Genomic DNA, 54,873 nt, shown 5'->3' with positions numbered 1-54,873 from the left:
TTCCTGGCCATGGTCGGCTTGAAATTCTTCTTCGATGCGGAAAAGGACGTGCACTGGATCGGCGTGATCGAGCGCCGCCTCTCCAGTATCTCCGCCCTCCCCGCCATCGAGATCGCAATCCTGTTGCTGGCATTGTGGGGAATTGCCTCCATGCTCCCCGATGCAGAGGCGCTGGTCTTCCTGGTCGCAGGCATACTCGGCCTGGTCACCTTCATCGCGGTGGAGGCAATCAACACCATGCTGGAACTGCATGAGGAGAAAAAGCGGCTGGCGGGAGCCGTGGTGCGCAGCGGCCTTGGCGGTTTCCTCTATCTCAACGTGCTGGATGCCAGCTTCAGCTTCGACGGCGTGATCGGGGCATTTGCGCTATCGAACAACATGGTGGTGATTGCGCTGGGTCTCTCCATCGGCGCGATGTTCGTGCGCTCCATGACGATCCATCTCGTGCAGAAGGGCACGCTGGCGGCTTATCGCTTCCTGGAAAATGGAGCCTTCTGGGCCATCATCGTGCTGGGCGCGATCATGCTGCTAAGCGCGGTCTGGCACATCCCGGAAACGATCACCGGGCTGATCGGCGCGATCCTGATCGGCCTGTCGCTATGGTGGTCCGTGCGCCACAACAAGCGCGAGGCGGCCGCCGTCGCGGAGGCGATCACGCCTGGCTGAAACGGCTCGCCAGCGGCGCTGAGACGAGCATCTGCGCGAGGTGATAGACCAGCAGCGGCAGCATGATCATGCCCGCCTGCGCCGGATCGAACAGTATCGCGGCGAGCGGCGCGCCCATCGCCATGCTCTTGTGTGCCCCGGCAAACAGGAAGGAGATACGCTCCGCCCGTTCAAGCCGCAGCGCGCCGCCCAGCGCCCATGATCCGCCGAAGCCGAGCGCCAGCAGCACCGCGACGACCCCCCCCATCGCGGCCCAATCGGCCAAGTCCAGCCTCTCCCACAGCCCTTCCCTGACCGCGCCCGAAAAGGCGACATATACGGCAATCGCAATCGCGCTTCGGTCCATACGCGCGACCAGCACGCGTTGCTCCTGCGCCCATGCCCCGAAGCGGCCCTGCAACAGCTGGCCCAGGATGAAGGGCAGCAGCAGGACAAGCGCGACCTTCTGCAGGACGGCGAAGTCCAGCCCTGCCCCTTGGCCGCCTGCCAGCAGAGTGAAGAGCGGGATGGTGACGAACACTGCAAGCAGGTTCAACAGCGCCGCCGCGATGACGGACATCGCCACGCTGCCGCCCGATAGCGAGGTATAGGCCGTGGCCGATTGCACCGTCGATGGCAGCACGCCCAGAAACAGGAAGCCGAGCGCGACGAGCGGGGGCAGGAAGGCTTGCGCGGCCTGCCACGCGCCGAGGCCCGCCATGCCCATTACCGCAAATACGAACAGGCAGACGGGCACGATGTAGCGCCTGTGCTTCAACCCCCGCAGCACTTCGCCGCGCGGCAGGCGCAGCCCATTCAGCAGGAACAGCAGGAAGATCGCCGCGTCGGACACCGCCTGCGCGGCGGGGCGCAAGGCTTCCGAGACGGGCAGGAGGGACGCGAGCAGGATTGCTGCGACCAGCATGCGCATCAGGGGATCGATCCGGCGGGTGACCTGCTGCATCATGCCCATCACTCGCGCCGCCTGCCTGTGCGGGAGCGCGGTGTCCAGCGCCTAGGGCTGCGGCGAAACGCTGCGCTGCGCTTTTCGGGCGAAGACTGCGGCGTCCTCACCCCGCCCAGCACGCCGGGCAATATCGGCGAGCGTATCTGCCACTGGCCCGCTGGAGCGCTGCACACGGTACGCATCGATGGCGGAATCCATGGCGCCGTCCACCTTGCCCGATTGCAGCCGCGCCTCTGCTAGAGCGCGCAGCAGGTACGGGTCGCGCCGGCCATGGCCCAGCGCCAGTGCGTAATCGAAGTAGCGGGCAGCCATCGCCGCATTGCCCGATGCCAGGTGCAGATAACCAAGCATGGCCGCTGCATCCCCAGACATCGGGTTTTGCCGCAGGTAATTCATGACAAGCAATCTCGCCGCCGCTTCGTTGCCAAGTGCGCGCTGGGCCGCCGCCATCCGCAGGATCAGCGAGAACGGCCGCCGCACACTTGCCGAGCGCGCATAATTGCCGAGGGCATTGGCGGGGTCACCCGTCAGCAGCAGCGTATCCCCCAGCACGATCTCCATGTCGGAGGAATGCGAGTAGCGCCCGCTGATCTGCCGCGCCACCGCCCGCGCACCTGCCGAGTTGTCCTGCCCCAGCATTTGCCGAAGCCGCGCCACGGCAACGTCGCCGCGGTCCGGCTCGTCTCCGAAGCGGAACACAAGAAGCTCATCACCCTCCCCATTCGGCAGGACAGAAACACCCTGCGGAATGCGCGCATTGGAGGCGCGGTCGAGATAGTTAGCAGCTTGCTCCCGGTCGCCTTCCTGCTCGAAGGCCCGGCCAACCAGTGTCAGAAGGTAAGGCGAGGCATCCGGACGGTCCGCCGGCGGCTGCAATTGGGCAATCGCCTCGTTACCCTCGCCATTGGCCAGCAGCGCCCGGCCGAACAGAAGCCGCGCTGCGGCGTTCTGCGGCTGCCTGCGAACGAGCTGGTCGAACTGCTCCACCGCCAGGCGGGCATTGCCTCCGCGCAGTTCGATAATGCCGGTCAGCATCAGATAGGCAGGGCTTTCGGCATAGACCTCGCCCGTGCGGTAGAGCAGGCGCCGCGCAAGATTGTCCTGCCCCGTCCGCGCGGCGAGCACGGCCTGAAGGTAATAGATGCGGGGGTGCGCTGGCTCGATCTCGTGCATCTGGCGCACCACGCGCAGCATGTCGGTATAGCGGCCCGCCTCGCCCAGCGTTGCGGCGTATTCCCCCATCAGGTCGACATCGTCCGGTGCGGTTTTGAGCGCCCGCTCGAACCATGCGGTGGCGGCCACCAGCCCTTCGGAATCGCGCGCCAGCTGCGCACGGAAAACCAGTGCGCGCGGATCGTCCGGCCCTAGCTCCAGCGCCCGCATCACCGCCTCGCGCGCAAGGTGCTGCTCGCCGCCGCGATAGCGCAGGCGGCCGAAATCGACCCATAGCTCCGCCGTCCCCGGCCCGCGCTCCAGCGCACGGTCGAAGGCACGCGCTGCGGCCGGGCCATCACCTTCCGCCATGCGCAGCAGCGCCAGCGCGTGATACCCCTCCCGCCATGCCTCGGGTGCGAAGTTCTCACCTTCAAGCCAGCGCCGTGCCTCGCCAAGCTCGCCCTGCAGCAATTCTGCGCGGCCCAAATACGGGGCGACGCGGCTGCGCGGAACGCCGGCCTCTAGCGCGCGGCGCGCCAGAACTTCGGCTGCGATCCCGTCACCGGAAGCGATGGCCACGGCCGCTTCCGCCAACCAGTCGCGCTGCTCCTGCGCAGACAGAGGCAGGGCAAGCAGCGCGGCGGCCAGCGCCGCAAGAAGTGGCTTACGCCTGGAGGTCATACTGCTTCAGGAGGTCGTACAGGGTCGGCCGGCTGATCCCTAGCAGGCGCGCCGTGTTCGAGATATTGCCTTCCGACCGGGCCAGCGCATGGCGGATCACCCGCCGGTCGGCCTGTTCGCGCGCGCTCTTGATATTGAGCGTGTCCGCCTCGGCGTCATCTTCCGGCGTAAGGTCGAGGTCTTCGGCGCTCACGAGCTTGCCATCAGCCATGATGACCGCACGCTTCACGCGGTTTTCCAGCTCGCGCACATTGCCCGGCCAGGCCCAGCCATCGATCGCGCTTAGCGCATCGGCGGCGAAGCCCTGGACGCCGGGGTTCATCTCGTCGGCAAAGCGCTTCAGAAAGGCCTTCGCCAGCAGCGTTGCATCGCCCGGGCGCTCCGCCAGCGTCGGGATCGTCACCACGATTTCTGCAAGGCGGTAGAACAGGTCTTCGCGGAAAGTCCCCTCGCCGATCATGGCTTCCAGGTCCTGGTGCGTGGCGCACACGATCCGCGTGTCGACGGCAATCTGCTTGCGCCCGCCGATCCGCTCGATGGTGCGTTCCTGCAGGAAGCGCAGCAGTTTTACCTGCAGCGGCAGCGGGATATCGCCGACCTCGTCAAGGAACAGCGTGCCGCCGTCGGCCTGTTCGATCTTGCCCTCTGTCGTCTTTACCGCGCCGGTGAACGCGCCCTTTTCGTGCCCGAACAGCTCGCTTTCCAGCAGGTTCTCCGGAATGGCCGCGCAGTTGATGGCCACGAAATTGCGCGAGCGGCGATCGCTGGAATCATGCACGCCGCGGGCGAGAAGTTCCTTGCCCGTGCCGCTCGCGCCCAGCAGCATCACCGATGCGGTGGTATTGGCCACGCGCTCGATGGTGCGGGCCACCTTCACCATCTCGGGGGCCCCGGTGATCATGCTGCCAAGCACGGTGTTCCCCTCGCCCGCCTTTCCGGCAAGACGGCGGTTCTCACTTTCAATCTGGTGCAGGTTGAAGGCCCGGCGCACGATCAGGCCGAGCTGCTCGATATCCACGGGCTTCTGGTAGAAGTCGTATGCGCCGCGCTCGATGGCTTTCAGCGCACTGTCGCGAGCGCCGTGGCCGGAAGCGACGATGACCTTTGTGTCCGGCTTCAAGGCCATGATCTCGTCCAACACGGCAAAGCCTTCGCTCGTCCCGTCGGGATCGGGCGGAAGGCCCAGGTCCAGCGTGACGACGGCGGGCTCCTCGCTGCGCAGCGCCGCGATGGCGGAAGCCCGGTCTCCAGCGATGGTGACGTCGAAGTCCTCATAAGCCCATTTGAGCTGCGCCTGCAGGCCTTCGTCATCCTCGACGACGAGCAGTTTGGGTTTGCTATCGGCCATCAGGCTACTCGCTTCTGATTGTCGGAATGGGATTTGTCGGATGGGTGCGTGGCAGCCGCCAGCGGGAAGCGAATGACGAATTTCGTACCCAGCCCCTCGCGGCTCTCGACATGCAGATTGCCGCCCATGGCCCGCACGATCTCGCGCGCTTCCATCGCCCCGATGCCGAAGCCTCCATCCTTTGTGGAATGAAAGGGCCTGAAAAGATGATGGCGCAGGAAATCGGGGCTCATCCCGCAGCCGGAATCGACCACGTCCACACTGGCGTGCAAGCCATCGGTACGCACTTCCAGGAAGACCGGCGTGCCGGCTTCTTCGCTCGCCTCCAGCGCATTATGGACCAGATGCAGCAGGGCCTGCTCCAGTCCCTCGGCACGCGCCATCGCAAGCACCGGTGTGGGCGCAATGGCTTCGATCCGGGCGGACTGCGGATGGCGCGCGGCCAGCTGCCGGGCGAGCGCGGCGATGTCCGTCGGAACCGGCGGTTCATCTTTTGCCGGCTTGCCATATCGCCCAAGGCGGGAAAGCAGCGTCTCCAGCTTGGAGGAGGAATTGCGCAGCGTAACCAGCATGTCAGCCCGGAAGGCCGGGTTGTCGGCATGCTTTTCGGCATTGCTCGCCAGCAGCGAAAGCTGGCTCGCCAAGTTCTTGATGTCGTGCATGACGAAGGCGATGCGGCGATTGAACTCGTCGAAGCGCTGCGCCTCTCCCAGCGCGTCCTGGCTGGCATCCTCCGCCAGGTAACTGGCAAGCTGCGGCCCGATCACGCGGAGCAGGTCGAAATCTTCCCAGTCCAGGCTGCGCGAATGGTGCGGCCGCGCGAGCACCACGAGTCCGTGAAGACGTCCGTGGTGCAGCAGGGGCACGACGATCCATGCCTTCGGCTCATCCTCCAGCCACTTCGGGACAGCCGCTGCGGGCATCCCATCGGTATTGCCATCGCGCCATGCGAACAGGTCCAGGATGAACTGCGTCTCGGTGTAGAATGCCGCGCCTTCCGCGCCCATGGCCTGCGCGGGAACCTGAAGCCCGCCCCACTGCCACTGTGCGGCAAGCTCCAGCCCGCCATCCTCGGAAGGGGCGAGCAGCAACCCTGCGGGACTGTCCGCAATATCAGCCACGGCCTGCACGACGCGCTCCTGCAAAGGTGCTGCGCCCGGCCCCGCGCGCCCGATCGTGCGGGTAAAGCGCAGCCACTCCTCGCGGTAATCGTAGCGGTGCTTGAAAAGGTTCTTCGCCAGTGTGACGCGCATCCATGCCCGGATCCTGCGCGAGGGAAGCAACACCAGCGCAAGGGCACTGGCAGCCGCCAGGAAGGCAAACTGGGCAAGGCGGCCCACATCCCCATCGAGATAGGACAGGCTGCGATAGGCCAGCAGCATGAAGAGGAAATACAGGCCGATCACCAGCAGTGAAAGCGACTGGAAGGCAAAGGCGCGCGATGGGCGGAAGCCCTGCTCGCTGCGCGGGCGGCCCAGGCCGATCACCAGCATTGCGACCATCGCCAGCGGCACGGCACCGCGGAAAGCCAGCAGCGTCTCTGGTTCGCTGGAGGAGAGATAGGCTACCGTGAACAGGTTCAGGTCGAACAGCCACATGGCTGCCAGCGCGGAGGCCGGCCATACCAGCTCGCGCCGCGCCTGCTGCGAGGCGCCGACATACAGATTGTGCACCAGCACCAACGCGCCCACGCTGAAGAGGATGCGGAAAACGGCAAGGATGCTGGCCACCAGCCACGCAGCCTCGGGGTCGACCTGGCCATACTGCACCACGACCAGCGCGAACTGCAGCAGGCCTACCAGCGCGACTGCGGCAACGACCGGGCGTATCGGACCCAGGCTCTGGTGGCGGCCATCGCGCGCAAACAGCCGGTAGGTGGCCCACAACCACGCGAGATGGGCCGCGCTGAACAACAGCTCGGAGATGACGCCGCGCCCGACAGAAGCCGTCGCCAGCGCCCAGACCGCCGTGCTCGAAAGCGCCACGGCGATTGCCACGCGCGCGGTCCCTGCATCTTCACGGCGTGCGAACAGGGCCGCCGCCAGCATCAGCGTGGCGATGGCGGACAGCAGCAGGCCGGATGCCGCAGGCCCGGAGATGATCGTACTGGTCACCGCGCACCTTCCGGCCACAGGATGACGCGGGCCGTCTGCAGCAGGATCAGCAGGTCAAGGAAGGGCGTGTAATTCTTGGCGTAATACAGATCGTATTCCAGCTTGTGCCGTGCATCCTCGATGCTGGCGCCATAGGGATAATTGATCTGCGCCCACCCGGTGATGCCGGGCTTCACCATGTGCCGCTCTGCATAATAGGGCAGCTTGTCTTCCAGGTCGGTCACGAATTGCGGAACCTCGGGACGCGGGCCGACGAAGCTCATGCTGCCCTTGAGCACGCTCCAGGTCTGCGGCAGCTCGTCGATCCGCACCTTGCGGATGAACTGGCCGAGCCGTGTGATGCGCGGATCGTCCTTCTCGGCCCATTTGGCTCCGTCCTTCTCCGCATCGGTGCGCATGGAGCGAAGCTTGATGACCTCGAACGGCTCTCCGTAGAGCCCTACGCGCTTCTGGCGGAAGAAGGCCGGCCCCTTGCTGTCCAGCTTCACCAATATGGCAAACAGCGCGATCAGCGGGAAGGTGATGGCGAGCAGCAGGCCGCTGGCGACAATGTCGAACAGGCGCTTTGCCGCGCTGGAGATCATGCGCGCGGAGGAAAACCCATCCGAAAAGATCAGCCAGCTGGGGTTAAGCGTGTCGAGGTCCACGCGCCCGGTCTCACGCTCAAGGAAGCTGGAGAAGTCGTTCACATGGACGCCTGCGGTCTTCACCCGCAGCAGGTCCTTCAGCGGCAAGGCATTGCGGCGCTCTTCCAGCGCCAGCACGACTTCGGTTGCGCCCAGGTTCTGCACGTGCGCAGAGAGGTCTTCGATGGCGTCGCGGGCGATGGCGTCCGGCACGGCATCGCCGGCCTCGCTCATCTTCACGAAACCGACCAGCGCGAAGCCGCTTTCCGGCTTCTTCGCCAGCTTGCGGAGCCGCTCTGCGCGCGGCCCTGCCCCCAGGACCAGCACGCGGCGACGGAAGGCGGACGTGCCCAGCAGGCTGCCCACCAGCAGGCGGTTCGCCAGCAGCAGCGCAATCGCGAGGCCCATCGCGTAGAACAGCGTGGAGCGCCAGAACGTGCTGCCCGGCAGCAGGAAATCGATGAAGGCAAGCGCAAGGACCGCCAGGCTGACACCAACGAGCAGCCGCGCGGCGGTATAGCGGATGGAGCGCAGGGCTTCTGCGCCGTAGACCCCCACCGCGATCAGCGCGAGGTGGACGACCACGGCAAAGCCAACCAGCGACAGGCCGCGATCCGTCAGCTTCCCCGGCTCCATGTCGATCTGCGAAGCGCGGATCGTCCACGCAAGGTCGTTCGCCAGCAGGAGCAGGAGGAAATCCACCAGCCCCAGCAGCAGCACGGCGTGCGGGATGTAATGTTTGAAAAGCCTGATCATCGCTCCGGCCGGTCCTGCAAATGCCCCAAGTTCAGGGCGGACCTAACCGGCAGAGGTGAAATGTCGGTAAACTTTACAACGAAAAGCCGGAAAGCGCAGTTTCCCGCGCTCCCCGGCTCTCGAAATCTTGGTAAAGCGAGTGTTACTCGGTCACGGCATCCGCAGCGTCCTGCGCGGCATCGCCAACCTGGCCTGCCGCCTCGCCCACGTCGCTCGCCGCTTCGGCCACAGCGTTGTCCTTGGCGACTTCGGCGCCGCTCATCTGGCTGAAAATGAATACGGCCGCGATGGCGGCAATTACCAGGACGAACAGCAGCACCATCTTGCCGCCTCCGCCCGATTTGCCTTCGTCATGGACGACCGTGCGCGTGGTGTGCGTGGTGCCGTCTTCGCTGCGGGTCTCGGTAATGCGTTCTTCGGTCATAGGTCCCTCCTCAGGATATTGACGAAATCGTCCAACAACGGCGATGTTCCCGAAACGCTGGTTAGCGGGAATTAACCCTATTGCGCAGGCGGACGCCAAGAATTGTCCGCTATGGGCCGGGCATGGCCAAGGCGCGCACACAGGCAATCAATTTCAAGATGTACCGGCATTTTGCCGTCGTCACGCTTGTCGCGACATTCGTCCTCGTCATGTTTGCCGATGGTGCGAACAGCGAAGCCGAGGAAGGCGTGCAGCTTGCCAAGGCCGAGCCGGCCGAGCTCCAGCAAGAGCAGGCCAGGAGCGAGCCGGTCCCCCCGGCCGAGCCGGTTGCGTCTGGCGGCTGGGGCACCGAGGGGCCGGCCTCCACGCAGCCTACGGCCGTCTCTGCCGCTTCGGGGCGGCACTTGTTCCGCGGCGACCAGGCTGGCGGAATGGCGATCGTTCCGGAATTGCAAGGCAAGACCCGTGCGGAGCAGAACGCCATCAGCGAGCGGCTGGAGCGCGACAGCAAGAGGCGAAGCGGGAGCTGATTGGCGAGGCGCGCAGCTGCCAGCGCGCCGTTACATCCCGTAAGCGATGGCCAGCAGCGTGGACAGCGTGGCCACCATCAGCAGCACGAGCGGGACACCCGTCCTGACATAATCCCCGAAGCGGTAATTCCCCTCGGCCATGATCAGCATGTTCGTCTGGTAGGCAATCGGGGTCGCGTAACACAGATTACAGCCGAACAGGACGGCCAGGACCAGCGGTTCCGGAGGCAGGCCCAGCTCTACGGCGATCGCAAAGGCAATCGGCGTCCCGACAGTGGCTGCCGTCGCGTTGGACGCGAAATTCGTCAGCACCGTTACGAACAGCATGATGGCGGCCAACACACCTGCGGCTGGCAGGTATTGCAGCCCCAACGACAAGCCTTCGCCCAGCCACGCCGCAGCCCCGCTTTCCAGCACGATACGCCCGATGGCTATACTGGCGGCCACCAGCACGATGACCTTGCCGGACAAGGCGCGTCCGACGCGGTCGAACTTCACGCAGCCCGTCACGAACATGATGATGGCGCCCGCCAGCGCCGAAATCGCAATCGGCACCTTCAGCAGGTAAAACCCTTCGGAGCCGATGAAAGGCAGGCCGACCGATGCCAGCGCGACCGAACCGGCCATGATTGCGCCCGCCAGCAGAGCCTTGGACCGGCGCGGCATTTCCTGCCCGCCTTCCAACTGCAGCAGGCTGTCACCCGATGCGAAGTTTTCCAGCTCCTCGGCAATGCCCATCACCAGCAGCACGTCGCCTTCCGCGATACGGATGTCGTTGCGGAACACCGTCTCGTCATCGGCCAGCAGGCGCTTGGGTTTGTGCACACCCAGCACCGCGACGCCGTAGAGATCGGCGATACCCGATGTTGCCAGCGTACGCCCGATGATGCGGCTGTCGGCGGTCACGACCATTTCGACCGCCTGGATATCTTCGCCCCGGGCCTTCGATCGGTCGGAGATCTGGTCAATCACCCATGCCGGGGCCACCTGCCCTCGCAGTACGCGGATCGCGCCCTCCAGCCCTTCGTGCGTGCCGGAGACGAGATGGCGACTGCCCGCGTCCAATGCATCGGCCGGCTTGCCCTCGAAACGGAAATCATCCGGCAGCTTGCTCGCAACCTCGTCCAGCCTCAGGCCGTCCAGTTCGCTTTGCGGATTGACGCGCAAATAGCTGTAGAAGCGCCGCATTGCACCGGTCTGCTCTGGCGTATTGTCCGGCAGGAGGCGCGGCATCACCAGCCACATGTAAGGCAGTGCAACCAGAGCCGCGATCAGGACGATATGCGTGTAATGGAAGACCGACATCTGCGGCAGGCCCAGATCAACCGCGATGGCGACGACCAGCAGGTTGGTCGACGTGCCGATTGTAGTCGCCATGCCGCCGATCAGGACCGCTGCGTTCAGCGGGATCAGCGTCTTGGATGCCGGCATCGCGCCGCGCTGGGCCAGTGCCACGAAGATCGGCATCAAAAGAACCAGCACGGGCGTATCGTTCACGACCATGGAAAGTCCCATGGCCAGCACCAGCGAGAACAGCATGCCCGCCTGCAAATTCCACTTCCAGACCATTTCCAGTGCCCGCGCGGCGGGCTCCAGAGCGCCCGTCACCACAAGGCCGCGGCCCAGAATCATCAGTGCGCAGATGGTTATAAGCGCAGGGTGTCCGAAGCCGGCAAACGCCAGCACCAGGCCGTCGGTCGGCTGCGTGCCTTCCAGCGGGAAGAAATACAGGCCCACCCCGATGACCGCGATGGTCAGCAGCGAGACAATCTCGACCGAAAGCCGACCGCGAACGAAGCCGATGAACATGGCGACCGTAATCACCATGGCTGCAATCGCGTGATAGGAAGGGGCGTCAAGCGGCATGAAGCCCTCGTTTCCAGACGCAGGATTGGAAAACAAGAGTTAATGCCAAGGGGCAAGCGTCGGCACTGCCCGGCATCATTTCGTGGTACCCCCGGCCGGACTCGAACCGGCACTTCGTAAGAAACTCGATTTTGAGTCGAGCGCGTCTACCAATTCCGCCACGGAGGCAGGACCACGAAGGCGCGCCTAGCCGAGCGCGCCAGCCTCTTCAAGGGAGGCGTAACCGTCAGTTCTTGAGTGCCGTCGCGATCGCCTTGTGCAGACGCGAATGCAGCGGGTCGTTACCGGCGATGACCTGTTCGGCGCAGATTTCCGGGCTGCGGCCGCGGTAATCGGACACAAAACCGCCCGCTTCGCGCACCAGCAGGCAACCGGCTGCCGTATCCCAGGGGTTGAGGCCACTTTCCCAGAAACCGTCATACCGGCCTGCTGCAACCCATGCGAGGTCGAGTGCAGCGCTGCCGAAACGGCGCACGCCCGCGATCTGCGGGCCGAGTGCGGCGAATATCTTGGACCATTCGGCAAAATCGCCGTGGCCCTGGAACGGCATACCAGTGGCAATCAGCGCCTCGGACATGGTCCGGCGACCGGACACGCGCAGGCGGCCATCATGCAGCCATGCACCGCGTGTCTTCTCCGCCCAGAAGGTCTCGTCCGTGATCGGTTGGTAAATCAGGGCGGCGGTGACATCGCCCCAGCCGGAGCCGTCCAGCTTGGGTTCCTGCACCGCGATACTGATCGCGAAGTGCGGGATGCCGTGCAGGAAGTTGGACGTGCCATCCAGCGGATCGATGATGAAGCGCGGCTTGCCTTCCTCGCCCTCGATCGTGCCGCCTTCTTCCAGCTCGAAGCCGTAGCCGGGCCGCGCTGCGGTCAGCTCGTCCCACAGGGCACGCTCGGCCTGGCGATCGGCCTTGGACACGAAATCGCTCGGCCCCTTGCGGCTGACCTGCAAGTGCTCGATCTCGCCAAAGTCACGGCGCAGCTTGCCGCCCGCCTTGCGGGCAGCCTTTTCCATGACGCGAATGATGCCGGAAAGTGCAGGCATGGTCCGATCAGCCCGCCTTGCCGACGTAGGACTGCTCGTACACGTCAACGACGATACGCGTCCCACTTTCGATGTGCGGCGGCACCATGATGCGCACGCCATTGTCCAGCACGGCCGGCTTGTAGCTGGAGGACGCAGTCTGGCCCTTCACCACGGCATCGGCTTCGACGATTTCGGCTTCGATCTGGGCGGGGAGCTGGACGGAAATGGGCTTCTCTTCCCACAGTTCCAGCTGCACCTGCATCCCGTCCTGCAGGAAGGGGCGTGCATCGCCCAGCAGGTCGCTCGGCAGGTTGATCTGCTCGTAAGTATCGCCGTCCATGAAGACCAGCATCTCGCCATCTTCATAAAGGAACTGGTATTCGCGCGTGTCGAGGCGAACCTTCTCGACCGTATCGGCGCTGCGGAAGCGGACGTTGGTCTTTCGGCCGTCCTGCAGGTTCTTCATTTCCACCTGCATGTATGCACCGCCCTTGCCCGGCTGCGTGTGCTGGATCTTGGCGACTTTCCAGATGCCGCCTTCATATTCCAGGATGTTGCCGGGGCGGATATCGACGCCGCTGATCTTCATGGGTGTTCTCGCAAATTTTGGACTGGTCTGCCGCAGGTGGCAGGATTGTGCCGCGCACTAGCCGACACTCGCCCGCCCCGCAAGCAATGCCCGCAAGGCGTGCGCGCCGTTCATGACGCGGCAAAGATGCGGTGCTATGCGCGCCCCATCATGGAAAAGACCATTACCCTCATCGCCCTTGGCGCACTTGCCTGCACGGCAGCGCCCGGATCGGCGCAGGACCGCATCGATACCGTCATGCGCGGCCAGTATGCCTGCGAATTGCCGGGCAATGCGGCAGGCGCGGTTGCCGTCCCCCAGCCGGACATGGATTTCCGGATCAAGAGCGCGTCGCGCTATTCAGGCAACGGCGGCGAAGGCATCTACCTGTTTCGCGGCGGCACGCTGCAGTTCACCACAGGCCCCCGCAAGGGCGAGCGTTATCGCCAGGTGCGAGACGGCTTCATGCGCAAGCTGGACGCTGATGGTAAGGAAAGCCGCCTTCGCTGCATACGCATGGCGCGCTGAGCCCGGCGATAATTACCGCTCGCGGGTCAAAAGCGGATAGGGGTTGATCGCCGTCGAAGGCTCCCACCATTGGGCATCCTTGGTGGTCCGCATGATGGCGAAGTGAAGGTGCGGGGCCTCCGGGTCCGCATTGCCGCTGGACCCCACCGTACCCAGCCGCTGACCGCGCCGGATCGTCTGGCCTTCCTTCAGGCCCGGCGCATAATCGTCCAGATGGGCGTAGTAATAGATCGTCAGCCTATCGGGTGAGCGAACATACACCGTCTTCCCGCCGGCATCCGACAGGAATATCCGCTCCACCTCTCCCGGCGCAGCCGCGATAACGCTGGTCCCGGTCGGGGCCATGATGTCGATCGCCTCATGCAACCGACTGCCGCCCGCGCGGTCATCCGAATAGCTGTCGGTCAGTTCGTCCGCGCTCACGTCGAGCACGGGAATGGTCAGCTGGTATGTCTCTTCCCGGGACGGGCGGATGGTTGCTTCGCCATGCTGTGAGGCCGCGCTGGTTTCGGCAGGGCTTTGCCCGGGCGCCGGCATCGCGCTAGCTGGCGCCTCGGCCTCGATCTCCGACCCGCCCAGGGATCGCCCGGTCAGGAAATAGCTGCCGAACAGGATCCACCCGGCAGACACCACCGTCGCTGTCACCAGCGCAGTGGTTATCCGGTCAAGGGTGCGGTTCATTGCCATCAGGCTTCGAATATCACCTTAGTGCTGGTGTTGACCATCCCTGCAAGCCGCGCCGCATCCCAATTCGTCAGGCGGACGCAGCCGCTCGACTGCGCGCGGCCGATGGTTTCCGGGTCCGGCGTGCCATGGATTCCGTAGTGCTCCTTGCTCAGGTCGATCCAGATCACGCCTACAGGACCATTCGGGCCGGGCGGGAGGGTGTAGGTCTTGCCCTCGCCCTGCCCCAGCACTTCGGGATCGTAGCTGTATGGTGGGTTGTAAGCCTCTCCCACGATATCCCACTCGCCAAGCGGCAGGGGAAATTCGCTGGAGCCCGAGCTGACGGTAAACATCGCCACCAGCTTGTCCCCGCTATAGGCCTTCAGCGTGTCTTCCGACTTGCTGACGACGATGCGGTCGACCTCCGGCTGCTCAGTCCCGACACCCAGCGCGGCGAGCGTCTGCTGCCAACCCTTGTCAGTGACGGCGTTCGGATCGATCCGGTCGGCCCCGACATTGGGCACGCGAATCTGCTGCCCGGGCTGGAAGTATCCATCACCCGAACCCTTTGACGCGGATGCGGATGGCGAAGGTGACGCTTCGGTCCCGCTTTCGGGCGATCCGGCATCCGAGGCCATGCCGGCGGGCTTGCCACCGGGGTTCAGCTGGCGAAGCACTTCCACGGTCGTGTGAAAACGCTCGGCAAGCTTTTCGTCGAGGCTCTTGTAGCCCAGATTGTCCATCTTGGCCTTGGCCGCCGTGTCCTCCGGGATGTCGGCAAAGTCGATCTCGCCCCACTCCGCCGGAATGGTAACCACCCGCGTGGCGGAGATGTTGTCCCATTTGGACAGCTTCTCCTTGGTAGCCGCGTCATGTTTGCCGGTGACCTCGAGGCCGTTCGCCTCCTGGAAGCCGGACAGGGCGTTCTCGGTGCTCATGCCCATCTTGCCGTCGATCACGCCGGGGCCGAAACCTTCGCGGTCCAGCACGACCTGCAGCTGCATCATCGGCCGCTCTTCACTATCGGGCATGTCGTCCTGCACCTGCTCGCCCGGAGCGGGATCGCGGCTCGCCATGCTGTCGGCGGCATTGTCGCTGGAAGAAGCGTCAGAGGCATTCGCGTCCGATGCACTGGCCGAGGCGTCATCCTCCGCATTGTCCGCCCCGTTAAGGCCGCAGGCAGCGAGGGCGAAGAGGGCGGTAGTGGCGAGGATATGGCGCATGGAATTCTCCTTTGCCCCTTCCAACGCTGCGGATGGCGATGTGTGCCTGACCGATTACCCGCGCATGGTCTTGGCAAGGGCCCGGACAGCTTCGGCGGGGTCTTCCGCCGCCCAGACCGCGTTGCTCACGGCGAGGAAGTCCGCGCCTGCCTGCACCAGCGGCGCGCAGTTTTCCGGAGTGATGCCGCCAATGGCAACGCAGGGAATTTCGAACAGGCCGCTCCACCATTCCAGCAGGTCGGTCTCGGGGCGGTGCTCGCTCTGTTTCGTCTGGCTAGGGAAGAAACTGCCGAACGCGACGTAATCCGCGCCCGCTTCGCCTGCCTCCATCGCCAGGTGGCGGCTGGCGTGGCACGTGACACCGACCTGCGCATCGCTGCCCAACGCATCGCGCGCTTCGGCCACAGTTCCGTCACCTTGCCCCAGATGCACGCCATCGGCTTTCAGGCGCTTGGCCAGCGGGATCGAGTCGTTGACGATGAAGCCGACTTCACGTTCCGCGCAGATGGCCTGCAGGGGCGCTGCCAGGCGCGCAGCCTCGTGCTGGTCCATGTCCTTTACGCGGAACTGGAATGCGGTGACGGGCCCCGCCTCGATTGCGGCAATGAGCCGGTCGGCGAAACCGTTGTTCATGACGGGCGGGGAAATCAGGTAAAGCTGGCATTCGGTCATGCTGCGGCCCCTAACCCAGCAAAGTGCCAGCGCCAAGGTGGACAGTCACGCATTGCGGGCGCAGGGTCGGCGCCATGATCCGCACCACGCTCCTCACCCTCGCCGCTGCCGCCACGCTGACCGGCTGCGTCCGCTACAATATCGATGACCGTGTGGCCCATGCCCGGCTGGGCGAGGTGGCGGTGCTGGATGGCCTGTCCATCGCCCCCATCGAAGTGATCGAGGACAGCCGCTGCCCAGAAGGCGTGGAATGCGTCTGGGCCGGCCGTCTCGTGGTCTCAGCCCAGCTCACCGACAGCACCGGCGGGGAGCTGCGCGAGATCGCCCTTGGCGAAACGTTCGAGGCGCGCGGGCGCAGCATCGAATTCTTCTCCGCCCGCCCGAAGGCGGAGGAAGGCCTGAAGCCACTTACCGAGGATTACCGCTTCGGCTTTCGCCGCGCAGGCGACTGAACCGCCCAATCAGCGATCCGGAGCAATGCTGGCGCAATAGATCGTGTCGATTGCCGTTTCCAGCGCGCGGTCGAAAGTCTGCTCGTCCATCTGGGCGCGCAGTTCTTCCAGCAAGGCACGGCTGAAACTGGCAACCATTCCGCTGTTCTTGGCAAGCTCCGCACAGGCTTCCTCGCGCGAGTAACCGCCGGAAAGCGCCACGACGCGTAGCACCTTGGGATGATCGACCAGCGCCTTGTAAGTGTCAGGCTGCACCGGCAGCGTCAGCTTCCACATCACCTGCTGGCCGTCCGGCACACGCTCCATCTGGTCCAGCGCATGCTTCAGCAGCAGCGCCTCCGCCTCACCGCGGGTCTCGCTCTTCAGGCTGACTTCCGGCTCCAGCATCGGGACCAGGCCGTTGCCCAGGATCTGCAGGCCGAAATCCATCTGCTGCGCGACATTGGCGGCGATGCCTTCGTCATTGGCCTCATGGACAACGCTGCGCATCTTCGTGCCGAATACGCCCAGCTCTTTCGCGCGGGCGCAGTTTGCGTCCAGTTCCGGCATCGGCTTCATCAGCTGCACACCGTTTTCGGTGTCATGCATGCCTTTGTCGACCTTCAGGAAGGGGACGATGCCCTTGCCGGACAGGCGTTCCGGGATGGAAATGCCATCGGGGTTGCAGCCTTCCATGGTCTTTTCGAACAGGATCGCACCGATAACCTTCTCACCGGTGAAGGCGGAGCTTTCCACGATGCGGCAGCGCATTTCGTGGATCTTGGCGAACATCTCCTCGTCGCCCGAATATTCGTCTTCGGAGACACCGTAACCCGCCAGCGCCTTGGGCGTGGAGCCGCCCGACTGGTCCAGCGCAGCGATAAAGCCGTCGCCATCGGCAATAGTCTGGCGCATCTCTTCGAAGGTCATCTGTAGCTCCACTTTTCCTGCATTCGTATGCGCGCGCCGGATAGCCGCCCTGCCCCCCTGCCGCAACCCGGACCGGTAACCTTTTCCAGCCCGGCGCGTAGTGTTGGCAAGGCAGCAACGGGAAGTGACCAGATGCTCGATGAGACGCAACAGAAACTGTGCGATGAAAACACCACCGATTTCAGCGATCTTCGCGCGCTGACCATCAACTGCACTTTGAAGAAATCCCCGGACGGTTCGCACACGGACAAACTGCTCGGCGTGTGCGAGACGATCCTGGTCAGGAACGGCGTCTCGCTGGAACAGGTCCGGCTGGTGGACCATGACATCGCCCCCGGCGTCTATCCCGACATGACCGAGCACGGCCATGACGCGGACGACTGGCCGCAGGTGTGGGAAAAGGTGGAAGCCGCCGACATACTGATCGTTGGCACGCCCATCTGGCTGGGCGAGAAATCATCCGTCTGCCAGCGCCTGATCGAGCGGCTCTATGCCCATTCCGGCCAGCGCAATGAGCGGGGCCAGTATATCTTCTACGGCAAGGTGGGCGGCTGCATCGTCACTGGTAACGAGGACGGCATCAAGCATGTCGGCATGGGCGTGCTCTATTCCCTGCAGCATGTCGGCTACACCATCCCGCCGCAGGCCGATGCGGGCTGGATCGGAGAGGCTGGCCCAGGCCCCAGCTATGGCGACGCGAAGGAAGACGGCAGCGGCTATGTCGGCTTCGACAACGATTTCACGCGCCGCAACACCACTTTCATGACCTGGAACCTGATGCACATGGCCCGCATGCTGAAGGATGCAGGCGGCATTCCCTGCCACGGCAATTCGGTCGACTTGTGGAACGAAGGCCGGCGCTTCGACGCGCCCAATCCGGAGTATCGTTAGGCGGTTAGCGCTGCCACGCCCGGCAGTTCTTTTCCTTCCATCCATTCGAGGAAGGCACCACCTGCGGTTGAGACGAAGGTGAAATCCTCCTTCACACCGGCGTGGGCCAGAGCGGCGACGGTATCGCCGCCACCGGCCACGGAAACCAGCGAGCCATCTTGCGTCAACGCGGCGGCTGTGCGCGCGAGAGCTACGGTGGCCTCATCAAAAGGCGCGGTTTCGAAGGCGCCGAGCGGGCCGTTCCACACCAGCGTGCGGCAGGTCTTCAGTACATCGCCCAAAGCCTCGACGGCCTGCGGGCCGATGTCGAGGATCATCTCGTCCTCGGCGACTTCGTGCACGTTGCAGGTGCGCAAGGATGCCGGGTTTGCGGCAAATTCCTTCGCAACCACCACATCGTAAGGCAGGTGGACGGTGCAGCCGGCATGGTCGGCCTCGTCCATGATTGTGTTGGCGGTATCGGTGAGGTCGTGCTCGCACAGGCTCTTGCCCACATCCACGCCGCGCGCGGCGAGGAAGGTGTTGGCCATGCCGCCGCCGATGATCAGGTGCTGCACCTTGCCGACGAGGTTGTGCAGCACGTCAAGCTTGGTCGAGACTTTCGCCCCGCCTACGACTGCCGCAACCGGCTGCTCGGGCGTGCCGAGCGCCGCATCGAGCGCCTTCAGCTCCGCTTCCATCGCGCGGCCGGCATAGGCGGGCAGCAACCGCGCCAGCCCCTCGGTTGTGGCATGCGCCCGGTGCGCGGCGGAGAAAGCGTCATTGACGTAGAAATCGCCGTGCGCCGCGATGCCCCTTGCGAAATCGGCGTCATTCGCCTCCTCGCCCTGCCAGAAACGGACGTTGTCCAGCAGGCCGATATCCCCATCGGACAGGATGCCGATCGATTGCTCGACCACCGGCCCGGCCACTTCGGAGATAAACATGATCTCCTTACCCAGTACGTCTTCCAGATCGTCCTGCACCATGCTGGTGGAGAGCGTGGAGTGGCGCTGGCCCTTCGGCCGCCCGAAATGGGCGAGCAACAGGACCTTTGCGCCCTTGCGCGTCAATTCCAGGATGGTCGGCTTCGCAGCCTCTACCCGCGTGACGTCCGTCGCCCGGCCGCCATTCATCGGCAGGTTCAGGTCGACGCGGACGAGTGCGACCTTGCCGGCAATATCGCCAAGGTCGTCGAGGGTCTTGAAGCCTGCCATCGGGTACTCCGGTGCGCGAAAGGCGCGGTTAGAGGAACTTCGCCATCACGCCGGCGGTGTCGATCATGCGGTTGGAGAAGCCCCATTCGTTGTCATACCAGCTGACCACGCGGGCGAGCTTGCCTTCCAACACCGCGGTTTCGAGGCTGTCCACCGTGGAGCTGGCCGGGTGGTGGTTGAAGTCGCTGCTGACCAGCGGCTTGTCCGTGTAATCCAGCACGCCCTTCATGGCGCCTTCCGCAGCGGCCTTCAGCGCGGCATTCATCTCTTCGGCGCTCGTGTCGCGGCCCGGCGTGAAAACCAGGTCGATCAGCGAGACATTCGGCGTCGGCACGCGGACGGAGGAGCCGTCCAGCTTGCCCGCCAGTTCCGGCAGCACCAGGCCCACGGCGCGGGCTGCGCCGGTGGTGGTGGGGATCATGTTCTGCGCCCCGCCGCGCGCACGGCGCATGTCGCTGTGCATCTGGTCCAGCATGCGCTGGTCATTGGTGTAGCTGTGGATCGTGGTCATGAAGCCGCGCTCGATACCCACCAGCTCATGCAGCACCTTGGCGACCGGGCTGAGGCAGTTGGTGGTGCAGCTGGCGTTGGAAACGATAACATCGTCGGCCGTCAGCGTATCGTGGTTCACACCGTAAACGACAGTGGCGGTCACTTCCTTCGCGGGGGCGGAGATCAGGACGCGCTTGGCCCCTGCGTCGAGGTGCGGCTTGGCTGCGCTGTGGCTCTGGAAGAAGCCCGTGCATTCCAGCACGATGTCGATCCCCATCTCCTTGTGCGGCAAATTGCCGGGGTCACGCTCGCTGGTCACGGCGATGGTCTTGCCGTTCACGACAAGGTTCGATCCATCCACTTCCACCGTGCCGGGGAAGCGGCCGTGCGTGCTGTCAAAGCCGAACAGCAGGGCATTGGCGTTCGTATCGGCCAGGTCATTGATCGCCACCAGTTCCAGGTCGTGATCGTCACGCTCCAGGATGGCCCGCGCCACGAGGCGTCCGATGCGCCCGAAACCGTTGATTGAAACCTTCGTCGCCATGTGAAGTGCTCCTGCTTATCCGTTCAGTTTGTTCATGATTTTCGGCACGATCGCGTCTGCGGTGAAGCCGAAGTGCTTGAAGAGTTCATCGCCCGGCGCGCTGGCGCCGAAGCGGTCGAGACCGATGTTGAGGCCGTTGGCCATGGTGTAGCGTTCCCAGCCCAGCGTGACGCCCGCCTCGATGCTGACGCGCAGTATCTGCTCCGGCGGCACATTGGGCAGCAGGTCGGCCTTGTAAGCCTCGTCCTGCTGCTCGAACAATTCCATGCAAGGCATTGAAATCACGTCCGCACCGATGCCGTCCGCTTCCAGCTTGTCCGCGCATTCCAGCGCCAGATGGACCTCGGAGCCGGTGGCCATCAGGATGACCTTGCGCTCGGCGGAGGCGGCGCGAAGGCGATAGGCGCCCTTGCCGCTCGCCATGGCGTTGTCGCTGCGCACCTGCGGCAGGCCCTGGCGGGTCAGGCAGATCGCGCTCGGCGTCTCGGGCGTTTCCAGCGCCAGCTTCCAACACTCCGCCGTCTCGACGAGGTCGGCGGGGCGATAGACGTTGAGATTGGGGATCAAGCGCAGGCTCATCACCTGCTCCGCCGGCTGGTGAGTCGGCCCGTCCTCGCCCAGCCCGATGCTGTCATGCGTCAGCACGAAGATGCTGCGCACCTTCTGCAGCGCGGCCAGGCGGATCGCATTACGGCAGTAATCGCTGAAGATCAGGAAGGTGCCGCCATAGGGGATCACGCCGCCATGCAGCGCCATGCCATTCATGGCCGCCGCCATGCCGAATTCGCGGATGCCGTAATAGACGTAGCGCCCGTCGTAATTCTGCGCGGTGAAGGCGGAGGTGGACGCCGTCTTGGTGTTGTTCGATCCGGTCAGGTCGGCGCTTCCGCCCACCATCGCCGGGATCATGGCCGTGAGCTTCTCCAGCACCATTTCGGATGCCTTGCGCGTCGCCACCTTCTGCTCGCCGCTGAGCCATTCGGCCAGAGCGCCATCGAAATCGTCCATCGCAGGCAGCTTGCCCGCCATCCGGTCCGCGAATTCTCCGGTGGTGTCGTGCTGCGCGGCGCGGTCCTTCCATTCAGAGTGCGCAGACTGGCCCCGCGTCCCGGCTTCGCGCCAGTCGGAGAGGACCTGTTCGGGCACTTCGAACGGGGCGTGCTCCCAGCCCAGCGTCTCGCGTGCCGCGCTGACTTCCGCATCGCCGAGCGGCGAGCCGTGCACGCCGCTGGTGCCCTGCTTGTTGGGCGCGCCCTTGCCGATCACAGTCTTGCAGGCGACCAGGCTAGGGCGCGGATCGGCGGCGGCTTCGTCCAGCGCCTTGCGGATCGCGCCGAAGTCATGCCCGTCGCATTCGGTGACGTGCCAGCCAGCCGAGAGGTAGCGCGCCTTCACATCCTCGCTGCTCGACAGGTCCACACCGCCATCGATGGTGATGTTGTTGTCGTCCCACAGCACATTCAATCGGCCGAGCTTCAGGTGTCCGGCCAGGCCGATGGCCTCGTGATTGATGCCTTCCATCAGGCAGCCATCGCCCGCGACCACCCAGGTCCGATGATCGACGAGCGGGTCGCCGTAAACGGCATTCAGATGCCGCTCCGCCATGGCCATGCCCACGGCCATCGCCAGGCCCTGGCCCAGCGGGCCGGTGGTGGCTTCCACGCCGTCCAGCAGGAAGTTTTCCGGATGACCGGCGCACGGGCTGCCCAGCTGGCGGAAATCGCGGATTTCCTGCAAGGTCGGGCGGGCATAGCCGGTCAGGTGCAGCAGGCTGTAGATGAGCATGGAGCCATGCCCGGCGGACAGCACGAAGCGGTCGCGGTCGGCCCAATCGGGCGCCGCAGGGTCATGCTTGAGGTATTCCGTCCACAGCACGGTCGCCACATCGGCCATGCCCATCGGCATGCCGGGATGCCCCGAATTCGCCGCCTGAACCGCATCCATGGAAAGTGCGCGGACGGCGTTCGCCATCTGCTGCAGGCGGTCGGCTTCGAGGCTCATTGGCAAGGCTCCTGTCGGCGGCATGTTCGCCCGCGCTAATTCAGGCGATTCGACGCGCCGCCTGCATCGCGGAGGCTCCCTGCCCCGTCAAGGCGAGGGAGGGGGCAGACCACCCATTACCGCACGACGATCGCGGACTTTTTCACAGCCATGGAGCGCAAGCCTTTGCAAGCGCGAGCAAAGCGCATATTCTGCGCCGCATGGAAACAGAGCGCGTTTCACGGGCCATCACCCGGATCCAGGAGGCTGCGGCGCGTATCGAACGCGGCGCTGCGGAGATGGCTTCGCGGCAGCCTGCGTCGGACGGCGCCTCAGCGCGTGAAGAGGCCCTGCGTGAGAACACACAGGCCGCGCTTGCCGAACTCGACCGGCTGATTGCGGACATTTCGCAGTGAGCAACGTCACCGTCACACTCGCGGGCCGCAAATACACCATCAATTGCGGTGAGGGCGAAGAACCGCATATCGCGATGCTGGCCGAAAAGATCGACCGGCGCCTGTCCACCATAGACAACCTCGCCGGGCAATCGGCTGAGCGCACGCTGCTGTATGGCGCGCTGCTGCTGGCGGACGAGAATTACGACCTGGAACGCGGCGGCGCCGTAAAGGGCAGCGCGCTGGCCGATATCGCCGTGCCGCTGGAAAATCTCGCCGATCGGCTCGAAAGCCTCGCCGCCGCGCTTGAGGATGGTGCCAGCACCACCTAGATAGGCTGCGGCGGGACTGCCCGGCACGAGCCGATCGAACATCCCTGAGGCTATAAGCATTCCTAGGGAGCTGTCCCTGCCCTGGTTAACGGGTTCGTCCTGGGGGCCAGGGTATACGGCGCCCACCTGACGTTTAGGCGTCAGAGGATTTCCCCGGTAACGACCCATGGTGGTTCCGCCACACCACCTGCCGGGACTGGCATACGCGGCCAGCGGCCCTATGTTGCGCGGCATGGACATCCATTCCCAGAAGCGAGACCTGCGCGCAGCGATGCGCCGCGATAGGCGCGAACATGCTGCCGCCCTGCCCGCGCAGGTCAGCGCGCTGGTTTTCAGCCGCCCGCCCGCGCCCCTGATGGAGCTGGTCCGCGAAGACGCGGTGATCGGCCTTTACCATGCCGTCCCGGGCGAAGCGCCGGCGCAGAGCTATGCCCGGTACTTTCAGGACAACGGCCACAAGATCGCCCTGCCGCGTATCGAAGACGGCGACGGCGCGATGACATTCCGCATCCACACAGACCCGTGGGAGCTGAGCGACCTTGTCGAAGGCCCGCACGGCACGCGCGAACCGGCCGCGGACGCCGAGATATGCACGCCGGACGTCGTCTTCGTGCCGCTGGTGGCCTTTACGGACAATGGCTGGCGGCTGGGCCAGGGCGGCGGCTATTACGACCGCTTCCTGTCCGCCCATCCGGTCGCTGCGATCGGTATGGCCTGGGACATGCAGTATGTGAACAGCCTCCCGCGCGAGCCGCATGACGAACCCCTGACGGCCATCGTCACCCCCACCCGCATCTACGGACCTTACGCATGAGAACCGAGCCCACCTGGCGCATCCCCTTCGGCATCGTGCTGCTGTCCATCGCCCTGCTGGCCTATGGGCTCGTAATCGCCCGCTACATGCCCGGCATCATCGGCGGCTGGCACGCGCTGCTGCAGACGATCGTCTACACCTTCTTCGGGGTGGTATGGCTGCTGCCGCTGCGCCGCTTCCTGATCTGGATGGAAACCGGCCGCTGGAGCCCGCCGGAGTGAAATCCTGGGCTGCCCTGCTTTGTGCCGGCCTTGCCGCCTGCGCCAGCGTGCCGCCCTCTTCGCTCTACGATGCGCGACCGCCGGAGATTTCCGAATATTTGGCGCAGCCGGCCATGCTGGTCTTTTCCAAGACACGCGGCTGGCGGCACAATGAAGGAATTGCCGGGGCCAGCCTGTTCCTTGCCGACTACACCACCGACGCAGGCCTGGGATTTTTCACAACCGAGAATGCGGCGGTATTCGGGCCTGGCCATCTGGCGCGCTTCGATATCATGATATTCAATAATGTCAGCGGTGATTCCCTGTCGCCCGCACAGGAAGCGGCATTGCAGCAATGGATCCTGGCAGGCGGCGCACTCGTCGCGCTGCATGGATCGGGCGACAACTCGCACACGGACTGGCCTTGGTACGACAAAAAGGTGATTGGCCCAGAATTCATCGGCCATCCAGCAGATCCGCAATTCCAGCAGGCGCGCGTTGTGAACCTGGCGCCCAAGCATCCGGTAATGCATGGCATACCGGCTGACTGGCTATTGACGGACGAGTGGTACAGTTTCGATGGAACGGCCGCGCTGGAAGGGGCAACGCCCCTGCTTGGCCTCGACGAAAACACATACAGCCCAGAAAACCTGCTTTACGGCCCACAGCAAGACCTGCGTATGGGGAACGATCCCGCCCAGCATCCCATCGCGTGGGCGCGGTGTATGGGCAACGGGCGCGTCGTCTATTCCGCCATCGGGCACGACCAGAGCAATTACCGGGACCCGATTTACAGGCGGTTCCTGGCCAACGCCATTGCCTGGACACGCGCCGCAGGCAGCGGCGCAGCGGCCGGCTGCTGATTGTCATTCAGGGCAGTAAAAATCCCAAGGTGGCGCGAGTGACGGGACTCGAACCCGCGACCCTCGGCGTGACAGGCCGATACTCTAACCAACTGAGCTACACCCGCGCATTTGCGCTGTAGCGCCCCTTGGGAGCCGCGCCACTATGCCAGCGGTGCGGCCCTGTCAATGGCCTGTCGAAAGGGAATTTCACCGACAGGCAATTTCCTTGTGCAAACGCTCAATTCGCCAGCAGCAACGCCGGCGTTTCGAGCAGCTTCTTGAGCTGCTGGACGAAGGCAGCGGCATCGTATCCATCCACCACGCGGTGATCGCAGCTGATGGAGATATTCATCAGCTTGCGCTTCTCGATTCGTTCGCCGCCCATGCCGTCGGAAACGAACATTGGCCGCTCCACGATCCGGTTGGGGCCGATTATCGCCACTTCGGGCCGGTTGATAACCGGCGTGGTCGCAACGCCGCCAAGCGGGCCCAGCGATGTGACGGTCAGCGTGGAGCCGGACAGCTCCTCGCTCTTCGCCTTGCCTGTGCGGGCGGCGTCAGCCAGCCGCGCGATCTCGTTCGCCAGCTGCCACAGGTTCCGGGACTGCGCGTCGCGGATCACGGGGACCATCAGGCCGTTGTCGGTCATCGTCGCCATGCCCAGGTGCACGCTGCCATGGCGCGTGACGACATTCGCTTCATCATCGAAGCGGGCGTTGATCATCGGGAAACCTGGCAGGCTGCGGCAGATCGCGCTGATGATCAGCGGCAGCAGCGTCAGCTTCGGCTTGTCACCGCGGTCCGCATTCAGATCGCCGCGCAGTTTCTCCAGCTCGGTGACATCGCACTCCTCGACATAGGAGAAGTGCGGGATCGCCCGCTTGGACGCTGCCATGTTCTCGGCAATCCGCTTGCGCAGGCCGATGACCTTGATGGCCTCGTCAGCACGTGCGCCGCGGGCCGAGCCGTAGCCGCCACCGGAATTGTAGCTGAGGAACTGGTCGAGGTCGCCGTGCCGCACACGGCCGCCCTCGGATGGTTTGACCTCGGAAAGGTCGATCCCGAGATCCCGCGCACGCTGGCGCACCGCCGGGGTGGCCAGGACCTTCGCAGAAGATTTGCCCGGGCCTTCGTCAGGCTCAGGCTGAGCGGGTGAAGATGTCTCGGATGCAACGTCCGCTTGTCTTGAGCTTGTCGAAGGACGCTCGTCCTGCCCCCGCTCAATTGCGTCATCCGCATCGCTGGCATCGGGGTTCTCGACCTCGATCCGCTCCTCTACCACCTCGGCTTTCGGCGCAGGTGCAGGCGCGGTTTCGGCCTCCTCGCCTTCGACCTCGATGACCAGCAGCATCGCGCCGACCGAGACGATGTCGCCTTCTTCACCGGCCACTTCCAGCACCTTGCCGGTCACGGGGCTCTCGATGTCGATCGTGGCCTTGTCGGTCATCACGTCGACCAGGTGCTGGTCTTCCTCGACCATGTCGCCGACCTTGACCTGCCAGCCGACGATTTCCGCTTCGGCCACGCCCTCGCCCACGTCGGGCATGTTGAATGTGAACTTGCTCATCGCGTCAGTCCTTCAGGATCTTGTCGATTGCCTCGCCAATGCGGACGGGGCCGGGGAAATAGGCCCATTCCAGGCTGTGCGGATAGGGAGTGTCGAAACCGGTCACGCGCTCCACCGGCGCTTCGAGGTGGTAGAAGCACCGTTCGGTTACCAGGGCGGAAAGCTCCGCGCCGAAGCCGGATGTTCGCGTCGCCTCATGCACGATCAGGCAGCGACCGGTCTTGCGGACGCTTTCCTCGATGGCCTCGATATCGAGCGGCACCAGCGTGCGAAGGTCCAGGATATTGGCCTCGATCCCCTGCTCGCGGCATACGGCCTCCGTAACGTGGACCATGGTCCCGTAGGTGAGAACGGTAAGCTGCTCGCCTTCGGTAACGGTGCGCGCCTTGCCCAGCGGGATGGAGTAATGGCCTTCGGGCACCACGCTGTCGGCATGGCGCTTCCACGGCTCCACCGGCTTGTCGTAAAAACCGCTGAAGGGGCCGTTATAGATCCGCTTGGGCTCGAAGAAGATGACCGGATCATTGTCTTCGATGCACGAAATCAGCAGTCCCTTCGCATCGTAGGGCGTGGCGGGAATGACCGTCTTCAGGCCCGCGACATGGGTGAAGATGGCTTCCGGGCTCTGGCTGTGAGTCTGCCCGCCGAAGATGCCGCCGCCAAACGGGCTGCGGACCGTCAGCGGCGCGATATATTCGGTGGCAGAGCGATAGCGCAGGCGCGCGGCCTCGCTGATCAGCTGGTCCAGTCCGGGATAGATGTAATCGGCAAACTGGATTTCGGGCACCGGGCGAAGGCCATAAGCGCCCATGCCCACGGCCACGCCGATAATGCCGCATTCGGAGATCGGCGTGTCGAAGACGCGCGTCTTGCCGTGCTTTTCCTGCAGCCCGGCCGTGCAGCGGAACACGCCGCCGAAATAGCCGATATCCTCGCCCATCACGATCACATCGGGATCGCGTTCCAGCATGATGTCGAGCGCGTCGTTGATCGCCTCGATCATGTTGAGGCGGCGTTCGCCATCCGCGCCGGTCTCGGCGCCCTTCTTGTTCTTTACCTGCGTGCTCACGACCACGGCTCCTCTCCGGGCCATTTGACCTCGCGTTCGTGTTTGGCCTGCGCGGCCTGCTCCTCGAGATGCCAGGGAATGTCTTCGTAGACGTCCTGGAACATCGTGCGGAACGGGTGGTGCAGGCCGTGGCCCAGGATGCCGTTCTTCTCGGCTTCCTTGGTGGCAGCCTTCACCAGTTCCGCGCATTCGCGGTCCATGGCTTCCTGCCGCTCCTCGTCCCATTCGCCCAGGGCGATGAGGTGCTTCTTCAGGCGCATCACGGGATCGCCCAGCGGCCATTCCTCACGCTCCTGCGCGCTGCGATAGCCGGAGGGATCGTCGGATGTGGAGTGCCCTTCTGCGCGATAGGTGAAGTATTCGATCAGCGTGGGCCCGCCATTGGCGCGGGCGCGATTGGCGGCCCATTGCTGCGCGGCGTAGCATGCCAGCGCATCGTTGCCGTCCACGCGAAGACCGGCGAGGCCATAGCCCAGCGCGCGGGCGGCGAAGGTCGTGCGCTCCGCCCCGGCAAAACCGCTGAAGCTGGAAATGGCCCACTGGTTGTTGATCACGTTCAGAATGACCGGCGCGTTATAGACGGCGGCGAATGTGCAGGCGGAGTGGAAATCCCCCTCTGCAGTGCTGCCCTCGCCAACCCATGTGGCGGCGATGCGGCTGTCGCCCTTGATCGCACTGGCCATCGCCCAGCCCACCGCCTGCGGCGTCTGCGTGGCGAGGTTGCCGGAGATGCTGAAGAAGCTGTGCTCCCGGCTGGAATACATGATGGGCAGCTGGCGGCCCTTCAGCTTGTCACCCTTGTTGGAGTAGATCTGGTTGATCATCTCCACCAGTGGGTAACCGCGCGCGATCAGGATGCCCTGCTGGCGATAGCTGGGGAAGACCATGTCATCCGCTGCCAGCGCCATGGCGGCAGCGACGCTGGTCGCCTCCTCACCGGTGCACTTCATGTAGAAGCTGGTCTTGCCCTGCCGCTGCCCGCGGAACATCCGCTCGTCGAAGGCGCGGACCATGGCAAAATTGCGCATCATCGTGCGCAGCGTGTCGGGCGAAAGGCGCGGATCCCACGGACCGGCGGCGTTGTCGTCATCGCCCAGCACCCGCACCAGCCCATAGGCATGGTCGCGCATGGTGTCGGGCGAGCAGGTTTCATCCGGGCGCGACATGCTGCCCGGTTCGCCAATATCGATGTCGGAATAGTCCACCGCGTCGCCGGGGCGATATTTCGGTTCCGGAACGTGCAGGGCCAATTTGGGGCGATTGTCCCCTGCAGGTGGCTGCTTGTCCGCCATAAGCCTCTCCCAAAGCCTGCCGGGCGTCGGATGCGCCCGAAAGGATATTCTATTCGTGCGACATATTATTATACGCCGCGCACAGGGTCAACCGGGCCTGCAAACGGGCCGTCAACCGGCAGATCAAACCGCGACCGGCGCGCGCAGGACGCCCTGCGGCGCGTAGTCCTCGACTGCGAAATCCTCGAACCGGTAATCGAAGATCGTGTCCGGCTTCCTTGCGATTTCAAGCCTTGGCTGGCCCGCTGGTTCCCGTTCCAGCTGCGCTTCGACCAGCTCGGTATGGTTCAGGTACAGGTGCGTGTCGCCGCCCATCCAAACCAGTTCCCCTGGCTCCAACCCGGCCTGATGCGCCAGCATGCGCGTCAGCAGCGCGGCCCCGAACAGGTTGAAAGGCAGCCCCAGCGCCACGTCGCAGCTGCGCTGGTAAAGAATGCCCGTCAGTTTCCCGTCCGCCACGCAGAACTGGTATGTCTTGTGGCATGGCGGCAGGGCCATCCCGTCCAGCTCCGCCACGTTCCAGCCTTCGATAATGTGCCGCCGGCTTCCCGGACTTGAGCGCAGGCTGTCCACCACCTGCTGGACCTGGTTGATGCCATTGCCCTGCCGGAAACCGCCCTGCCCGTCCGGCTCATATGTCGGCCAGTCGACCCACTGCTTGCCATAGACCGGGCCAAGTTCCCCCCAGCGGGCAGCAAAATCCACGTCATCGACCACGCGCTGCTCGAAAGCGTCCTGCGCGATATCCTCGCCGGTTGCCTCGCGATATTTCTTCAGAGGCCAGTCCGACCAGATGGTGACGCCCTGCTGCAGCAGCGGGCGGATGTTGGTATTTCCGGTCAGGAACCACAGCATCTCGCGCGCGGCGGCCTTCCAGAAAACGCGCTTGGTGGTCAGCAAGGGCACGCGATTCCCGGACAGGTCGAACCGCAATTGCGTGCCGAATATCGCCCGCGTGCCCACGCCGGTGCGATCGACGCGCTCGTCCCCCTCTGTCCAGATGCGGCGCATCAGGCTGAGATATTGCTGTTCCCAATGCGGAGAATCGGAGCCGGTGTCGTGCGCTGCCATGCAACTGCGCTAAACCCAAAAATGCCCGCTTGCCACCCCGCCCGCCCCTGCCTATAGGGCGCGCCTGCCTCGCACCCGCCCATGTGGCGGGCCGCGCCGGTCGGGGAGTAGCTCAGCCTGGTAGAGCACTGTCTTCGGGAGGCAGGGGCCGGAGGTTCGAATCCTCTCTCCCCGACCAATTCATCACAGCCCTCTTGTAATGCTGCCGCTGCCTCGCCATTGGGGGCGCGGCTGCGGGCAATGGCGAGACCGATGCACACCTTCGATACTCACGAGACTTTCGACGGCGACAAGCTGCATGAGGAATGCGGCGTCTTCGGCATCATTGGCGCAGCGGATGCGGCTGCCGCCACCGCGCTGGGCCTGCATGCCCTGCAACACCGCGGGCAGGAAGCCGTCGGCATCGTCAGCTTCGACGGCGCGGAGTTTTTCAACCGCCGCGGGATCGGCCACGTGGCTGACAATTTCAGTACCGGCGAGAGCATCGCAGAATTGCCCGGGACAATGGCTGCGGGCCATGTGCGCTATTCCACCACCGGCGGGTCCGGCCTGCGCAATGTGCAGCCGCTATATGCGGAGCTCGCCAGCGGCGGCTTTGCCGTTGCGCATAACGGGAATATTTCCAACGCCGGTGCGCTGCGCTCCGAACTGGTGGAAAAGGGCGCGATCTTCCAGTCCACCAGCGACACAGAGGTCATCATCCACCTTGTTGCGACGAGCCGGTATCCCACGATGCTGGACAAGATTACCGACGCACTGCGCCTGGTGGAAGGCGCTTATGCGCTGGTCATCATGACCCCGCGCGGAATGGCCGCCTGCCGCGACCCGCTGGGCATCCGGCCGCTGGTGATGGGCCAGCTGGGCGACGCAACGATTTTTGCCAGCGAGACGGTGGCACTGGACGTCGTCGGCGCAGAATTCGTCCGCGAAGTGGAGCCGGGCGAGCTGGTGGAGGTCGATTTCGACGGCACTGTTCGCTCGCATCGCCCCTTCGGCAATCCCTCCCCGCGCCCCTGCATCTTCGAGCATGTCTATTTCAGCCGGCCGGACAGCTATTTCGGCGGCCACTCGGTCTATGAATCGCGCAAGCAGATCGGCGTGGAGCTGGCGCGCGAGAACCACTGCGATGCCGATTACGTGATCCCCGTACCCGACAGCGGGACGCCCGCCGCCATCGGTTATTCTCAGCAAAGCGGCATCCCGTTCGAGCTGGGCATCATCCGCAGCCACTATGTCGGCCGTACCTTCATCCAGCCTTCCGACGGCGCGCGCCATGCCAGCGTGAAGCGCAAGCACAATGCCAATCGCTCGCTGGTCGAGGGCAAGCGTATCGTCCTGATCGACGATTCCATCGTGCGCGGGACGACCAGCCTGAAGATCGTGCAGATGATGCGCGATGCCGGGGCCAAGGAAGTGCATTTCCGCGTCGCCAGCCCCCCCACAGGCCATGGCTGCTATTACGGGGTCGACACGCCGGAGCGGTCCAAGCTGCTGGCCGGCCGCATGGATGTCGATGCGATGTGCGAATACATCCAGGCGGACAGCCTGGCCTTCGTGTCCATCGACGGCCTGTACCGCGCGGTCGGCCTGAAGGGCCGCAACACCGCGTGCCCGCAATATTGCGACGCCTGCTTTACCGGAGACTACCCCACCCCGCTGACCGATCTTGCCGCACGGCAGGCGCAATCGGCGCAGCTCAGCCTGCCAGTGGGCAAGGAATGAGCAGCGAGCGTCCCCTCGAAGGGCAGGTCGCCCTCGTCACCGGTGCAAGCCGGGGCATCGGCGCAGCAACGGCCATCGCGCTGGCTTCGGCCGGGGCGCATGTCGTCCTGACAGCCCGCACCGTGAAGGACCTGGAAGGCGTGGAGGATAAGATCCACGAGGCGGGCGGCACGGCCACCATCGCCCCGCTGGACCTGGCCGAAAGCGACTCCATCGCCCGCCTCGCCAATGCCGTCGCCGAGCGGTGGGACCGGCTGGACATCATGGTGATCAACGCCGCTTTCCTGCCCGCCCTGACACCCGTCACGCAGATAGAGGCCAAGGGCTTCAACACCGCTCTGACGCTGAACGTGCTGGCAACGCAGGCGCTGCTGGCCAATTTCGACCCTCTGTTGAAGCGCGCCCCCGCCGCGCGGGTGATCGGCCTGACCAGTTCCGTTGGCGCCGAGCCGCGCGCTTACTGGAGCGCCTATGGCGCGACCAAGGCCGCCTTCGACAATCTGCTGGAAAGCTACGCGCAGGAGGTCGAGAAAATCAGCGAAGTAAAACTCGCTATAGTCGATCCGGGCGCAACGCGCACCGTCATGCGGGCCCGCGCCTATCCGGGCGAGGATCCTTCAACCGTGAAGCCGCCCGAGGACGTGGCAGACCGCATCCTCGCATTGGTTTCGGAAGGCTTCGAGACCAGCCACCGAGAGCGCGTGGTAAAGATTTCCTAACCATCTTTCGCAAGTCCGCATTAACCCGGCGCGCCCATCCCTTCTTTACCGCTGCGCAATCACGCGCGCGGCCTCGCAGGAACGCGTAAGGGTTGACGCATATGAGCATGCAAAATGTCACCGGCCGGTATGAAGTGGCCGCGCAGGAAGACCGCTGCGCGCCGCGCACGAAAATGGTCATCCCCGCACAGCTCCGCCAGTCCGGCGGGCGTGCTTTCCAGACGACCGTCAACGATCTGTCGCTGTCCGGCTTCTCTGCGGTGGCTGTCAGCAGGATCCATCCCGGCACCGTGTGCTGGCTGACCCTGCCAGGCCTCGAAAGCCTGCAGTCCGAAGTGATCTGGTGGGAAGACCAGATGATCGGCTGCGCCTTTGCGAACCTGCTCAGCCCGATCGTGCATGACAATATCCTCGCGCGGTATCGCGGGGATGGCATTATCCGCTAGGCGCTATTCGCTGGCCTCACGGCGGCGGTCGGCGGCATCCTGCACGGCAGCGTAGAACCCATTGCGCGCCTCGCCGCTGCCGTCCAGCCCGGTGGCATCGAGCCAGTTGCTGTTGCTGGCGATCACCAGACCCCGCGCCGGGTCGACGAAAATGCCCTGGCCGTACAATCCGCCCGCGGCATAGGCGCCCTCGTCATAGGTCCACCACTGGTAAGCGTATCCGCGCCCGAAGCGGGTCGTCTGAAAGGCGGGCGTCGTTGCCAGTTCAAACCAGCCATCGGGGACAACGCGCTGGCCGCCCGCGATGCCGCCGCCCAGCGCAAATAGGCCGAAGCGCGCCGAATCGCGCACGGTGGCCTGGATGCAGCAGCCGGACATCTCGGAGCCATTGGGGTTGAGCAGCCAACTTGCATCGGTTTCCATGCCGAAGGGCGTCCAGACCTTTTCCGAGAGGTATTCGGCCAAGGTTTTCCCGGTGGCATTGCGCACCACGATACCGATCAGATTGGTCTCGCCCGTGTTGTAATTCCAGCGCGTGCCCGGCTCGGCAACGCGCGGCAGGCCGCGCAGGTAGGATACTGTCTGGTCCATCCCTTCGGCCGCGTCGTGTTCGGCAAACTGGGCCACGTCCGATTGCGGATCGCTGTAATCCTCGCTCCAGCGCACGCCGGAACTCATGGTGAGCACCTGCCGCAGCGTCACGCCGTCATAGGCGCTGCCGACCAAATCGGGGACGTAGCGGGTGACTGGATCGTCCAGGCTTTCGATCGCACCATCAGCCAATGCCGCGCCGACCAGCGTGGCGGTATAGCTCTTCGCGACGGAGAAGCTGGTCCACTTGCCTTCCCGCTCGAAATCAAGGCCGTAGCGTTCGAGCACCACCTTGCCATCCAGCACGACGACCACGCCGGCACTGCGTTGTTGGTCAAGGAAACCATCGAGGTCGAAATCGCCGAGGTCCAGCGGATCGCCTTCCGGCAGCGGATAGGCCTTGCCCCCGGCTTCGATCACGTTCGCCTTGGCCAGCGCGGGAAAGCCATCGAGCGCGCGGAAGGCCGCATCGCGCGTGTCGACATCCCAGAACAGCACGTCCCGGTCCGTCGGCATGTTGGCCAGCACCGCGCGCTGGTCATCATCGAGCGAGGCCCAGAAGCCGACAGCCCCCGTAGCGGCGAGGCCCAGCGCGACCAGCCCGGCTACCTGCCATTTCTTCATCGAAGCGTACTCCGCACGCGCGCCATCACTCTCGCCCCATCGCGAGCGTGACCGTGTTGACCAGCTGCAACCGGCCCTGGTTCAGGTCGCCGCCCGTTGCGCGTGGCCAATTGCCGAGCACCACGATGACCGCATCCTGCTCAGGCAGCAGCGTGATCGTCTGACCGAAGATGCCGACAGCGCCGTAGGAGCCCTGCGGATAGGTCCACCACTGGTAGCCATATCCAAAGCCGTTGCCGAAGTCGGTCTGCGCCGAACCGGCAGCTGCCAGCCAGCCTTCCGGGACCGTCCCTTGCGCGCCTTCCAGCGTCCACTGCCCAAGCCGTCCATAATCCTGCAGCGTCAGTGCAAGGCAGCACCCGCCGACATTGCCGCCCGTCAGGTCTGTCTGCCAGAACATGGCCTTCTGGAAACCGGCCGGGTCGACGATCTTGCTCTTGGCATACGCCGCCAGCGACTGTCCGGTCGCTTTCTCCACCAACACGCCGATCAGATTGGTCTCACCGGTCTTGTAGACGAATTTCTCGCCCGCCGGCGCCTCTCGCGGCAGGGTCTTCATGTAAGTGACGACCTGCGCTTCGCCGGCGACCGGTTCCACGGCGAACATGCGCGCGACATCGCTTGCCGGATCGGTGTAATCCTCGTTCCAGGCAACACCGCTGGTCATGGTCAGCAGCTGCTCGATGGTCACATCGTCATAGGCAGAGCCCCGCAGGCCCGGGATGTATTGCGATACGGGATCCTGCAGGCTGGTAATGAAGCCATCCTTCAGCGCCGCGCCGGCCAGGGTGGAGGTCACGCTCTTGGCCATGGAAAAGCTGGTCCAGCGGTCCTGCGGCCCCATTCCCAGCCCGTAATTCTCGTACCGCACCTGCCCGCCTTGCAGCACCAGTATGCCGGCCGTGTCGCCCTTCGCGATGTAGCTGTCGAGCGCCTCGATCGCTGCTGCTGGCATGGGCTCGCCGAAGGTCAAGTCGCGGGGATCGGGCGACGGCGCGACCACGAGTCCGGGGAAGAAATCCTCCATCCGGCGGAAGCGATCGGCCCGCGTCGCATCGTCCCAGAACAACACCTGCGTGGCGGCGGTCTGCAGGCCTGCGACATCGCCGCCGGGCATGCTGGCCATGACGTCCGGCTGGTTCGGCGTCGTATCGATGGTCTGCGCGGAGCACGCGGTCAGCGCCATAGCGCCCCCGGCAGCCAGCAGCATGTTCTTGATCGCGACCTTCATTCTCTCACTCCTTGACCAGTGTGACCTGGTGCACATCGATCCCGCCCGCACGGAAACCGCCTTCGCAATATTGCAGGTAGAAGCGCCAGAGGTCGCGGAACCTCTTGTCGAAGCTTTCGGGCAAGCGGCCATCGCTCAAGGCGGCATCGAAGTTCTCGCGCCACACCTTCAAGGTTTCGGCGTAATCCAGTCCGAAGTCCATCTGCTCCGTCCACGCAAGCCCGCGCTTCTCTGCCAGCGCGCGAAACTCGCTGGTGCGGATCAGCATGCCGCCGGGAAAGATGTAGGCCTGGATGAAATCCGCGCTCGCGGCGTAATCCTCGAACAATTCGTCGCGGATGGAAATGTACTGGATGGCTGCCCTGCCTCCAGGCTTAAGGTTGCGCGCGATGCAATCCATGAAGCCTGGCCAGTATTCGCGCCCCAGCGCCTCGACCATCTCGACGCTGGCGATGGCATCGTACTGGCCGCGCACGTCGCGGTAATCCTGCTTGCGGAAATCGATGCCATCCATCCCCGCAGATCTCTCGCGGCAGATGGCGAGCTGCTCGTCCGATAGGCTGATAGCGTCGACATGCGCCCCGCGATCCGCGGCTGCCATGGCGAGCGCGCCCCATCCGCAGCCAAATTCCAGCAGGCGTTGCCCCTGACCCACGCCGGAGCGGTCCAGCATGGCGCCGATCTTTGCGGTCTGCGCCTCTGCCAGGTCGCCTGTCCGGCCCGTAAACATGGCGCTGGAATAAACCATCGCCGGGTCCAGCCAGGGCGCATAGAACGCATTGCCGAGGTCATAATGCGCGTGGATGTTCTTTTGCGAGCCCGCCTTCGTGTTGCGGTTGAACCAGTGCGCAGCCTTGGCAATCCATCGGCCCGGCCCCTTTGCCCGCGCCACATTGCCGAGCGTTTCGGCATTGTCCATGAACAGCGCGCACAGCTCGACGATCCGGGAGCTGGACCACTCACCGGCCTCCCACGCCTGGTAAAGCCCGACCGAGCCTCCGGTCGCGATGCGCACCAGTGCCCGCCAATCATGCAGGGCGAAGTCCGTCTCGAAACCCGGCGCGCGGCCACCAAGGGTGTGCGGTGTGCCATCGGGCAGCGTGCCGTGAATCGTGCCTCGCTCCAGTCCGCGGTCGATCGCATCGAGGATCTTTTCGAAGCCCGGAGCTGCCAGGCGAGCGAAGATGCCGGGCGCGGCAAATCGCGCGCCCCCCTGCAACAGATCCGCTCCCCTCGATGCCCCAGAAACCATGCGCCCCGCTATGGCGCGCACCGGGACGGGCGGCAAGGCCAGCTAGCCGTCTTTCATGTCGTTATACGCCTGTAGCGCGCGTTCGCGGCCTTCCTTGTGGGAAATCAGCTTTTCTGGATAATCGTCCGGGCGCTTGTCCTCCGGCGGATCGTGGATGTCCTTGTCCGACAGCTCGGCAAGTTCCGGCACGAATTCGCGGATGTATCCCGCCGCATCGAACTTCTCCGACTGGCTGAGCGGCGCCATGATGCGACTGAACATGTTGCTGTCCACGCCCGTGCCCGCGACCCACTGCCAGTTCGTGCCGTTGCTGGCATAATCGCCGTCCACCAGCGTATCCCAAAACCACAGCTCGCCGTGGCGCCAGTCGATCAGCAGGTGCTTGATCAGGAAGCTGGCGGCGATCATCCGCACGCGGTTGTGCATCCAGCCTGTCTTCCAAAGCTGGCGCATCCCTGCATCGACGATCGGATACCCCGTGCGGCCCTGCTGCCAGGCCTCGAGGTCCTGCTGGATCAGGTGCCCACGATCCGGATGCCGCCACAGCTGGTTCTCGTCATAATCGCGGTAGCTTTCGCGCGGGTAATCCGGAAACTGGTAGATCACGTTCTGCGCATAATCGCGCCAGATCAGCTCGGATTCGAAGGTCTTCCAGCCATCCGAGCGCAGGTCCTTCATGGCATGCCAGATGGTGACCGGCGAAATCTCACCCCAGTGCAGATGCGGCGAAAACTTTGAGGTGGAATCCTCGCTCGGCAGGTTCCGTCCCTCGTCATAGTGGCCGACATGGTCCTTCCACCAAGCAAGCCGTTCGTGCGCCGCATCCTCGCCGACGGTCCATTCCTCGCGGAAGCCGCCGGCCCAGTCGGGCTTGGTGGGCAGCAGGTCCCAATCTTCCAACGCGTCGCTCTCGGGCCAGCTGCCGGGCAGGTCGACACTTTCAGGCGCGGCCAATTCGTCGCGCGGCGGGAAGAGCTCGCGCATCTTGTCGCGGAAGGGGGAGTAGATCTTGTAGGGATCGCCGCCGCCGGTCTTCGCCGTGCCGGGCGGCATCAGGTAATTGCCGTCATGCAAAACCAGCCCGCACTCGCTGTCCTTCAGCGCGTCGTGCAAGTCCTCCTCCGCCTCGCGCCACCAAGGCTCGTAATGCCGGTTGGCATGGATCGCGCCAGCACCCGTCTCCTCCGCAATGCCCTGCAACACGGAGACGCTGTCCCCCTTGCGCAGCACGATGCGGGCATTATGCCGGCCGAAGCTCTTGCCCAGATCCTCCAGCGAGTGATGCAGCCACCAGCGATGCGCCCCGCCCCAGCCCCGGTCTCCCGGACGGTCCTCGTCGAGGATGAAGACCGGGATAATCGGCCCGTCCTGCGCGGCGGCGTGCAGCGCAGGCTGGTCCTTCAGGCGCAGATCGCGCCGCAGCCAGACGATTTGTGGTTTTGAGATGCTTTGTCTCCGCTTGCTCCTCTCTTAACTCCGTCATGCTGAACTTGTTTCAGCATCCATGCCCGGATTGCCGGCTACGGTGCGAAGATGCGAAATAGACCCTGAAACAAGTTCAGGGTGACGGTGGGGCGAGGGGCTCGCATTCCACGTCCGGCAGCGCCAGCGAGAACCTGTCCCGCGCGCGCGGATCGTAAAACCGCGCATCGCGCAGGATCACCGAACCATCCTCCGCCCGCTCCGCAATCAGGGCGCGTGACCAGAATAGAAAAGCGTCGAGTTGCGAGTTCGCGCCTGCGGTTGCGGTCGACAGGCGACAGGGAGAAACCGAAATTTTGTTGGGGCGGGCGAGATCTTGTCGAGCGGAACTTTCCACGTGAGCCCAATATCCGTAGTCCACTTTCAACAAAACTTCGCGATCCCAGCTGGTGACGGGCAGCGGACTGGCAATAACCTGAGTCGCTTGCGGATTTGCAGCCTGCGCCGAACTCGCGACATACGTGCTGATCGCACCGTTCACCCCGATATAGACCAGCGCAAGCGCCAGCGCTTGCCGCCCGGTCTTTCGCCATGTCTCGCCGCGCTTTTCCTGTCGCAGCGACCACCACGTCGCAAAGCCCATCAGACCCCACAGCCACACGTCGATGATGAACAGCGTATCGCCGTAGAACCACTGGCTGGAGAACGGCTCCAGCAGGCGGATGCCGTAGACATTGAGCCAGTCGAGCGCCGGGTGCGTCAGGCAGGCGATGAAGCCGAGCAGGTAAAGCCAGCCGAAATGCACCGGAACGCGCCCCTCGGGACGCTTGCCGCGTTTGGCCTGCCAGCGGTCAAATCCCCACAGCATGCCTGCCAGCACCAGCGGCAGCAGCAGCCAAGCGGGCGGCCCATGCGTGATACCGCGCCGGAAGCCGAGGTGTTCCACACCCTCAAGCCAGAAGAAGCACGCCGCATCCACATCCGGCAGGTTCGCACCGATGATGAGCGCGGGTATGTTGAGGCCCGTCTTGCGCTTCAGGCCGGTCTGACCAATCAGCGCGCCGACCAGCGAATGGGTGAGATTGTCCAAATTGCGCCCCTCTCAATTATCGTCACCCCGGCCCACGAGCCGGGGTTCCGCTCCCTTCTGGCAGAGCGCCATCAAAAAGGAAGCGGGATCCCGGATCAAGTTCGGGATGACGTAGAGAGAGTTCTCAGACCAGCTCGCCCAGCTGTTCCGCGCGGTAGCCCTGCAGGTCGGCCACTCGGCCTTCGCGGACCATGTTGGCCCAATCCGGGTTGGCGATCAGCGCGCGGCCCACGGCGATCAGGTCGAATTCGCCGCGATCCATGCGCTCTTCCAGGTCGCCAAGGTCCGTCGGGGCCATCGCTTCGCCTTTGAAGGTGGAGAAGAAATCGCCGTCCAGCGCCACGCTGCCTACGCTGATGGTGGGCACGCCTGCCAGCTTCTTGACCCAGCCTGCGAAATTCAGGCCCTTTTCGCCGTCCAATTCCGGGAATTCCGGTTCCCAAAAACGGCGCTGCGAGCAGTGCAGCACATCGGCCCCTGCGTCCACCAGCGGGGCAACCCACGCTTCCAGCTCGTCCGGCGTCGTGGCCAGGCGGCGGGTGTAGTCCTGCTGGTTCCACTGGCTGATGCGCAGGATGATGGGCATGTCCTCGGCCACGGCAGCGCGCGTGCGCTTCAGGATTTCGGTGGCGAAGGCGGTGCGCGCCGTGAGGCTATCGCCGCCCCAGCGGTCCTCGCGCTGGTTGGTGCCGTCCCAGAAGAACTGGTCGATCAGATAGCCATGCGCGCCGTGGAACTCGATGGTGTCGAAACCCAGGCGCTGCGCATCCTTTGCCGCGCTGACGAAGGCGGCGACGGTGTCTTCCACGTCCTCTTCGGTCATGGCCTTGCCATTGGGTTCATCCGGTTTGAACAGGCCGCTCGGCCCTTCCGGCTCGCCGGGACGCGGAGCATCGGGGCGCTGCGCCTTCACTGCACCGGTGTGCCAGATCTGCGGCGCGATCTTGCCGCCGGCGCCGTGCACGGCCTCGACCACCTCCTGCCATCCGGCCAGCGCCTGCTCGCCATGGAAATGCGGGATCGCCGGGTGATTGGCCGCTTCGGGCCGGTCCACCACCGTGCCTTCCGTCAGGATCAGGCCCGTGCCCCCTTCGGCCCGCTTGCGGTAATACTCCGCATTATGCGCACCCGGAACGCCGCCGGGCGCGAAATTGCGCGTCATCGGCGCCATCACGATGCGGTTGGGCAGCGTCAGTCCGCGAACGGAAAATTCATTGAACAGCGGCGATGTCATGCAGCGATACTCCCTGATTGTCTGTCGCAGCCAAACTGGGAGACCGGTAGCCGATTGCAACCCAATGCAGCGCAATTTTGCTCTGGGCTGTTACATGCTCTCACCATTCGCCCTCTAGGCGACTTTGCGCTCAGGGGCTGACACGCACGCAAGCGAACAGAGGAAACTGATCAGAATAGGGGTTCAACGAAGCCGTATATGCGGACGTAGTAAAACTTCCGCCTCGAGTGATGACGGCGTTTCCAAACGTGCCGGATTTACGGCGATAGCTGACCGAGGCTTTGTCGGTGTTGAAACTGTCCCAGACATTCACGGAGAAGACGACGTCGACATCGAAAGACAAAAATTGCTGCGTGCCTGCCGTGCGGACAATATGTGCTTGGCCGCCCGACTGAATGCAGGCGACGAGGAATTCCCTGGCCGCAGGCGGGACCATGATGTCTCCGTCCTGCGGAGGGATGGGATCGCCAGCATCAGAGAAAAGCGCCGCCGACATTATCAGTATGTGTCCAAGCATCAATTCTCTCCTAAAAGTCAGACCGGATCCTGCGCGGTGCCGTCCACCGTCCAAGTCTGGCCCTTTGCGAGCAGCTTGGCTAGGCTGGCCTCCTTACCCGCGGCAGACGCTTCCCGCTCCGCAATCACGGCGCTTTCGAAGGTCGCGGCGGGATCGTCGTAGATGACGCCCAGCGGCATGGGGAAATCGCCGAAGGGCAATTCCACCAGCATGTGCGCCAGCATCCGGCTCTTGGCATTGTGCACCAGCACGCCGGCAGACTGCCAGTCGTCGCCTTCCACATCGACGACCTTCAGGATCAAATTCTCGGAATCGAGCGCGATACCCTTCACGCCGCCGGTCTTCTCGCTGCCGAACAGCATGGGTTCGCCATCCTTCAGCCAAAGCTGCTGCTGGTCCGCGCCCTTGGGCTTGGCGAAATCGTCGAACACGTCCTTGTTGTAGACGATGCAGTTTTGGAAAATCTCGATGAAGGCCGCGCCCTGGTGGGCATGGGCGGCCTTCAGCACATCCGGCAAGTGCTTGGACACGTCGATGCCGCGCCCGACGAAACGCGCGCCCGCACCCAGCGCGAAAGCGCAGGGGTTGGCCGGATGATCCACGCTGCCGATCGGGCTGGACGGGCTCTTGGTCCCTTCCCGGCTCGTCGGCGAGTACTGGCCCTTCGTCAGGCCGTAGATCTCGTTATTGAACAGCATGATCTGCAGGTTCACGTTGCGGCGCAGGACATGCAGCAAGTGGTTGCCGCCGATGGACAGGCCATCGCCGTCACCGGTCACCATCCACACGTCAAGGTCCGGATTTGCCAGCTTTACGCCCGTGGCAAAGGCCGGCGCGCGTCCGTGGATTGTGTGGAAGCCGTAGCTCTCGATGTAATAGGGGAAGCGGCTGGAGCAGCCGATGCCGCTGACGAACACCGTGTTTGCCGGATCGCAACCCAGCTGCGGCAGCGTGCGCTGCACGGCCTTGAGGATCGCATAGTCCCCGCAGCCCGGGCACCAGCGAACCTCCTGGTCGGTTTCCCAGTCCTTCAGCGTGGTTTCGATCTTGGCGGGTGCGTTCATCAGTCGTTCTCCGCTTCCGGGCTGGGAAGCTGCTGGTTGTTCACCTTGACGTCGCCGCCTTCATTACCGGGAATGCCATCGAAGAACTTTCCGATGGCTTCCTCCAGCTCGGCGATCTGGAAGGGCTGGCCGCTGGTCTTAGTGAGGCTCTCGGCGTCGATCAGCAGCTGATCGCGCAGCACAGTCTTGAACTGGCCGGTGTTCATTTCCGGCACCAGCACATGGTCGAACCCGCCCAGCAGCTCGCCGAGGTTGGCGGGCAGCGGCCAGATATTGCGGACATGGACATGGCTGACCTTGCGGCCCTTCGCGCGCCAGCGGCCCACCGCCTGGTGGATCGGGCCGAAGGTGGAGCCCCAGCCCACGACAACCAGCTCGCCCGTCTCGTTGCCGGACGACACTTCCTGCGGCGGCACGGTGATGCCCGCGATCTTGGACTTGCGCGCATCGGTCATGCGCTGGTGGTTGTCGGGCGAGTAATCGATATTGCCGGTCAGCTCGTGCTTCTCGATCCCGCCAATGCGATGCATCAGGCCGGGCGTGCCGGGCTTGACCCAGGGGCGCGCGCCCTTCCCGTCCCGCTTGTAAGGCAGGAAGGTGTCCTCGCCGTCTTCGTCCGTGCCGTTCTTCTCGGTCAGGAACTGCGCGGGGAACGGCTCGTAGCCGCTCGGGTCAGGCACCTTCCACGGCTCAGCGGCATTGGCGATATAGCCGTCGGTCAGCAGCATCACGGGCGTCATGTATTCCACGGCGATGCGGCAGGCCTCGATGGCCACTTCGAAGGCGTCGGCCGGGCTGCGCGCGGCGATAACCGGCAGCGGCGCATCGCCATTGCGGCCATAGACCGCCTGGTAGAGGTCGCTCTGCTCCGTCTTGGTGGGCAGGCCGGTAGAGGGGCCGCCGCGCTGGCTGTTCACGATGACCAGCGGCAGCTCCACCATGATGGCTAGGCCCATCGCTTCGGTCTTGAGTGCAATGCCCGGGCCGGAGGAGCTGGTGATGCCCAGCTGCCCGGCATAGCTCGCGCCGATGGCGGCGCAGATCGCGGCAATCTCGTCTTCCGCCTGGAAGGTGGTGACGCCGAATTCCTTCAGCCGCGCGAGATGGTGCAGGATCGCGGAGGCCGGCGTGATGGGATAGCCGCCGAAGAACAGCGGCAGCTCCGCCAGCTGCGCGCCCGCCACCAGGCCCAGCGAGACGCTCTCCGCCCCGGTGATGGTGCGATAGAGGCCCGGCTCGCTTTTGACGGGGGCAACCGTGGTGCGGCCCAGCTCCGCCGTCTCGCCATAGGCATGGCCTGCATCCAGCGCGGCGATATTGGCGGCGGCAATGTCCGGCTTGGACTTGAACTTGGCCTTCAGCCAGTCGTGGATCGGCTCGCGCGGACGATCGAACATCCACAGGGCCAGGCCCAGCGTCCACATGTTCTTGCAGCGCAGCGCATCCTTGTTGCCAAGGCCGAATTCCCTCACCGCCTCGATGGTCAGCGCGCTGATGTCGAAGGCCATGAGCTGCCACTTGGCCAGATCGTCGCCTTCCAGCGGGTTGGCGGCATACTTGGCCTTGTCGAGGTTGCGCTTCGTGAATTCGCCGGTGTCGGCGATGATCAGGCCGCCCGGCTTCAGCGCGGCAAGGTTCACCTTCAGCGCCGCAGGGTTCATCGCGATCAGCACGTCCGGCGCATCGCCTGCCGTAGAGATCTGCCGACTGCCGAAATTGATCTGGAAAGCCGAGACACCGAAAAGCGTGCCCTGGGGCGCGCGAATTTCGGCGGGGAAATCGGGGAAAGTGGCAAGGTCGTTGCCCGCCAGCGCGGTGGAAAGCGTGAACTGCCCGCCCGTCAGCTGCATCCCGTCGCCGCTGTCACCGGCAAAGCGGACGGTGACGGCATCGGGGGCCTGGTTTTCCTGGGTGGGTTCAGCCGGCTGGCTTGCCATAAATCGTCCTGTCGGCACGCTGGCATTGCCGCGCGCATAAATCATCTCAAATTGCTGCGGCGGAGTAGGTGGCACGGGATGGCCCGGCAACCAAGTTTTTCTGTAAGTTCCCGATAGTCTCGCCTAACCGGACGCGCATGACTGAGCACAGAAAATCGGATTACCGCCCCTGCGTGGGCACGATGCTGGTGAACGGCGAAGGCAAGGTCTTCGTCGGCAAGCGGATCGACAACCGCGAAGGCGACTGGTGGCAGATGCCGCAGGGCGGCGTGGACGATGGCGAGGACCTGGACGAGGCCATGCTGCGCGAGCTGGGCGAAGAGACGGGCCTGGCGCCGGCGCATCTGCAGATCCTGCACCGCATGGAGGACGAGCTGTATTACGACCTGCCGGAAGAGCTGCAGGGCAAGCTGTGGGGCGGAAGATACCGGGGCCAGCGGCAATATTGGTATCTCGTCCGCATGACGGGCAGCGATGCGGACATCGACCTGCAGGCGCACAAGCACCCGGAATTCTGCGAATGGAAATGGGTCGATGCAGCGCTGCTGCCCGAGCTGATCGTGCCGTTCAAGAAACCGATTTACGAAGCGGTTGTCGCGGGGTTTCGCGACCGGCTTTGATCAGTTCTGCGTGACGCCTGCGTCGGGCTGCACCGCTTCGGCCGTCAGCACCGTTTCGGCGACGACCGGACCGCGCGCGATGGCCGTGGCGACGTAGCGCGTTTCGATGCAATTCTTGCCGCACAGGCTTTCCAGCATGGCGAGCTTCTCGTTCGCCTTGGCGGTGGCGCCCTTTTCGGCAAGCGCTGCACCCTCGCCCGCGATGGCGGCGAGGTTGCCCGGATCACGCTCCTGCGCCTCGCGGTAATAATGGATTGCCTTGCCCTGCATGCCGGACTGGCGCGCGGCATCGCCCAGTTCGATGAAGACGCGGACATAGCCCGGATCGACGGCCAGCGCCGCCTCGAAACTGTCGATGGCGGACTGGGTCTGCCCGGCTTCCAGCTGGGCACGGCCTTCGGCCACCAGCGTGACAGCGCGCGGATCGGCCTGCCGCGGCGCGGCGACGCCCATGCTGGCAGTCGCTGCCAGGGCGAGCGAAAGGGCGATTCCGGCGGGGTAATAACGCATCACGAACTCCTTGAGAGCGGGCCAGCTTGGAAGACCTGTGCCTGCCATATCCCGCGAAGCTAACACGGCGAACCTATACTGGCGATGAAAAATCCGTCCGTGCCATCATGGTGCGGAGTAAGGCGCATTCCCTGGCCGCGCGGCCTTCCGAGCGGCACCTCCGGGCGCCCCCCCTGCCAGTCAGGGTTGCGCGCCAGGAAGGCATCGACCTGCCCTGCGCCTTCTTCGTCCAGCAGCGAACAGACGACGTAGATCACGCGCCCGCCGGGCCGGACCAGCTGCGAGGCAATGTCCAGCAAACGGGCCTGGGTTGCGACGTAGCGCGCAAGCTCCGCATCGCTCAGCCGCCAGCGCGCTTCCGGATTGCGCCGCCAGGTGCCCGTGCCGCTGCATGGCGCATCGACGAGCACGGCATCGGCCTTGCCGACGAAGCCGTCCAGCGCCTCCAGCTCCTTACCGGGATTGAGCAGCAGGCTCTCGATCAGGCCCGCGCCGGCCCGCTCGGCCCGTGGAGGCAGTCGCGACAAGCGGCCCCGGTCCGTATCGGCGGCCAGCAATGCCCCGCTGTTCTCCATGGCCGCAGCCAATGCCAGCGTCTTGCCGCCCGCCCCTGCGCACAGGTCGATCACCGTTTCGCCGGGGCGTGCCTGCGTCGCCATGCAGGCAAGCTGGCTGCCATGGTCCTGCACTTCGACCTGTCCCTCGCGGTAAGCGGGCCATTGCTCGACTTGCGTGCCGGTCTCGAAGCGCAGCGCATTGGGTGCGGCAAGCCGTTCCCCCGCGTCAGGCAACTCCAGCGCCTCGCGAGAGGCCTTCTGCGTGTTGACGCGCAGGTCCAGCGGCGCGCGGCCAAGCAGCGCGGCCGCTTCGTCGCCCGCAATGCCGGATGCAGCCAGCCGGTCCACCAGCCATTGCGGCGCAGTTCCGCCCTCGGCGGCAGCCTCTCCCACCCCGATCGCGGCAGGCCCGTAATTCGAACCATCGAACAGCGGTGCAATCGCGGCATCGGATTCGGCCAGTCGCAACATGGCCGCACGGCCGGTTTGCGGGATCGGGCCGCAGGCGCGCACCGCGCCATAGACCAGCTCGCGAATGGCGCGTCGGTCCTTCGATCCGGCGAAGCGGTGGCCACGAAACCATTCGGACAGGATCCGGTCGGCAGGCGCACCTTGCGAGCGCGCTGCAGCGATGATGCTATCGAGGATCTCGATGGCAGACTGGACGCGCGCGGCGGGGGTCATTCCGCGCTTTTCAGCGGGCGGTACTTGGTAATCGTGCGCGGTTGCGGCGCGCATTTCCATGCGAACTGCCAACCCTCACTGCCCGATTGCTCGACCAGCGCCTCACGTTCCCGTCCGGCGCGCAGGCAGGTGTCTTCATCCAGGAAGACGCTTTGCGAAACCTGCATGGAGCCCTGCGGATCATCGGCCTGCCAGGCCATCAGCACCAGGACGAAAGGGATGAAGACCTCTTCCATCAGCGAGTCGGGTAATTCGGGGCTTCGCGGGTGATGCTCACATCATGGACATGGCTCTCGCTGAGGCCCGCATTGGTGATGCGGATGAACTTGCCGCGTTCACGCAAATCCGAAATCGTCGCGCTGCCGGTGTAGCCCATGGCCGCCTTGATACCGCCGACCAGCTGGTGGACAACCTCGCGTGCCGGGCCCTTGTAGGGGACCTGCCCCTCGATGCCTTCGGGCACCAGCTTCATCTGTGCCACATCCTGCTGAAAATAGCGGTCCGCGCTGCCGCGCGCCATTGCGCCGACACTGCCCATGCCGCGATACGCCTTGTAGCTGCGACCCTGGTACAGGAAGGTCTCGCCCGGTGCTTCTTCCGTTCCGGCAAGCAGGCTGCCGACCATGACGGTGGAGGCGCCAGCTGCCAGAGCCTTTGCCGCATCGCCGCTGGTGCGAAGGCCGCCATCGGCGATCACGGGCACGTCGCCCGCTGCGCTCGCGCTTTCCATGATGGCGGTAAGCTGCGGCACGCCGACACCGGCCACGATGCGCGTGGTGCAGATGCTGCCCGGGCCGATGCCCACCTTCACAGCGTCCGCGCCTGCATCGACAAGCGCCTTGGTCGCTTCCGCCGTGGCGACATTGCCGGCCACGATCTGGACGGAGTTGGACAAGCGCTTCGCCTTCTCCACCGCGCGGCTGACTTCCTTGTTATGGCCATGGGCCGTGTCGATGATGACAACGTCCACGCCCGCGTCCACCAGCGCTTCCGTGCGGGCCAGGCCCTTGTCACCCACGGTGCTGGCCGCGGCGACGCGCAGGCGGCCGCCTTCGTCCTTGGTGGCATCGGGGTTGAGGACGGCCTTCTCGATATCCTTCACGGTGATCAGGCCGACGCATTTGTTCGCATCGTCCACCACCAGCAGTTTCTCGATCCGGCGCGTGTGAAGCAGGCGGCGCGCCTCGTCCTTGTCGATGCCTTCGCTGACCGTGGCGAGGTTCTCGCTGGTCATCAGCTCGCGTACCGGCTGGCGCGGATTGTCGGCAAAGCGCACGTCGCGATTGGTCAGTATGCCGGCCAGCACGCCATTGGCGTCCGTCACGGGAATGCCGGAGATGTTATGCGCCTGCATCAGCGCCTGCGCCTCTCCCAGCGTGGCATCGGGCAGGATGGTGATGGGGTTCACCACCATGCCGCTTTCGAACCGCTTCACGCGGCGCACGGCATCGCATTGTTCCTCGACGGTCAAATTGCGGTGCAGCACGCCGATGCCGCCCAGCTGCGCCATGATGATGGCCATGTCCGCTTCCGTCACCGTGTCCATGGCGGCGGAGATGACCGGGATATTGAGCGCAATGCCGCGCGTCAGCTGCGTCTTCGTGCTTGCGGAGCTGGGCAGGATGTCGCTTTCCGCAGGCTGCAGAAGGACGTCGTCATAGGTGAGGCCGAGGGGGATGTCGTTCAGTGACACGATGCGCCTTTCAAGTGTCTGGGCGGAGAGAATCGTGCACCGCCCTGTAATCGGAAGGCTGCCCCGCGGCTAGGGGGCGCAGCGACTATTCTGCCGCCGCGTCTTCCGCCCCGCCAGCCTCATCCTTCACAGGCGGCGTATACATATCCACGCTGCCGAAGTGCTTGAGCAGTGCGACATGCGTGAAAATGTCATCCGTTGCGCCGCCCAGCTCGATATCCTCGCGCCAGTCGTCATCCGCGCCGTGATAGGGCCCTTCCAGGAAGCCGCTGAAGGCCGCCTCGTCACCAAAGCTGCTGCTGACCAGGACGGTCGGCACGCCGCTGGCCAGCAGGGCAAAGCCGTCCTGACGCCGCACGAACTGCTCGGTATAGGGATCCACCTTGTAGGTCCCGCCCACACTTTCCACGACCATCTCGATGCCTTCATCCAGCGGCGTGCGGCCGGAACCCACCACGGTGGTGGTGGACCCGCGCGGCGCGATGGCGACGGAATCGATGTTGAAGGCCGCCACGATGCTGTCCAGCGGGAAAGGCGGATTGGCGGCGAAGTGCCGCGCGCCCAGCAGGCCCATCTCCTCCGCCGTCGTGCCCATGATGTACAGGTCGCGGTCCAGCCCGCCGGACATGGCCACCATGCGTGCGACTTCCAGCATCACGCCGGTGCCGGAGGCATTGTCCACCGCGCCGTTGCAGATCCGGTCTTCGGCAGTGATCGGGCCGCATTCGTCGCCCAGATGGTCCCAATGCGATAGCACCAGGATGGCGCCGCTGCCGGGCACCTTGCCGGGCAGCTTGCCGATGACATTGGCCGTCTCGGCGGTTTCGACCGTGGAGGCGTTCTCCAGCGAAACGGAGTCGATCGCGGCAGCTCCTTCAGCGATGAAGCCGGCTTCCGGCGGCAGCAGGACGACGGGCGGCTGCGCGCTGTCCTCGCCCGCCACCTGCCAGCGGGAGGTGCCGATGAAGCCGGAGAACATGCCGTATTCCTCGGGCGTGCCGGTCTGGATCAGCAGGGCGGATGGCTGCGCTGCCATCAGCGTGCCGAACATGCCGCGAATGTCCTTGCCGGAAATCAGCACGGCCTTGCCCTGCATGGAGCCCGGCTCCACTTCCGTTTCTGCATCCGCGAAGACCACGGGAAGGTCCGCCAGGGACTGCGGGGGACCGGACACGACCATCATGTCATTATCAAGCACGCGCGAGGCGCCGCCCGACTTCGCCGTCAGCTCTGCCGCGCCCGCGACGAAGCGTTCCAAGCTGAGCGGCTGGCGCCAGCTGGTGTCGGACGCGCCGGGCACAAAGCCATAACTCTGCAGATTGGCGATGATGTAGGACTGCGTCAGCCGCCCGCCCTCGGTCCCGGGCAGGCGCCCGGCAAACTCGTCGGAGGAGAGGATACGCATATGCGCCGCCAGCGCGGCCTGTGCCATCTGGAATTCCGCCTCGCTCGGCGGTCCGCCGTGCCCCAATGGCTCTGCGGTTGCGGCGGCATCGGGCTCATGCGCGATCGTGATCGAGGGCGCGGTGCACAGGGCGATTGCCAACGCGGCTGCCCCGGCCAGGCGGAAATGCTTGGCGTAAGTCATATTGTATTCTCCCCCTTGGGTATTCCTATTTGGCGGTCCAGCCGCCATCGATCGAGTAATTCGCGCCGGTGATGTTCTGCGCCTCGTCCCGGCACAGGAACACCGCCATCGCGGCAACTTCGGCCGGCTGAACGAACTTCTTGGTCGGTTGCCCGGCCAGCAGCACGTCGTTCATCACCTGCTCGCGGGTCATGTTACGCGCCTTCATCGTATCGGGAATCTGGTTTTCGACGAGCGGCGTCCAGACATAGCCCGGACTGATACAATTGGCGGTGATGCCGTGCTCGGCCAGTTCCAGCGCCAGCGTCTTCGTCAGCCCGTCCAGCCCGTGCTTGGCGGCGACATAGGCGCTCTTGAACGGGCTTGCCGCCTTGGAATGGGCGCTGGCGGTGTTGATGATGCGGCCCCAGCGCTGCGCCTTCATATGCGGCACGGCGAGCCGCGCGGTGTGGAAGGCCGCGGTCAGGTTCAGTGCGATGATCGCATCCCACTTCTCTGCCGGAAAACTCTCCACCGGGCTGACGAATTGCATCCCGGCATTGTTGACGACGATATCGACCGCGCCTGCCCCCTCCATCAGCGCCTGCGCGCCTTCCGCCGTGGTCAGGTCTGCGGCGACATGATTGGCCCCCAGCTCCTCGCAAAGGGCGGCGATCTCGGCCTTGTCACCGAAGCCATTCAGGACCACGTCTGCCCCTTCTGCGGCCAGCCCGCGCGCTATGGCGAGGCCGATCCCGCTGGTAGAGCCGGTCACAAGGGCGCGCTTTCCTGACAGGAACATTCTGGACTCCGTGAGGGTTAGGGTTGCAAAACAGGGAAAGCCGCTGGCGGCGTGCGCGTAAAGCCCTTTTGCGAAGGGGCATGGAAATAAGAGGGGAAATTCGATGCGTCTCAACCCATTCAACACCGGCGATATCAAGGTCCGGCGCGGCGGTGGAGGCGGTGGCTTTCCCGGTGGCGGCGGCGGCAAGGTTGGCTGCGGCACGCTGGTGATCGCGCTAATCGGGGCGCTGGTCTTCGGTATCGATCCCACTCAGACCATCGGCATGCTGGAAGGCAGCGGGTCCCCCACCACGCAAAGCGCGCCTGCCGGTTCAAGCGAATCCGCGGCGGAAATCTGCGACGACAACCAGTATGCGATGGAAGGCTGCAACGCGTTGGCCAGCCTGAACCGTACCTGGCAGCCGATCTTCCAGCGCGCGGGCGTACAGTTCACCCAGCCGACGCTGGTCTATTACCAGGGCGGCACGCGGTCCGGTTGCGGCAGCGCCAGCAGCGCGATGGGCCCGTTCTACTGCCCCGCCGACCAGGGGATCTATATCGACGTCAGCTTCTTCGACCAGATGGCCCGGCAGATGGGCGCTGGCGGCGACTTCGCGCGCTATTACGTGATGGCGCATGAATACGGCCACCACATCCAGACCATTACGGGCGTGTCCGGCATGATCCGAAATGCACAGATGCAGGACCGGGCGAACGCCAACCAGTACCAGGTCCGGCTGGAGCTGATGGCCGATTGCTATGCCGGTGTCTGGGCAGGCGCGAACCGTAATCTGCTGGAGCCGGGCGACATGGAAGAAGGCCTTCGCGCCGCCAGTGCCATTGGTGACGATACGCTGATGCGCAATGCCGGCCGCCGGGTGGACGCGGAAAGCTTCACGCACGGCACCAGCCAGCAGCGTATGCAGGCCCTGCGCCTGGGCATGCAGAGCGGCGGCGACGATACGGTGTGCGACCGCTACGTCAGCTGACACGCTCACAATTGACCAAATGAAGAGGGGCGGCCCGGTGACGGACCGCCCCTCTTTTCTTGCAGGTGGCTGCGATCAGGCGATCGCGGCCTCACCACCCTCTTCCTGCCTGCCGCCGGACCAGTCCACGCCGCGCGTGGCGTACATGATCCCGGCCAGTGCCGCGAACAGCAGCAGCGAACCGATGAGCAGCGAGTACGTCTCCATGCTCAGCAGCACGTAGAGCAGCGCGTAAAGCCCCGCCAGCATCGCCCCGATGAAGCCGGCGCGCTTGCGCCCGCCCAGAACGGCCGCGCTGTATGCCGTCAGCAGGCCCACGATGGCGCCCGCCGCCACAAGGTACGCCCAGCCGAAGCCGATCACCTCTGCAAAGGCCAGCAGCATCACGAAGAACAGGATCAGGCCCGCCCCCGTCAGCAGATATTCTACCGCCGACACGCGCGCGCCGCCCACCACGTCAAACAGCAGGAATGCGGCAAAGGTGAAGCCGATGAACAGGAAACCGTACTTCGTCGCGCGGTCCACCTGGCTGTAGAGATCCACCGGATCGACCAGCCCGATCGTTGCGATCTTGGTCTCAATATCGACGATAGACCGCGCATCGACTTCACTTACGGGCGCGCCATGGTCGGTCAGCGACACCAGCGGGCGCCCCAACGCGAGGTTCGTGATGCCGGAATAGGTCGCCGTGAAGCCCTCGCCGCTGATGCTCTGCTCGTCCGGCAGGAAGCTGCCGGTGAAGCTGGGGTGCGGCCATGGCGAAGTGACTTGCCACTCCGTCTCCCCGCCGCGCGGGACCAGCGCCAGGGAGCGACTGCCGCGCAGGCCATATGTCCACTCCACGGTCAGATCTTCCGCGCCGTCCCATGCCACGAAGGTGGAGAAGCCGGAGCCCCCGGTCGCAGCCGGACCGTTGCCTGGGCGCAGCTCTGCCGCTTCGCCGCCTACCGTCACCTTCGCATCGTCCTTAAGCCCGCGCGGATCGGATACGCCGAAGCGCAGTTCTGCCTCTGCGAGGATCAGCTGCTCGCGCGTCACGCCGTAGCGGGACAGGTCATCCGGCAGCGCAAAGACCGCCGTGCCGGACAGCGTGCTGTCATAAACCACGCTTTCGTAAATGGCGTAGGCCTTGCGGCTTGGGTCGATATTGGTCTTCACCGACTGGCGCTGCGGCGAGACAAACAGGCTCTGGCGCGTGCGGGTGGTGCGCTGTGAACGCTTGCCGTCCTGCGTGACCAATTCCGTCTCGGTCTTTTCATAGGGAATCACCAGCACCGGGCCGGTCACCTGCTGCGCGCCGCCCCAACCCGAGGTGATGGATTGCTGCGCGCTGCGCGACTGCTCCTCCCGGTCGTAAACCAGCCAATAAACCATCATGAGGGGGATGATCAGCGCGACCGCCACCGCCCCCGCCATGAACAGTTTCACTCCGGGGCTTCGAACTCGGTTCATCGCTCATACTCCTCATTTCAACGACGAGCTGTGCACTGGGAGCGACGAACTGAATTGCAGATGAACTGCGCCGCGCAAAGGAAAGCCCGCGCCGGAGTACCATCCGACGCGGGCCTCACACTGCCACGGGTATGGGGGTTATCTCGCCGCAGCAGGTGACCGGTAATACCAGCCCAGCACGCCGCCGAAGACGAGGTGGGCGAAGATCGTCACCCAGTTGCGTGCCATCTCGAACCACGGGAACACCGCAGTCAGGCCGTAGAAATTGACGAGGTAGACGAGCAGGCCGAACACAGCGCCAGCCACGATCGCCTTCGTGCCGGACAGGTTCATCGCCTTGGCCATTGCGGCGAATACCACGCCCAGCACGGCGGACAGCGCGAAATGCACCAGCATGCCTACCAGCACGATCCCGGCATCGAAGGTGGCAGGGGGCGGCAGGACGCCGTCACCCATCGCGATAGCGGCCATCATGCGCGGCGGGCCCCACAAGGCGCCGCCCAGCACCAGCGGCACCATTACCAGTTCCACCGCCAGGAAAATCGCCCCTGCGACCAGTCCTGCCATCGCGCCTGTCTTGAAGCCTGCCTGCGTCATCGTCTCTCTCCTCGCTACGATCCTGTTTCACCTCCAGTTCGCCGCGGCTGGCCGCACGGTTACATCGCAGCTACATAATTCTTGGGCGCAGGCTGTAACCAATGGCCCTGCCGGCACGAAAAGGGAGAGGATGCAGGACGAAGCAGACCCGCTGGACCGGCTCATCAAGGCTGCGCGCAGCGGTGATGCGCGCGCGTACCACGCTTTCCTGGCGGAGGCGGCGGAACGGCTGCGCGCATTCGTCCGGCGCAGGATGCCCGATGCGGCGCAGATGGAGGATATCGTGCAGCAGTGCCTTATCGCCTTGCATGAAAAGCGTAGCACGCTGGACCCGGCGCGGCCCGTGGCCCCGTGGATGTATACCATCGCGCGCTACAAGCTGGCCGATCACTGGCGCGCTGCCTCTCGCTTTGCGCCGATGGAAGCGGCGGGCGAACCGGAAGTTCCTCCAGACGAACTGGCCGCGGCAGATGTCGCGCAATTGCTGCAAATGCTTCCCGCAGCCCAGGCCGACGCGATCAGGATGACGCGGATCGAAGGGCTTACGATGGAGGAGGCGGGGCAGCGCGCGGGCGCCAGCACCTCCGCCATGAAGGTGCGGGTGCATCGCGGGATGGAGACACTGCGCAACAGCGTGGCGGAGGATATGGAATGAACACGGCAGACCTGATTGCGCGCCTGGCAGACGAAGGCCCGTCCACTCACGCCCGCCCGGCGATGATGATCCTTGGCTGGACCGCGGGCGCGTTCCTCGCCTGCCTCGCCCTGCTAGCATTGGTGCTGGGCGCGCCGATCCTGGTGGTCGCACCGGCAACGGCGGGTGTGGTGATGGCCAAGCTGGCCTTTCCCCTCGGCATCGCGCTCGCCGGCGGGCTGGCCGTGCGCGCAGCGGGCGTGCCGGGACGATCCGCGCGCTGGCCGGTGTTTGCGTTAGCCGCGATCTTCGCGGTCTCGGCCCTGGTCGTGGCGCTGGAGGCCGCGCAGTTCACCCCCGCCTTCCCCGGCGGCACATGGGCGCGCTGCGTGACTGCAATCCTGCTGCTGACGCCGGTGGTGTTTCTCGCATCCTGCCGCGCGCTTCGTAAGCTCGCGCCCACGAACCTGCGACTGGCAGGAGGCGTGGCCGGCCTGTTCTCCGCCGCCGTGGGCGCAACCGCTTATGCCTTCTGGTGCCCGGAGACGACCGTCACCTTCCAGCTCGCCTGGTATGGCGGGCCGATCATCCTGGCAGGCGCGGTTGGCGCGCTGCTGGGGCCGCGATTGCTGCGGTGGTAACCGTCGCTGCTCAGACGCGGCCAGCGCGATAGCGTGCCAAGTCCCGCGACATCTGCGATGGCCGGAAGCCTTTCCCGCCCATCAGCCGCTTCCAGTCCGCAACATGATCGAAGTGCTGCAATTGGCGATGGTAGTAGTTGATGTATTCGAGCACCGCGAGGATGGCGCTGGCAGTTGCGGCTCCCCGGTCCCAGGTTGACACGCCAATGCCATCAACAATCCACGAGGTGATCGCGGCAAGCAATGCTCCAAAACTGGCAGCCGCAATCGGCAGCTGAAAGCGATCAGCATGGGCCAGCGCGCGGCAAAGTGGCGCGTCGTCACCCCGCAGCGAGAGCAGCTTTCCCCGCCAATAGAACCCGCCCAACAATAGCAGCCAGATCATGGGAACGAAGCTTGCGGCCGTAAGCCAGCCAAGCCTCCCATCGAAAGACCAAGCGAGCAGCAGG

At 64.7% G+C, this 54,873-nt stretch carries 55 protein-coding genes, 3 tRNA genes and 1 other RNA gene (2 of these 59 cut by a window edge); 19 read left to right on the top strand and 40 right to left on the bottom strand.

What is annotated here, in order from left to right:
- On the top strand, positions 1-666 hold the 3' portion of the coding sequence (locus A6F65_RS07715; RefSeq protein ID WP_205631867.1) for a DUF475 domain-containing protein. The gene continues 408 nt to the left of window position 1, outside the view; 666 of the gene's 1,074 nt are visible here — the last part of the coding sequence; the start codon falls outside the window, past its left edge; the stop codon is at positions 664-666.
- Here the strand turns inward: A6F65_RS07715 and A6F65_RS07710 are convergent.
- The 6 genes from A6F65_RS07710 to A6F65_RS07685 form a co-directional block, all read right to left on the bottom strand.
- On the bottom strand, positions 653-1,618 hold the full coding sequence (locus A6F65_RS07710) for a bile acid:sodium symporter family protein (protein WP_237164911.1): 966 nt from the start codon (positions 1,616-1,618) through the stop codon (positions 653-655). The genes A6F65_RS07715 and A6F65_RS07710 overlap by 14 nt on opposite strands.
- Positions 1,619-1,660: 42 nt before the next feature.
- On the bottom strand, positions 1,661-3,448 hold the full coding sequence (locus tag A6F65_RS07705; RefSeq protein ID WP_067787447.1) for a tetratricopeptide repeat protein: 1,788 nt from the start codon (positions 3,446-3,448) through the stop codon (positions 1,661-1,663).
- Positions 3,432-4,796 carry a PEP-CTERM-box response regulator transcription factor gene (gene prsR, locus A6F65_RS07700; protein WP_067787446.1) on the bottom strand — a complete coding sequence of 455 codons (1,365 nt, stop codon included), beginning with the start codon at positions 4,794-4,796 and terminating at the stop codon, positions 3,432-3,434. The genes A6F65_RS07705 and prsR overlap by 17 nt, the downstream gene beginning before the upstream one ends.
- Positions 4,796-6,910, bottom strand: coding sequence for an XrtA/PEP-CTERM system histidine kinase PrsK (prsK, locus tag A6F65_RS07695; protein ID WP_067787444.1), 2,115 nt, complete (start codon positions 6,908-6,910; stop codon positions 4,796-4,798). Before prsK ends, prsR begins: the two co-directional genes overlap by 1 nt.
- The gene (locus tag A6F65_RS07690) at positions 6,907-8,292 is read right to left on the bottom strand and encodes a TIGR03013 family XrtA/PEP-CTERM system glycosyltransferase (RefSeq protein ID WP_067787442.1); all 1,386 of its coding nucleotides are present in this window, start codon (positions 8,290-8,292) and stop codon (positions 6,907-6,909) included. The genes prsK and A6F65_RS07690 overlap by 4 nt, the downstream gene beginning before the upstream one ends.
- Before the next feature lie 142 nt (positions 8,293-8,434).
- Complete coding sequence (locus A6F65_RS07685; protein ID WP_067787440.1) at positions 8,435-8,716, bottom strand: hypothetical protein; 282 nt, start codon at positions 8,714-8,716, stop codon at positions 8,435-8,437.
- 122 nt (positions 8,717-8,838) lie between these two features.
- Between A6F65_RS07685 and A6F65_RS07680 the strand changes: the two genes are divergently transcribed.
- Positions 8,839-9,246 carry a hypothetical protein gene (locus A6F65_RS07680; RefSeq protein WP_067787439.1) on the top strand — a complete coding sequence of 136 codons (408 nt, stop codon included), beginning with the start codon at positions 8,839-8,841 and terminating at the stop codon, positions 9,244-9,246.
- A 30-nt stretch (positions 9,247-9,276) separates the two neighbouring features.
- Here A6F65_RS07680 and A6F65_RS07675 read toward each other — a convergent pair whose 3' ends face one another.
- From A6F65_RS07675 to efp, 4 genes are all read right to left on the bottom strand, one after another.
- Positions 9,277-11,112, bottom strand: coding sequence for an SLC13 family permease (locus tag A6F65_RS07675; protein ID WP_067790302.1), 1,836 nt, complete (start codon positions 11,110-11,112; stop codon positions 9,277-9,279).
- Positions 11,113-11,195: 83 nt separating this feature from the next.
- Positions 11,196-11,280, bottom strand: a tRNA-Leu gene (locus A6F65_RS07670).
- 58 nt (positions 11,281-11,338) lie between these two features.
- Entirely contained in the window at positions 11,339-12,160 is an 822-nt protein-coding gene (locus A6F65_RS07665) for an inositol monophosphatase family protein (protein WP_067787436.1), read from the bottom strand.
- Positions 12,161-12,167: 7 nt separating this feature from the next.
- Entirely contained in the window at positions 12,168-12,731 is a 564-nt protein-coding gene (efp, locus tag A6F65_RS07660) for an elongation factor P (protein ID WP_067787434.1), read from the bottom strand.
- 150 nt (positions 12,732-12,881) lie between these two features.
- Between efp and A6F65_RS07655 the strand changes: the two genes are divergently transcribed.
- Complete coding sequence (locus A6F65_RS07655) at positions 12,882-13,238, top strand: elongation factor P (RefSeq protein WP_157093091.1); 357 nt, start codon at positions 12,882-12,884, stop codon at positions 13,236-13,238.
- A gap of 12 nt (positions 13,239-13,250) precedes the next feature.
- Here A6F65_RS07655 and A6F65_RS07650 read toward each other — a convergent pair whose 3' ends face one another.
- From A6F65_RS07650 to thiE, 3 genes are read right to left on the bottom strand one after another with little or no spacing between them, the layout of a single operon-like run.
- Positions 13,251-13,919 (bottom strand): M23 family metallopeptidase, encoded by a 669-nt coding sequence (locus A6F65_RS07650; RefSeq protein WP_067790296.1) that lies wholly within the window; start codon positions 13,917-13,919, stop codon positions 13,251-13,253.
- A 5-nt stretch (positions 13,920-13,924) separates the two neighbouring features.
- On the bottom strand, positions 13,925-15,127 hold the full coding sequence (locus tag A6F65_RS07645) for a L,D-transpeptidase family protein (protein ID WP_067787432.1): 1,203 nt from the start codon (positions 15,125-15,127) through the stop codon (positions 13,925-13,927).
- A gap of 54 nt (positions 15,128-15,181) precedes the next feature.
- A complete protein-coding gene (gene thiE / locus A6F65_RS07640; RefSeq protein ID WP_067787430.1) occupies positions 15,182-15,799 on the bottom strand; it encodes a thiamine phosphate synthase in 618 nt (205 codons plus the stop codon).
- A gap of 74 nt (positions 15,800-15,873) precedes the next feature.
- Between thiE and A6F65_RS07635 the strand changes: the two genes are divergently transcribed.
- A complete protein-coding gene (locus tag A6F65_RS07635; protein ID WP_067787428.1) occupies positions 15,874-16,251 on the top strand; it encodes a hypothetical protein in 378 nt (125 codons plus the stop codon).
- 9 nt (positions 16,252-16,260) lie between these two features.
- On the opposite strand, the gene A6F65_RS07630 is transcribed toward A6F65_RS07635, so the two are convergent.
- Entirely contained in the window at positions 16,261-17,160 is a 900-nt protein-coding gene (locus A6F65_RS07630) for a fructose bisphosphate aldolase (protein WP_067787426.1), read from the bottom strand.
- 132 nt (positions 17,161-17,292) lie between these two features.
- Here A6F65_RS07630 and A6F65_RS07625 point away from each other — a divergent pair, with 132 nt between their 5' ends.
- Positions 17,293-18,051, top strand: a complete 759-nt coding sequence (locus A6F65_RS07625; RefSeq protein WP_067787423.1) for a flavodoxin family protein — start codon at positions 17,293-17,295, stop codon at positions 18,049-18,051.
- Here A6F65_RS07625 and A6F65_RS07620 read toward each other — a convergent pair.
- Genes A6F65_RS07620 through tkt form a run of 3 tightly spaced genes read right to left on the bottom strand, consistent with a single transcriptional unit; the run spans position 18,048 to position 22,284 of the window.
- On the bottom strand, positions 18,048-19,247 hold the full coding sequence (locus A6F65_RS07620) for a phosphoglycerate kinase (RefSeq protein WP_067787421.1): 1,200 nt from the start codon (positions 19,245-19,247) through the stop codon (positions 18,048-18,050). The genes A6F65_RS07625 and A6F65_RS07620 overlap by 4 nt on opposite strands.
- 28 nt (positions 19,248-19,275) lie before the next feature.
- Positions 19,276-20,283 carry a type I glyceraldehyde-3-phosphate dehydrogenase gene (gene gap / locus A6F65_RS07615; protein ID WP_067787419.1) on the bottom strand — a complete coding sequence of 336 codons (1,008 nt, stop codon included), beginning with the start codon at positions 20,281-20,283 and terminating at the stop codon, positions 19,276-19,278.
- Positions 20,284-20,298: 15 nt separating this feature from the next.
- The gene (gene tkt / locus A6F65_RS07610; protein ID WP_067787417.1) at positions 20,299-22,284 is read right to left on the bottom strand and encodes a transketolase; all 1,986 of its coding nucleotides are present in this window, start codon (positions 22,282-22,284) and stop codon (positions 20,299-20,301) included.
- A 200-nt stretch (positions 22,285-22,484) separates the two neighbouring features.
- On the opposite strand from tkt, the gene A6F65_RS07605 reads away from it, so the two are divergent.
- The 6 genes from A6F65_RS07605 to A6F65_RS07585 all read left to right on the top strand — a co-directional run bounded on the left by A6F65_RS07605 (position 22,485) and on the right by A6F65_RS07585 (position 24,867).
- A complete protein-coding gene (locus A6F65_RS07605) occupies positions 22,485-22,679 on the top strand; it encodes a hypothetical protein (protein WP_067787415.1) in 195 nt (64 codons plus the stop codon).
- Positions 22,676-22,990 carry a cell division protein ZapA gene (locus tag A6F65_RS07600; protein ID WP_067787413.1) on the top strand — a complete coding sequence of 105 codons (315 nt, stop codon included), beginning with the start codon at positions 22,676-22,678 and terminating at the stop codon, positions 22,988-22,990. Before A6F65_RS07605 ends, A6F65_RS07600 begins: the two co-directional genes overlap by 4 nt.
- 10 nt (positions 22,991-23,000) lie before the next feature.
- Positions 23,001-23,170: non-coding RNA, 6S RNA (ssrS, locus tag A6F65_RS13245), on the top strand.
- 52 nt (positions 23,171-23,222) lie between these two features.
- On the top strand, positions 23,223-23,804 hold the full coding sequence (locus tag A6F65_RS07595) for a 5-formyltetrahydrofolate cyclo-ligase (RefSeq protein ID WP_067790293.1): 582 nt from the start codon (positions 23,223-23,225) through the stop codon (positions 23,802-23,804).
- Positions 23,801-24,025: a DUF2842 domain-containing protein gene (locus tag A6F65_RS07590; protein WP_067787411.1), complete on the top strand. Its 225-nt coding sequence runs from the start codon at positions 23,801-23,803 to the stop codon at positions 24,023-24,025. The genes A6F65_RS07595 and A6F65_RS07590 overlap by 4 nt, the downstream gene beginning before the upstream one ends.
- Positions 24,022-24,867 carry a ThuA domain-containing protein gene (locus A6F65_RS07585; protein WP_067787409.1) on the top strand — a complete coding sequence of 282 codons (846 nt, stop codon included), beginning with the start codon at positions 24,022-24,024 and terminating at the stop codon, positions 24,865-24,867. Before A6F65_RS07590 ends, A6F65_RS07585 begins: the two co-directional genes overlap by 4 nt.
- 30 nt (positions 24,868-24,897) lie before the next feature.
- Here the strand turns inward: A6F65_RS07585 and A6F65_RS07580 are convergent.
- The 5 genes from A6F65_RS07580 to thyA all read right to left on the bottom strand — a co-directional run bounded on the left by A6F65_RS07580 (position 24,898) and on the right by thyA (position 29,848).
- Positions 24,898-24,974, bottom strand: a tRNA-Asp gene (locus tag A6F65_RS07580).
- Positions 24,975-25,087: 113 nt separating this feature from the next.
- A complete protein-coding gene (locus A6F65_RS07575) occupies positions 25,088-26,416 on the bottom strand; it encodes a dihydrolipoamide acetyltransferase family protein (RefSeq protein ID WP_067787407.1) in 1,329 nt (442 codons plus the stop codon).
- A 4-nt stretch (positions 26,417-26,420) separates the two neighbouring features.
- Positions 26,421-27,419 carry an alpha-ketoacid dehydrogenase subunit beta gene (locus A6F65_RS07570; RefSeq protein WP_067790290.1) on the bottom strand — a complete coding sequence of 333 codons (999 nt, stop codon included), beginning with the start codon at positions 27,417-27,419 and terminating at the stop codon, positions 26,421-26,423.
- A 62-nt stretch (positions 27,420-27,481) separates the two neighbouring features.
- On the bottom strand, positions 27,482-28,777 hold the full coding sequence (locus A6F65_RS07565; protein WP_067787405.1) for a thiamine pyrophosphate-dependent enzyme: 1,296 nt from the start codon (positions 28,775-28,777) through the stop codon (positions 27,482-27,484).
- Positions 28,778-28,900: 123 nt separating this feature from the next.
- A complete protein-coding gene (gene thyA / locus A6F65_RS07560) occupies positions 28,901-29,848 on the bottom strand; it encodes a thymidylate synthase (RefSeq protein ID WP_067787403.1) in 948 nt (315 codons plus the stop codon).
- A gap of 101 nt (positions 29,849-29,949) precedes the next feature.
- Between thyA and A6F65_RS07555 the strand changes: the two genes are divergently transcribed.
- The 4 genes from A6F65_RS07555 (at position 29,950) to A6F65_RS07540 (ending at position 32,735) form a co-directional block, all read left to right on the top strand.
- A tRNA-Pro gene (locus A6F65_RS07555) sits at positions 29,950-30,026 on the top strand.
- A gap of 62 nt (positions 30,027-30,088) precedes the next feature.
- The gene (gene purF / locus A6F65_RS07550) at positions 30,089-31,570 is read left to right on the top strand and encodes an amidophosphoribosyltransferase (protein WP_237164790.1); all 1,482 of its coding nucleotides are present in this window, start codon (positions 30,089-30,091) and stop codon (positions 31,568-31,570) included.
- The gene (locus tag A6F65_RS07545; protein ID WP_067787398.1) at positions 31,567-32,289 is read left to right on the top strand and encodes an SDR family NAD(P)-dependent oxidoreductase; all 723 of its coding nucleotides are present in this window, start codon (positions 31,567-31,569) and stop codon (positions 32,287-32,289) included. Before purF ends, A6F65_RS07545 begins: the two co-directional genes overlap by 4 nt.
- 101 nt (positions 32,290-32,390) lie before the next feature.
- Positions 32,391-32,735, top strand: a complete 345-nt coding sequence (locus A6F65_RS07540) for a PilZ domain-containing protein (protein WP_083989634.1) — start codon at positions 32,391-32,393, stop codon at positions 32,733-32,735.
- Between the two features lie 3 nt (positions 32,736-32,738).
- On the opposite strand, the gene A6F65_RS07535 is transcribed toward A6F65_RS07540, so the two are convergent.
- The 9 genes from A6F65_RS07535 to A6F65_RS07495 form a co-directional block, all read right to left on the bottom strand.
- Complete coding sequence (locus A6F65_RS07535; protein ID WP_067787396.1) at positions 32,739-33,950, bottom strand: serine hydrolase domain-containing protein; 1,212 nt, start codon at positions 33,948-33,950, stop codon at positions 32,739-32,741.
- A gap of 25 nt (positions 33,951-33,975) precedes the next feature.
- A complete protein-coding gene (locus A6F65_RS07530; protein ID WP_067787393.1) occupies positions 33,976-35,181 on the bottom strand; it encodes a serine hydrolase domain-containing protein in 1,206 nt (401 codons plus the stop codon).
- A gap of 4 nt (positions 35,182-35,185) precedes the next feature.
- Positions 35,186-36,433: an SAM-dependent methyltransferase gene (locus A6F65_RS07525; RefSeq protein WP_067787391.1), complete on the bottom strand. Its 1,248-nt coding sequence runs from the start codon at positions 36,431-36,433 to the stop codon at positions 35,186-35,188.
- A 42-nt stretch (positions 36,434-36,475) separates the two neighbouring features.
- On the bottom strand, positions 36,476-37,879 hold the full coding sequence (locus A6F65_RS07520; protein ID WP_067787389.1) for a cryptochrome/photolyase family protein: 1,404 nt from the start codon (positions 37,877-37,879) through the stop codon (positions 36,476-36,478).
- Between the two features lie 112 nt (positions 37,880-37,991).
- Complete coding sequence (locus tag A6F65_RS07515) at positions 37,992-38,945, bottom strand: metal-dependent hydrolase (protein ID WP_067787387.1); 954 nt, start codon at positions 38,943-38,945, stop codon at positions 37,992-37,994.
- Positions 38,946-39,069: 124 nt separating this feature from the next.
- Positions 39,070-40,179: an NADH:flavin oxidoreductase gene (locus tag A6F65_RS07510; RefSeq protein WP_067787384.1), complete on the bottom strand. Its 1,110-nt coding sequence runs from the start codon at positions 40,177-40,179 to the stop codon at positions 39,070-39,072.
- A gap of 130 nt (positions 40,180-40,309) precedes the next feature.
- Positions 40,310-40,696, bottom strand: coding sequence for a hypothetical protein (locus A6F65_RS07505; RefSeq protein ID WP_067787382.1), 387 nt, complete (start codon positions 40,694-40,696; stop codon positions 40,310-40,312).
- A gap of 17 nt (positions 40,697-40,713) precedes the next feature.
- Positions 40,714-41,760 carry a 2-oxoacid:ferredoxin oxidoreductase subunit beta gene (locus A6F65_RS07500; protein ID WP_067787379.1) on the bottom strand — a complete coding sequence of 349 codons (1,047 nt, stop codon included), beginning with the start codon at positions 41,758-41,760 and terminating at the stop codon, positions 40,714-40,716.
- Positions 41,760-43,697: a 2-oxoacid:acceptor oxidoreductase subunit alpha gene (locus tag A6F65_RS07495; protein ID WP_067790285.1), complete on the bottom strand. Its 1,938-nt coding sequence runs from the start codon at positions 43,695-43,697 to the stop codon at positions 41,760-41,762. The genes A6F65_RS07500 and A6F65_RS07495 overlap by 1 nt, the downstream gene beginning before the upstream one ends.
- Positions 43,698-43,834: 137 nt before the next feature.
- Here A6F65_RS07495 and A6F65_RS07490 point away from each other — a divergent pair, with 137 nt between their 5' ends.
- The gene (locus A6F65_RS07490; protein WP_067787378.1) at positions 43,835-44,317 is read left to right on the top strand and encodes an RNA pyrophosphohydrolase; all 483 of its coding nucleotides are present in this window, start codon (positions 43,835-43,837) and stop codon (positions 44,315-44,317) included.
- Here A6F65_RS07490 and A6F65_RS07485 read toward each other — a convergent pair whose 3' ends face one another.
- The 6 genes from A6F65_RS07485 to A6F65_RS07460 form a co-directional block, all read right to left on the bottom strand.
- Positions 44,318-44,827 carry a tetratricopeptide repeat protein gene (locus A6F65_RS07485; RefSeq protein ID WP_157093090.1) on the bottom strand — a complete coding sequence of 170 codons (510 nt, stop codon included), beginning with the start codon at positions 44,825-44,827 and terminating at the stop codon, positions 44,318-44,320. It lies immediately after the preceding gene.
- A gap of 59 nt (positions 44,828-44,886) precedes the next feature.
- A complete protein-coding gene (locus tag A6F65_RS07480) occupies positions 44,887-46,068 on the bottom strand; it encodes an RsmB/NOP family class I SAM-dependent RNA methyltransferase (protein WP_067787374.1) in 1,182 nt (393 codons plus the stop codon).
- Positions 46,065-46,304: a hypothetical protein gene (locus A6F65_RS07475; RefSeq protein ID WP_067787372.1), complete on the bottom strand. Its 240-nt coding sequence runs from the start codon at positions 46,302-46,304 to the stop codon at positions 46,065-46,067. Before A6F65_RS07475 ends, A6F65_RS07480 begins: the two co-directional genes overlap by 4 nt.
- Positions 46,304-47,761, bottom strand: a complete 1,458-nt coding sequence (gene guaB, locus A6F65_RS07470) for an IMP dehydrogenase (protein ID WP_067787370.1) — start codon at positions 47,759-47,761, stop codon at positions 46,304-46,306. Before guaB ends, A6F65_RS07475 begins: the two co-directional genes overlap by 1 nt.
- A gap of 85 nt (positions 47,762-47,846) precedes the next feature.
- Positions 47,847-49,349, bottom strand: a complete 1,503-nt coding sequence (locus tag A6F65_RS07465) for a M28 family peptidase (RefSeq protein ID WP_067787367.1) — start codon at positions 49,347-49,349, stop codon at positions 47,847-47,849.
- A 25-nt stretch (positions 49,350-49,374) separates the two neighbouring features.
- Positions 49,375-50,130 carry a 3-hydroxybutyrate dehydrogenase gene (locus tag A6F65_RS07460; RefSeq protein ID WP_067787365.1) on the bottom strand — a complete coding sequence of 252 codons (756 nt, stop codon included), beginning with the start codon at positions 50,128-50,130 and terminating at the stop codon, positions 49,375-49,377.
- 103 nt (positions 50,131-50,233) lie between these two features.
- On the opposite strand from A6F65_RS07460, the gene ypfJ reads away from it, so the two are divergent.
- Complete coding sequence (ypfJ, locus tag A6F65_RS07455; RefSeq protein WP_067787363.1) at positions 50,234-51,100, top strand: KPN_02809 family neutral zinc metallopeptidase; 867 nt, start codon at positions 50,234-50,236, stop codon at positions 51,098-51,100.
- Positions 51,101-51,175: 75 nt separating this feature from the next.
- Here the strand turns inward: ypfJ and creD are convergent, their stop codons facing one another.
- Both creD and A6F65_RS07445 read right to left on the bottom strand, forming a co-directional pair.
- Entirely contained in the window at positions 51,176-52,552 is a 1,377-nt protein-coding gene (gene creD, locus A6F65_RS07450; protein ID WP_067787361.1) for a cell envelope integrity protein CreD, read from the bottom strand.
- A 138-nt stretch (positions 52,553-52,690) separates the two neighbouring features.
- Positions 52,691-53,149 (bottom strand): hypothetical protein, encoded by a 459-nt coding sequence (locus tag A6F65_RS07445; protein WP_067787358.1) that lies wholly within the window; start codon positions 53,147-53,149, stop codon positions 52,691-52,693.
- A gap of 130 nt (positions 53,150-53,279) precedes the next feature.
- Here A6F65_RS07445 and A6F65_RS07440 point away from each other — a divergent pair, with 130 nt between their 5' ends.
- Both A6F65_RS07440 and A6F65_RS07435 read left to right on the top strand, forming a co-directional pair.
- Positions 53,280-53,804, top strand: a complete 525-nt coding sequence (locus A6F65_RS07440; protein ID WP_067787355.1) for a sigma-70 family RNA polymerase sigma factor — start codon at positions 53,280-53,282, stop codon at positions 53,802-53,804.
- Positions 53,801-54,424 (top strand): NrsF family protein, encoded by a 624-nt coding sequence (locus tag A6F65_RS07435; RefSeq protein ID WP_067787353.1) that lies wholly within the window; start codon positions 53,801-53,803, stop codon positions 54,422-54,424. The genes A6F65_RS07440 and A6F65_RS07435 overlap by 4 nt, the downstream gene beginning before the upstream one ends.
- Positions 54,425-54,434: 10 nt before the next feature.
- Here the strand turns inward: A6F65_RS07435 and A6F65_RS07430 are convergent, their stop codons facing one another.
- Positions 54,435-54,873, bottom strand: partial view of a hypothetical protein gene (locus A6F65_RS07430; RefSeq protein WP_067787351.1) — the 3' portion only. The gene runs 86 nt beyond the window's last position; 439 of the gene's 525 nt are visible here — the last part of the coding sequence; its start codon lies beyond the right edge, outside the window — the gene reads right to left on this strand; it ends in the stop codon at positions 54,435-54,437.

Source organism: Paraurantiacibacter namhicola (assembly GCF_001687545.1).
GTDB lineage: Bacteria > Pseudomonadota > Alphaproteobacteria > Sphingomonadales > Sphingomonadaceae > Paraurantiacibacter > Paraurantiacibacter namhicola.
The sequence above is the reverse complement of the archived record's forward strand: the minus strand, read 5'-3'. Positions and strand labels throughout refer to the sequence as shown.

Excerpts from the sequence above, each read along its gene's own strand:
- A6F65_RS07710 (WP_237164911.1), bottom strand. The coding sequence starts at position 1,618 with ATGGGCATGATGCAGCAGGTCACCCGCCGGATCGATCCCCTGATGCGC.
- A6F65_RS07705 (WP_067787447.1), bottom strand. The coding sequence starts at position 3,448 with ATGACCTCCAGGCGTAAGCCACTTCTTGCGGCGCTGGCCGCCGCGCTG.
- prsR (WP_067787446.1), bottom strand. The coding sequence starts at position 4,796 with ATGGCCGATAGCAAACCCAAACTGCTCGTCGTCGAGGATGACGAAGGC.
- A6F65_RS07690 (WP_067787442.1), bottom strand. The coding sequence starts at position 8,292 with ATGATCAGGCTTTTCAAACATTACATCCCGCACGCCGTGCTGCTGCTG.
- A6F65_RS07685 (WP_067787440.1), bottom strand. The coding sequence starts at position 8,716 with ATGACCGAAGAACGCATTACCGAGACCCGCAGCGAAGACGGCACCACG.
- A6F65_RS07680 (WP_067787439.1), top strand. The coding sequence starts at position 8,839 with ATGGCCAAGGCGCGCACACAGGCAATCAATTTCAAGATGTACCGGCAT.
- A6F65_RS07675 (WP_067790302.1), bottom strand. The coding sequence starts at position 11,112 with ATGCCGCTTGACGCCCCTTCCTATCACGCGATTGCAGCCATGGTGATT.
- A6F65_RS07665 (WP_067787436.1), bottom strand. The coding sequence starts at position 12,160 with ATGCCTGCACTTTCCGGCATCATTCGCGTCATGGAAAAGGCTGCCCGC.
- efp (WP_067787434.1), bottom strand. The coding sequence starts at position 12,731 with ATGAAGATCAGCGGCGTCGATATCCGCCCCGGCAACATCCTGGAATAT.
- A6F65_RS07655 (WP_157093091.1), top strand. The coding sequence starts at position 12,882 with ATGGAAAAGACCATTACCCTCATCGCCCTTGGCGCACTTGCCTGCACG.
- A6F65_RS07650 (WP_067790296.1), bottom strand. The coding sequence starts at position 13,919 with ATGAACCGCACCCTTGACCGGATAACCACTGCGCTGGTGACAGCGACG.
- A6F65_RS07645 (WP_067787432.1), bottom strand. The coding sequence starts at position 15,127 with ATGCGCCATATCCTCGCCACTACCGCCCTCTTCGCCCTCGCTGCCTGC.
- thiE (WP_067787430.1), bottom strand. The coding sequence starts at position 15,799 with ATGACCGAATGCCAGCTTTACCTGATTTCCCCGCCCGTCATGAACAAC.
- A6F65_RS07635 (WP_067787428.1), top strand. The coding sequence starts at position 15,874 with ATGATCCGCACCACGCTCCTCACCCTCGCCGCTGCCGCCACGCTGACC.
- A6F65_RS07630 (WP_067787426.1), bottom strand. The coding sequence starts at position 17,160 with ATGACCTTCGAAGAGATGCGCCAGACTATTGCCGATGGCGACGGCTTT.
- A6F65_RS07625 (WP_067787423.1), top strand. The coding sequence starts at position 17,293 with ATGCTCGATGAGACGCAACAGAAACTGTGCGATGAAAACACCACCGAT.
- A6F65_RS07620 (WP_067787421.1), bottom strand. The coding sequence starts at position 19,247 with ATGGCAGGCTTCAAGACCCTCGACGACCTTGGCGATATTGCCGGCAAG.
- gap (WP_067787419.1), bottom strand. The coding sequence starts at position 20,283 with ATGGCGACGAAGGTTTCAATCAACGGTTTCGGGCGCATCGGACGCCTC.
- tkt (WP_067787417.1), bottom strand. The coding sequence starts at position 22,284 with ATGAGCCTCGAAGCCGACCGCCTGCAGCAGATGGCGAACGCCGTCCGC.
- A6F65_RS07605 (WP_067787415.1), top strand. The coding sequence starts at position 22,485 with ATGGAAACAGAGCGCGTTTCACGGGCCATCACCCGGATCCAGGAGGCT.
- A6F65_RS07595 (WP_067790293.1), top strand. The coding sequence starts at position 23,223 with ATGGACATCCATTCCCAGAAGCGAGACCTGCGCGCAGCGATGCGCCGC.
- A6F65_RS07590 (WP_067787411.1), top strand. The coding sequence starts at position 23,801 with ATGAGAACCGAGCCCACCTGGCGCATCCCCTTCGGCATCGTGCTGCTG.
- A6F65_RS07575 (WP_067787407.1), bottom strand. The coding sequence starts at position 26,416 with ATGAGCAAGTTCACATTCAACATGCCCGACGTGGGCGAGGGCGTGGCC.
- A6F65_RS07570 (WP_067790290.1), bottom strand. The coding sequence starts at position 27,419 with ATGATCGAGGCGATCAACGACGCGCTCGACATCATGCTGGAACGCGAT.
- A6F65_RS07565 (WP_067787405.1), bottom strand. The coding sequence starts at position 28,777 with ATGGCGGACAAGCAGCCACCTGCAGGGGACAATCGCCCCAAATTGGCC.
- thyA (WP_067787403.1), bottom strand. The coding sequence starts at position 29,848 with ATGGCAGCGCACGACACCGGCTCCGATTCTCCGCATTGGGAACAGCAA.
- purF (WP_237164790.1), top strand. The coding sequence starts at position 30,089 with ATGGCGAGACCGATGCACACCTTCGATACTCACGAGACTTTCGACGGC.
- A6F65_RS07545 (WP_067787398.1), top strand. The coding sequence starts at position 31,567 with ATGAGCAGCGAGCGTCCCCTCGAAGGGCAGGTCGCCCTCGTCACCGGT.
- A6F65_RS07540 (WP_083989634.1), top strand. The coding sequence starts at position 32,391 with ATGAGCATGCAAAATGTCACCGGCCGGTATGAAGTGGCCGCGCAGGAA.
- A6F65_RS07535 (WP_067787396.1), bottom strand. The coding sequence starts at position 33,950 with ATGAAGAAATGGCAGGTAGCCGGGCTGGTCGCGCTGGGCCTCGCCGCT.
- A6F65_RS07530 (WP_067787393.1), bottom strand. The coding sequence starts at position 35,181 with ATGAAGGTCGCGATCAAGAACATGCTGCTGGCTGCCGGGGGCGCTATG.
- A6F65_RS07525 (WP_067787391.1), bottom strand. The coding sequence starts at position 36,433 with ATGGTTTCTGGGGCATCGAGGGGAGCGGATCTGTTGCAGGGGGGCGCG.
- A6F65_RS07510 (WP_067787384.1), bottom strand. The coding sequence starts at position 40,179 with ATGACATCGCCGCTGTTCAATGAATTTTCCGTTCGCGGACTGACGCTG.
- A6F65_RS07505 (WP_067787382.1), bottom strand. The coding sequence starts at position 40,696 with ATGCTTGGACACATACTGATAATGTCGGCGGCGCTTTTCTCTGATGCT.
- A6F65_RS07500 (WP_067787379.1), bottom strand. The coding sequence starts at position 41,760 with ATGAACGCACCCGCCAAGATCGAAACCACGCTGAAGGACTGGGAAACC.
- A6F65_RS07495 (WP_067790285.1), bottom strand. The coding sequence starts at position 43,697 with ATGGCAAGCCAGCCGGCTGAACCCACCCAGGAAAACCAGGCCCCCGAT.
- A6F65_RS07490 (WP_067787378.1), top strand. The coding sequence starts at position 43,835 with ATGACTGAGCACAGAAAATCGGATTACCGCCCCTGCGTGGGCACGATG.
- A6F65_RS07485 (WP_157093090.1), bottom strand. The coding sequence starts at position 44,827 with ATGCGTTATTACCCCGCCGGAATCGCCCTTTCGCTCGCCCTGGCAGCG.
- A6F65_RS07480 (WP_067787374.1), bottom strand. The coding sequence starts at position 46,068 with ATGACCCCCGCCGCGCGCGTCCAGTCTGCCATCGAGATCCTCGATAGC.
- A6F65_RS07475 (WP_067787372.1), bottom strand. The coding sequence starts at position 46,304 with ATGGAAGAGGTCTTCATCCCTTTCGTCCTGGTGCTGATGGCCTGGCAG.
- A6F65_RS07465 (WP_067787367.1), bottom strand. The coding sequence starts at position 49,349 with ATGACTTACGCCAAGCATTTCCGCCTGGCCGGGGCAGCCGCGTTGGCA.
- A6F65_RS07460 (WP_067787365.1), bottom strand. The coding sequence starts at position 50,130 with ATGTTCCTGTCAGGAAAGCGCGCCCTTGTGACCGGCTCTACCAGCGGG.
- ypfJ (WP_067787363.1), top strand. The coding sequence starts at position 50,234 with ATGCGTCTCAACCCATTCAACACCGGCGATATCAAGGTCCGGCGCGGC.
- creD (WP_067787361.1), bottom strand. The coding sequence starts at position 52,552 with ATGAACCGAGTTCGAAGCCCCGGAGTGAAACTGTTCATGGCGGGGGCG.
- A6F65_RS07445 (WP_067787358.1), bottom strand. The coding sequence starts at position 53,149 with ATGACGCAGGCAGGCTTCAAGACAGGCGCGATGGCAGGACTGGTCGCA.
- A6F65_RS07440 (WP_067787355.1), top strand. The coding sequence starts at position 53,280 with ATGCAGGACGAAGCAGACCCGCTGGACCGGCTCATCAAGGCTGCGCGC.
- A6F65_RS07435 (WP_067787353.1), top strand. The coding sequence starts at position 53,801 with ATGAACACGGCAGACCTGATTGCGCGCCTGGCAGACGAAGGCCCGTCC.